53 protein-coding genes and 1 pseudogene (2 of these 54 only partly in view) are annotated in these 57,160 nt (G+C 62.4%); 36 read left to right on the top strand and 18 right to left on the bottom strand.

Annotated features, from left to right (window positions below):
- Together yidC and mnmE are read left to right on the top strand one after the other, a co-directional pair.
- Positions 1 to 1,590: the 3' portion of a membrane protein insertase YidC gene (gene yidC / locus LY622_RS01700; protein WP_234289298.1), read on the top strand. 96 nt of this gene lie to the left of the window's left edge; 1,590 of the gene's 1,686 nt are visible here — the last part of the coding sequence; its start codon lies off the left edge, out of view; the stop codon is at positions 1,588 to 1,590.
- A 114-nt stretch (positions 1,591 to 1,704) separates the two neighbouring features.
- Positions 1,705 to 3,075 carry a tRNA uridine-5-carboxymethylaminomethyl(34) synthesis GTPase MnmE gene (gene mnmE, locus LY622_RS01695; RefSeq protein ID WP_234289297.1) on the top strand — a complete coding sequence of 457 codons (1,371 nt, stop codon included), beginning with the start codon at positions 1,705 to 1,707 and terminating at the stop codon, positions 3,073 to 3,075.
- A 12-nt stretch (positions 3,076 to 3,087) separates the two neighbouring features.
- On the opposite strand, the gene LY622_RS01690 is transcribed toward mnmE, so the two are convergent.
- The 4 genes from LY622_RS01690 to LY622_RS01675 form a co-directional block, all read right to left on the bottom strand.
- Positions 3,088 to 3,951 carry a 23S rRNA (adenine(2030)-N(6))-methyltransferase RlmJ gene (locus tag LY622_RS01690; RefSeq protein WP_234289296.1) on the bottom strand — a complete coding sequence of 288 codons (864 nt, stop codon included), beginning with the start codon at positions 3,949 to 3,951 and terminating at the stop codon, positions 3,088 to 3,090.
- 176 nt (positions 3,952 to 4,127) lie between these two features.
- Positions 4,128 to 4,808, bottom strand: coding sequence for a YiaD family glycine zipper/OmpA-like lipoprotein (locus LY622_RS01685; protein WP_234289295.1), 681 nt, complete (start codon positions 4,806 to 4,808; stop codon positions 4,128 to 4,130).
- Positions 4,809 to 4,835: 27 nt separating this feature from the next.
- On the bottom strand, positions 4,836 to 6,041 hold the full coding sequence (gene hemW / locus LY622_RS01680) for a radical SAM family heme chaperone HemW (RefSeq protein WP_234289294.1): 1,206 nt from the start codon (positions 6,039 to 6,041) through the stop codon (positions 4,836 to 4,838).
- The gene (locus LY622_RS01675; protein WP_234289293.1) at positions 6,041 to 6,652 is read right to left on the bottom strand and encodes an XTP/dITP diphosphatase; all 612 of its coding nucleotides are present in this window, start codon (positions 6,650 to 6,652) and stop codon (positions 6,041 to 6,043) included. The genes hemW and LY622_RS01675 overlap by 1 nt, the downstream gene beginning before the upstream one ends.
- Positions 6,653 to 7,039: 387 nt before the next feature.
- Here LY622_RS01675 and LY622_RS01670 point away from each other — a divergent pair, with 387 nt between their 5' ends.
- From LY622_RS01670 to LY622_RS01655, 4 genes are all read left to right on the top strand, one after another.
- Complete coding sequence (locus tag LY622_RS01670) at positions 7,040 to 8,419, top strand: sigma-54 dependent transcriptional regulator (RefSeq protein WP_234289292.1); 1,380 nt, start codon at positions 7,040 to 7,042, stop codon at positions 8,417 to 8,419.
- A gap of 431 nt (positions 8,420 to 8,850) precedes the next feature.
- Entirely contained in the window at positions 8,851 to 9,522 is a 672-nt protein-coding gene (locus LY622_RS01665; RefSeq protein WP_234289291.1) for a response regulator transcription factor, read from the top strand.
- Between the two features lie 67 nt (positions 9,523 to 9,589).
- Positions 9,590 to 10,957 (top strand): sigma-54 interaction domain-containing protein, encoded by a 1,368-nt coding sequence (locus tag LY622_RS01660; protein ID WP_234289290.1) that lies wholly within the window; start codon positions 9,590 to 9,592, stop codon positions 10,955 to 10,957.
- A 119-nt stretch (positions 10,958 to 11,076) separates the two neighbouring features.
- Positions 11,077 to 12,162, top strand: a complete 1,086-nt coding sequence (locus LY622_RS01655) for a transporter (RefSeq protein ID WP_234289289.1) — start codon at positions 11,077 to 11,079, stop codon at positions 12,160 to 12,162.
- Between the two features lie 66 nt (positions 12,163 to 12,228).
- On the opposite strand, the gene LY622_RS01650 is transcribed toward LY622_RS01655, so the two are convergent.
- The 9 genes and pseudogenes from LY622_RS01650 to LY622_RS01610 form a co-directional block, all read right to left on the bottom strand.
- Positions 12,229 to 12,843: a hypothetical protein gene (locus LY622_RS01650; protein WP_234289288.1), complete on the bottom strand. Its 615-nt coding sequence runs from the start codon at positions 12,841 to 12,843 to the stop codon at positions 12,229 to 12,231.
- Positions 12,844 to 12,845: 2 nt separating this feature from the next.
- Positions 12,846 to 13,544 carry a C39 family peptidase gene (locus LY622_RS01645; RefSeq protein ID WP_234289287.1) on the bottom strand — a complete coding sequence of 233 codons (699 nt, stop codon included), beginning with the start codon at positions 13,542 to 13,544 and terminating at the stop codon, positions 12,846 to 12,848.
- A gap of 45 nt (positions 13,545 to 13,589) precedes the next feature.
- Positions 13,590 to 13,955 (bottom strand): hypothetical protein, encoded by a 366-nt coding sequence (locus tag LY622_RS01640; protein WP_234289286.1) that lies wholly within the window; start codon positions 13,953 to 13,955, stop codon positions 13,590 to 13,592.
- 83 nt (positions 13,956 to 14,038) lie between these two features.
- Positions 14,039 to 15,010 carry a hypothetical protein gene (locus LY622_RS01635; protein WP_234289344.1) on the bottom strand — a complete coding sequence of 324 codons (972 nt, stop codon included), beginning with the start codon at positions 15,008 to 15,010 and terminating at the stop codon, positions 14,039 to 14,041.
- A gap of 454 nt (positions 15,011 to 15,464) precedes the next feature.
- On the bottom strand, positions 15,465 to 16,709 hold the full coding sequence (locus LY622_RS01630; RefSeq protein ID WP_234289285.1) for a P-loop nucleotide/nucleoside kinase family protein: 1,245 nt from the start codon (positions 16,707 to 16,709) through the stop codon (positions 15,465 to 15,467).
- A 60-nt stretch (positions 16,710 to 16,769) separates the two neighbouring features.
- Entirely contained in the window at positions 16,770 to 18,059 is a 1,290-nt protein-coding gene (gene hemL, locus LY622_RS01625) for a glutamate-1-semialdehyde 2,1-aminomutase (protein WP_234289341.1), read from the bottom strand.
- 252 nt (positions 18,060 to 18,311) lie between these two features.
- Positions 18,312 to 19,100, bottom strand: a pseudogene (gene thiD / locus LY622_RS01620) (bifunctional hydroxymethylpyrimidine kinase/phosphomethylpyrimidine kinase); the annotation flags it as partial.
- A 1-nt stretch (position 19,101) separates the two neighbouring features.
- Positions 19,102 to 19,533: a protoporphyrinogen oxidase HemJ gene (gene hemJ, locus LY622_RS01615; protein WP_234289284.1), complete on the bottom strand. Its 432-nt coding sequence runs from the start codon at positions 19,531 to 19,533 to the stop codon at positions 19,102 to 19,104.
- 65 nt (positions 19,534 to 19,598) lie between these two features.
- Positions 19,599 to 21,356, bottom strand: coding sequence for a chloride channel protein (locus LY622_RS01610; protein ID WP_234289283.1), 1,758 nt, complete (start codon positions 21,354 to 21,356; stop codon positions 19,599 to 19,601).
- A gap of 96 nt (positions 21,357 to 21,452) precedes the next feature.
- On the opposite strand from LY622_RS01610, the gene argC reads away from it, so the two are divergent.
- From argC to glmS, 23 genes are all read left to right on the top strand, one after another.
- Positions 21,453 to 22,487, top strand: a complete 1,035-nt coding sequence (gene argC / locus LY622_RS01605; RefSeq protein WP_234289282.1) for an N-acetyl-gamma-glutamyl-phosphate reductase — start codon at positions 21,453 to 21,455, stop codon at positions 22,485 to 22,487.
- Positions 22,488 to 22,584: 97 nt separating this feature from the next.
- Complete coding sequence (gene erpA, locus LY622_RS01600) at positions 22,585 to 22,938, top strand: iron-sulfur cluster insertion protein ErpA (RefSeq protein ID WP_066446075.1); 354 nt, start codon at positions 22,585 to 22,587, stop codon at positions 22,936 to 22,938.
- A gap of 111 nt (positions 22,939 to 23,049) precedes the next feature.
- Positions 23,050 to 23,838, top strand: a complete 789-nt coding sequence (locus LY622_RS01595) for a transporter substrate-binding domain-containing protein (protein ID WP_234289281.1) — start codon at positions 23,050 to 23,052, stop codon at positions 23,836 to 23,838.
- A gap of 100 nt (positions 23,839 to 23,938) precedes the next feature.
- Positions 23,939 to 24,610, top strand: a complete 672-nt coding sequence (locus LY622_RS01590; RefSeq protein WP_114478196.1) for an amino acid ABC transporter permease — start codon at positions 23,939 to 23,941, stop codon at positions 24,608 to 24,610.
- 35 nt (positions 24,611 to 24,645) lie between these two features.
- Complete coding sequence (locus LY622_RS01585) at positions 24,646 to 25,407, top strand: amino acid ABC transporter ATP-binding protein (RefSeq protein WP_255761760.1); 762 nt, start codon at positions 24,646 to 24,648, stop codon at positions 25,405 to 25,407.
- 542 nt (positions 25,408 to 25,949) lie between these two features.
- Positions 25,950 to 27,845, top strand: coding sequence for a tRNA uridine-5-carboxymethylaminomethyl(34) synthesis enzyme MnmG (gene mnmG / locus LY622_RS01580; protein WP_234289280.1), 1,896 nt, complete (start codon positions 25,950 to 25,952; stop codon positions 27,843 to 27,845).
- The gene (gene rsmG / locus LY622_RS01575) at positions 27,842 to 28,507 is read left to right on the top strand and encodes a 16S rRNA (guanine(527)-N(7))-methyltransferase RsmG (protein ID WP_234289279.1); all 666 of its coding nucleotides are present in this window, start codon (positions 27,842 to 27,844) and stop codon (positions 28,505 to 28,507) included. Before mnmG ends, rsmG begins: the two co-directional genes overlap by 4 nt.
- A gap of 28 nt (positions 28,508 to 28,535) precedes the next feature.
- A complete protein-coding gene (locus LY622_RS01570; protein WP_234289278.1) occupies positions 28,536 to 29,306 on the top strand; it encodes a ParA family protein in 771 nt (256 codons plus the stop codon).
- A gap of 54 nt (positions 29,307 to 29,360) precedes the next feature.
- Complete coding sequence (locus LY622_RS01565) at positions 29,361 to 30,275, top strand: ParB/RepB/Spo0J family partition protein (RefSeq protein WP_234289277.1); 915 nt, start codon at positions 29,361 to 29,363, stop codon at positions 30,273 to 30,275.
- Positions 30,276 to 30,482: 207 nt separating this feature from the next.
- Positions 30,483 to 30,887, top strand: coding sequence for an ATP synthase subunit I (locus LY622_RS01560; protein WP_234289276.1), 405 nt, complete (start codon positions 30,483 to 30,485; stop codon positions 30,885 to 30,887).
- Positions 30,888 to 30,899: 12 nt separating this feature from the next.
- Positions 30,900 to 31,727 (top strand): F0F1 ATP synthase subunit A, encoded by an 828-nt coding sequence (gene atpB / locus LY622_RS01555; RefSeq protein WP_234289275.1) that lies wholly within the window; start codon positions 30,900 to 30,902, stop codon positions 31,725 to 31,727.
- A 65-nt stretch (positions 31,728 to 31,792) separates the two neighbouring features.
- Positions 31,793 to 32,020: a F0F1 ATP synthase subunit C gene (atpE, locus tag LY622_RS01550; protein WP_234289274.1), complete on the top strand. Its 228-nt coding sequence runs from the start codon at positions 31,793 to 31,795 to the stop codon at positions 32,018 to 32,020.
- Between the two features lie 73 nt (positions 32,021 to 32,093).
- Positions 32,094 to 32,564, top strand: coding sequence for a F0F1 ATP synthase subunit B (locus LY622_RS01545; protein ID WP_234279851.1), 471 nt, complete (start codon positions 32,094 to 32,096; stop codon positions 32,562 to 32,564).
- Between the two features lie 12 nt (positions 32,565 to 32,576).
- The gene (locus LY622_RS01540; RefSeq protein WP_234289273.1) at positions 32,577 to 33,113 is read left to right on the top strand and encodes a F0F1 ATP synthase subunit delta; all 537 of its coding nucleotides are present in this window, start codon (positions 32,577 to 32,579) and stop codon (positions 33,111 to 33,113) included.
- A gap of 16 nt (positions 33,114 to 33,129) precedes the next feature.
- Complete coding sequence (gene atpA, locus LY622_RS01535; protein WP_234289272.1) at positions 33,130 to 34,674, top strand: F0F1 ATP synthase subunit alpha; 1,545 nt, start codon at positions 33,130 to 33,132, stop codon at positions 34,672 to 34,674.
- Between the two features lie 70 nt (positions 34,675 to 34,744).
- On the top strand, positions 34,745 to 35,626 hold the full coding sequence (gene atpG, locus LY622_RS01530) for a F0F1 ATP synthase subunit gamma (protein WP_234289271.1): 882 nt from the start codon (positions 34,745 to 34,747) through the stop codon (positions 35,624 to 35,626).
- A 64-nt stretch (positions 35,627 to 35,690) separates the two neighbouring features.
- Positions 35,691 to 37,067 carry a F0F1 ATP synthase subunit beta gene (atpD, locus tag LY622_RS01525; RefSeq protein WP_234289270.1) on the top strand — a complete coding sequence of 459 codons (1,377 nt, stop codon included), beginning with the start codon at positions 35,691 to 35,693 and terminating at the stop codon, positions 37,065 to 37,067.
- Between the two features lie 25 nt (positions 37,068 to 37,092).
- A complete protein-coding gene (locus tag LY622_RS01520; protein ID WP_234279846.1) occupies positions 37,093 to 37,521 on the top strand; it encodes a F0F1 ATP synthase subunit epsilon in 429 nt (142 codons plus the stop codon).
- Positions 37,522 to 37,681: 160 nt separating this feature from the next.
- A complete protein-coding gene (gene mgtE / locus LY622_RS01515) occupies positions 37,682 to 39,055 on the top strand; it encodes a magnesium transporter (RefSeq protein WP_234289269.1) in 1,374 nt (457 codons plus the stop codon).
- A gap of 337 nt (positions 39,056 to 39,392) precedes the next feature.
- Entirely contained in the window at positions 39,393 to 40,190 is a 798-nt protein-coding gene (locus LY622_RS01510; RefSeq protein WP_234289268.1) for an undecaprenyl-diphosphate phosphatase, read from the top strand.
- Between the two features lie 44 nt (positions 40,191 to 40,234).
- Positions 40,235 to 41,299, top strand: coding sequence for an FAD:protein FMN transferase (locus LY622_RS01505; protein ID WP_234289267.1), 1,065 nt, complete (start codon positions 40,235 to 40,237; stop codon positions 41,297 to 41,299).
- An 81-nt stretch (positions 41,300 to 41,380) separates the two neighbouring features.
- Entirely contained in the window at positions 41,381 to 42,748 is a 1,368-nt protein-coding gene (glmU, locus tag LY622_RS01500) for a bifunctional UDP-N-acetylglucosamine diphosphorylase/glucosamine-1-phosphate N-acetyltransferase GlmU (protein WP_234289266.1), read from the top strand.
- A gap of 10 nt (positions 42,749 to 42,758) precedes the next feature.
- Entirely contained in the window at positions 42,759 to 44,591 is a 1,833-nt protein-coding gene (gene glmS, locus LY622_RS01495; protein ID WP_234289265.1) for a glutamine--fructose-6-phosphate transaminase (isomerizing), read from the top strand.
- A gap of 29 nt (positions 44,592 to 44,620) precedes the next feature.
- Here the strand turns inward: glmS and LY622_RS01490 are convergent, their stop codons facing one another.
- Positions 44,621 to 45,217 (bottom strand): phosphatase PAP2 family protein, encoded by a 597-nt coding sequence (locus LY622_RS01490; RefSeq protein ID WP_234289264.1) that lies wholly within the window; start codon positions 45,215 to 45,217, stop codon positions 44,621 to 44,623.
- A gap of 100 nt (positions 45,218 to 45,317) precedes the next feature.
- On the opposite strand from LY622_RS01490, the gene LY622_RS01485 reads away from it, so the two are divergent.
- Complete coding sequence (locus LY622_RS01485; RefSeq protein ID WP_234289263.1) at positions 45,318 to 46,184, top strand: DUF72 domain-containing protein; 867 nt, start codon at positions 45,318 to 45,320, stop codon at positions 46,182 to 46,184.
- Positions 46,185 to 46,315: 131 nt separating this feature from the next.
- Complete coding sequence (locus tag LY622_RS01480; protein ID WP_234289262.1) at positions 46,316 to 47,662, top strand: sodium-dependent transporter; 1,347 nt, start codon at positions 46,316 to 46,318, stop codon at positions 47,660 to 47,662.
- Between the two features lie 69 nt (positions 47,663 to 47,731).
- Here LY622_RS01480 and LY622_RS01475 read toward each other — a convergent pair whose 3' ends face one another.
- The gene (locus LY622_RS01475; protein WP_043517401.1) at positions 47,732 to 47,932 is read right to left on the bottom strand and encodes a PA3496 family putative envelope integrity protein; all 201 of its coding nucleotides are present in this window, start codon (positions 47,930 to 47,932) and stop codon (positions 47,732 to 47,734) included.
- A gap of 211 nt (positions 47,933 to 48,143) precedes the next feature.
- Here LY622_RS01475 and hexR point away from each other — a divergent pair, with 211 nt between their 5' ends.
- The 3 genes from hexR (at position 48,144) to LY622_RS01460 (ending at position 53,111) form a co-directional block, all read left to right on the top strand.
- Positions 48,144 to 49,007 (top strand): transcriptional regulator HexR, encoded by an 864-nt coding sequence (hexR, locus tag LY622_RS01470; protein ID WP_114478175.1) that lies wholly within the window; start codon positions 48,144 to 48,146, stop codon positions 49,005 to 49,007.
- 638 nt (positions 49,008 to 49,645) lie between these two features.
- Positions 49,646 to 51,853: a DNA helicase II gene (uvrD, locus tag LY622_RS01465; RefSeq protein ID WP_234279839.1), complete on the top strand. Its 2,208-nt coding sequence runs from the start codon at positions 49,646 to 49,648 to the stop codon at positions 51,851 to 51,853.
- 157 nt (positions 51,854 to 52,010) lie between these two features.
- Positions 52,011 to 53,111 (top strand): TRAP transporter substrate-binding protein, encoded by a 1,101-nt coding sequence (locus tag LY622_RS01460; protein WP_234289261.1) that lies wholly within the window; start codon positions 52,011 to 52,013, stop codon positions 53,109 to 53,111.
- 64 nt (positions 53,112 to 53,175) lie between these two features.
- Here LY622_RS01460 and LY622_RS01455 read toward each other — a convergent pair whose 3' ends face one another.
- Positions 53,176 to 53,583: an acyl-CoA thioesterase gene (locus LY622_RS01455; protein ID WP_234289260.1), complete on the bottom strand. Its 408-nt coding sequence runs from the start codon at positions 53,581 to 53,583 to the stop codon at positions 53,176 to 53,178.
- 186 nt (positions 53,584 to 53,769) lie between these two features.
- Between LY622_RS01455 and cysZ the strand changes: the two genes are divergently transcribed.
- A complete protein-coding gene (cysZ, locus tag LY622_RS01450; RefSeq protein WP_234289259.1) occupies positions 53,770 to 54,492 on the top strand; it encodes a sulfate transporter CysZ in 723 nt (240 codons plus the stop codon).
- Positions 54,493 to 54,569: 77 nt separating this feature from the next.
- Positions 54,570 to 55,061 (top strand): copper chaperone PCu(A)C, encoded by a 492-nt coding sequence (locus tag LY622_RS01445; RefSeq protein WP_234289258.1) that lies wholly within the window; start codon positions 54,570 to 54,572, stop codon positions 55,059 to 55,061.
- Positions 55,062 to 55,099: 38 nt separating this feature from the next.
- Here the strand turns inward: LY622_RS01445 and LY622_RS01440 are convergent, their stop codons facing one another.
- Together LY622_RS01440 and aptA are read right to left on the bottom strand one after the other, a co-directional pair.
- Positions 55,100 to 56,596, bottom strand: a complete 1,497-nt coding sequence (locus LY622_RS01440) for a CoA-acylating methylmalonate-semialdehyde dehydrogenase (protein ID WP_234289257.1) — start codon at positions 56,594 to 56,596, stop codon at positions 55,100 to 55,102.
- 23 nt (positions 56,597 to 56,619) lie between these two features.
- On the bottom strand, positions 56,620 to 57,160 hold the end of the coding sequence (gene aptA / locus LY622_RS01435) for an omega-aminotransferase AptA (protein ID WP_305038555.1). It continues 830 nt past the right edge of the window; 541 of the gene's 1,371 nt are visible here — the last part of the coding sequence; the start codon falls outside the window, past its right edge; its stop codon occupies positions 56,620 to 56,622.

Raw genomic sequence — 57,160 nt, 5'->3', positions numbered from 1 at the left:
GAGCCTGAAGCACCCACCTTCACCGCACCCGCTCCCGGCGAAGAGCGCGTCGAGACAGACGACGACCTGGCCGTCCCTGCCGCACCCCGCGCCGAAGAGGATGTGACGGGCGACATGCCCGGCGAACCCGAGCGGGCCACCGGCACACGTGACCTGATTGCGGTGATCACCGATGTCCTCGACCTGCGCATCGACCCCCAGGGCGGCGATATCGTCTACGCCGCACTGCCCCAGCACCGGATGACCCTGGATTCCGATCGTCCCTACGTGCTGCTCTCCGATAGCGAAACCCGCAGCTATGTGGCCCGCTCGGGCCTGCAGCTGGACGGCCATTCCGGCCGCATCGGTTTCACGCCGGAGAGCACCAGCTACCGCATGAGCGACGACGAGAATCGCCTGGAAGTCGATCTGGCGGCCGAGGTCAATGGCGTCGATATCATCAAGCGGTTCTCCTTCGAGCGTGGCAGCTATGCGGTAGACGTCCATTACTACCTGGCCAACAATACCGAGGAGCCGGTTACCGCTCGCTTCATCGGCCAGCTTGCCAGGGACAACAGCCCCGACCCCTCCTCCGGCGTGGCAATGGGCATGAGCTCCTATCTCGGGGCGGCCTACTCTTCACCGGAAGACCGCTACGAGAAGGTCGATTTCGACGATATCCAGCGTGGGCGCTTCAATAACCGGGACGTCCAGGGTGGCTGGGTGGCCATCCTGCAGCACTACTTCGTCACCGCCTGGGTGCCACCGCAGAACCAGCAGAATCTGCAGTACGCCTCTACCGACTCACGCGATCGCAATGTCGCCGCCTTTGCCGGCTCCGTGAGTACGGTGGCACCGGATAGCGAAGCCCGCCTGGGTGCGACCCTCTACATGGGGCCGAAGGTGCAGAGCTACCTCGAGCAGGTAGCGCCCAACCTGCGCCTGACCGTCGACTTCGGCTGGCTATGGTTCATCGCCAATCCGTTGTTCTGGTTGCTGGATCAGATCCACAGCCTGATCGGTAACTGGGGCTGGTCGATCGTGTTCCTGACCATCGTGGTGAAGCTGGTCATGTGGCCGCTCTCCGCCAAGGCTTACAAGTCCATGGCCCGCATGCGCAAGCTGGGTCCGGAGATGCAGCGCCTCAAGGAGCAGTACGGCGACGACCGCCAGAAGATGTCCCAGGAGATGATGAAGTTCTACCAGAAGGAGAAGATCAATCCTCTGGGTGGTTGTCTGCCGATACTGGTGCAGATGCCGGTCTTCATTGCGCTGTACTGGATGCTGCTGGAATCCGTGGAGCTGCGCCATGCGCCTTTCATGTTCTGGATCCAGGATCTGTCGATGAGGGATCCGTTCTTCATCCTGCCGATCCTGATGGGCGCCTCGATGTTCGTTCAGCAGATGCTCAACCCCACGCCTCCGGACCCGATGCAGGCGAAGATCATGAAGATGCTGCCGATCGTCTTCACCTTCTTCTTCCTCTGGTTCCCGGCGGGCCTGGTCATCTACTGGGTGGTCAACAACCTGATCTCGATCGGACAGCAGTACGTGATCACGCGCAAGATCGAGAACGACCCCACGGTCGGCAAGGGAATGAAGGTCAAGTAGGCTATCTTCTTGCTCGAACCACCAGACCCCTGCCACGGCAGGGGTCTGGCGTTTCCGGCCCGTGAAAAGGACAATAGCCCCCCACCCGGCCACCCTGGCTGTGAGGAGCCCACCATGGCAGATCGCCTCTATACTCCGGACACCATCGCCGCCCTGGCCACCCCACCGGGACGTGGCGGCGTAGGCATCATTCGTGTGTCCGGCCCCGGCTGTCGCACCATCGCCGAGGGGGTGCTGGGTCACTGCCCCCCGCCCCGCCATGCCCACTACGCACCCTTCCAGGGCGACGTGCGGGTGATCGACGAAGGCATCGGGCTCTACTTCCAGGCGCCACACTCCTTTACCGGCGAGGACGTGCTGGAGCTGCAGGGACACGGCGGGCCGGTGATCATGGATCTGCTGCTGGAGCGCTGTGTGCAGCTGGGCGCACGCCTGGCACGACCGGGGGAGTTCTCCGAACGCGCCTTTCTCAACGACAAGCTCGACCTGGCACAGGCCGAGGCCATCGCCGACCTGATCGAAGCGAGCTCCCGGTCTGCCGCCGAGAATGCCCTGCGCTCGCTTCAGGGTGAATTCTCGCGCCGGGTCTCGGCGCTGGTCGAACGCCTGATCGAACTGCGCATCTACGTGGAGGCGGCCATCGACTTCCCCGAGGAGGAGATCGACTTCCTCGCCGACGGCAGAGTGGCCGAGATGCTGGCGGCGGTGAAAGCGGAACTGGCGGCGGTGCGCGCCGCCGCCGCTCAGGGTGCGCTGATGCGCGAAGGCATGAACGTGGTGATCGCGGGGCGCCCCAACGCCGGCAAGTCGAGCCTGCTCAATGCCCTGACCGAGCAGGAGACGGCCATCGTCACCGAAATCGAGGGCACCACCCGGGACGTGCTGCGCGAACACATCCATATCGATGGCATGCCCTTGCATGTGATCGATACGGCCGGCCTGCGCGACACCCCGGACGCCGTGGAGCGCATCGGCGTGGCGCGTGCCTGGAGCGAGATCGAGAAGGCCGACCGGGTACTGCTGCTGGTGGATGCCACCACGACCAATGCCACCGACCCCATGGCGATCTGGCCCGAATTCGTCGAGCGACTCAGCGACCCCGGCCGGCTGACCCTGATCCGCAACAAGATCGATACCAGCCACGAGACGGTCGGAGTCGAGTTATCCACAGCCACGCCGGTCATTCGACTCTCGGCCAAGACCGGAGAGGGTGTGGATAACCTGAAGTCACACCTGAAGGAGGTGATGGGGTATGCCGCCACCACGGAGGGGCGCTTCTCCGCTCGACGGCGCCACCTCGATGCGCTCGACAGGGCGAAGCGAGCCCTCACCAACGGCGAGGAGCAGCTCAGCGGCTACGGTGCCGGGGAACTGCTCGCCGAGGACCTGCGCGACGCCCAGCAGGCGCTGGGCGAGATCACCGGCGAGTTCAGTGCCGACGATCTGCTGGGCGAGATATTCGGCAGCTTCTGTATCGGCAAGTAGGTCGCTGCCGCCCTACTCCGCTACCCACCACTCGCCCCGATGCCGGGCATCGGAACCCAGCAGCGGCTCGATCCGCTTCATGGCAGATACCAGCTGCTCCTCCAGCCCCCAGGGAGGATTGATGACCAGCATGCCGCTGCCATACATGCCTCGCTCCTCGCTGCTTGGCTCGCGCAGGGCAAGTTCGCTGCGCCAGATCTTGCGCAGGCCGCTGCTGCGCAGCCCTTCCAGCAGCTCGCTGTGGCGACCGGCGGGCAGTAGCGGATACCACACCAGCACCACGCCGTGCCGCGCCTTGCGCATGGCCGACAGCACGGTCTCGGCCACCTCTGCGTACTCGCTCTTGCGCTCATAGCTGGGATCGAGCAATACGCACAGCCGCGGCGTCGCCACCGGCAATCGCTGCAGCAGGCCCTTCAGGCCATCGCCATGGATATGCTTCACGTTGCTTGGCAGACACTGACCCGCCAGATGTTCGTGCTCCCCGGGATGCAGCTCGAAAAGCGTCAAGCGATCCACGGCGCGCAGCCGCCGGGACAGCCACCAGGGGGAGCCCGGGTAGCAGTCCAGCGTTGGCGACGCCTGGTTGCCAGCGATCAACTGAGCCTCGGCCAGCAGTGACAGCCAGTCACCGAGCAGGGGCTCCGCCGCCAGCGCCTGCCTCTCCTGCCAGAGTCGCTCCGCCCCCTGGCGATGCTCCTGCAGCTTCTGGCTCTCCGCCGCGGATAGCGGGTAGAGCCCGCGCCCCGCATGGGTATCGATATAGGTGATCGGTGACGCCTTGCGCAGCAGAAAGCCGGTAACGGCAAAGAGAGTCAGGTGCTTGTGCACGTCGGCGAAATTACCGGCATGGTAGGCGTGCTGATAGGAAAGCATGGCCACGGGTCCTTGAGGTGGCGAAGAGGTAGCGAATCGGCGGGGGCTTCACACCAGACTGGCAAAGCGACCAGCCACGGCGCCTTGTCAGGCAAGTGACGATTCTTGGCAAAGACTATCGAAAAGGCCCGCCACTGTCAGTGACGGGCCCGGTTCGAGCGACAGGCATGGCCGGTCTATTGCTGGAACTGGCTCTCGATCGGAGTGAGCGTAATCTCGACGCGCCGGTTCTGGGCGCGGCCATCCTCGGTTGCGTTACTCGCCACCGGCTGGCTTGCGCCATAGCCGGTCATATGGAGCCGATTGCGTGTTACGCCGTTCTGAGCCAGATAGTTGCCGACGGACTCGGCCCTGCGCTCGGAAAGCCGCTGATTGTAGCCGGCATCACCGGTGCTGTCGGTATGCCCGGCGATATTGACCCGCGTATCGGTGTATTGCGTCAGGATCGAAGAAACGTCATTGAGGGCGTTGCGAGCACTCGGCGTCAGATCGCTGGAGTCGAAGCCGAAGGTTACGCTGCTTGGCATGTTGAGCACGATATCATCGCCGCGACGCTCCACGTCGACGCCGGTGCCCCTCATGCTCTCGCGCAGCTGCTGCTCCTGCCGATCCATATAGGCACCGACGCCGGCACCGGCAGCGGCACCCACCGCGGCACCGATCAACGCACGATCGCGCCGACTGGTGCTGCCGCTGCCCGACAGGGCGCCGGCTGCGGCTCCGACGGCTGCACCCACACCGGCACCGGTCATGGTACTGGAGCGCTGGGTCTGGCCGCCGTAGGGGTCAGTCGTGGCACAGCCGATCAGCAGGGCAGCGGCGGCAAGCGGCACAGCGAGACGAAGGGGTTTGAACATGGCTATCTCCGGAGGTCAGGGAGTGATTCATTCAGCGCCGGCATCGGCTTCGCCAATCATAACCAGCAACTCGTTCAAGAATAATAGACCTTGGGGCGATGCCTGCAGTCGCTGGCCATCTTCCACAAGAAGTCCTTTTTTTCGCGCCGCCAGAAGGCGAGCCTCCAGGGTGGCGGCCGGACGTCCAGTATGCGCCTCCCAGTCCGCCATCGACACACCCTCTACCAGGCGCAGTGCATTCATGGCGAACTCCAGCGGCAACTCATCCTCCTCCACCTCGGCGCGGCCAGCGATGAAACCACGAGGATCCTGGCACCGACGCAGATAGGCCTCAGGCTGTCGCGCCTTCCAGCGCCGTTCGACATGCAGGCCGTCCTGGGTGCCGGCGGCACTCAGCTTGCCGTGCGCGCCGGCACCGATCCCGAGATAGTCACCGAAGCGCCAATAGTTGAGATTGTGGCGCGACCGGAGCCCCTGACGAGCATAGGCCGATATCTCGTAACGCATCAATCCGTCGGCCTCGAGCCGCTCGTGCCCCCGATCCTGGATATCCCACAGGACCTCCTCCTCGGGCAGGACAGGAGGGCGCGAATGGAACTCGGTATTGGGTTCCAGCGTGAGCTGATACCAGGAGAGGTGCTCCGGCGCGAGTGAAAGTGCACGTTCGAGATCGGCAAGCGCCAGCGCCGGTGTCTGCCCCGGCAAGCCATGCATCAGGTCGATGTTGATGTTGTCGAAGCCAGCATGACGCGCCTCATCCACTGCCGTGATCGCATCGGCCCCGCTGTGGATACGGCCCAGCGCCTGCAACTGGCCATCCTGGAAACTCTGCACGCCCAGGGAGAGCCGATTGATGCCCGCTGTCCGATAGCCCTGGAATCGACCACGCTCCAGGGTGCCCGGATTCGCTTCCAGTGTCACTTCGATATCGGAGGCCAGGGACAGTCGTGTGGCCAGCACCTCGAACAGCGCCGCATAGAAGTCGGCCGACATCAGGCTCGGCGTGCCTCCGCCGATGAAAATACTGGTCAGCTCGCGGCCGCCGACAAGGGGCAGGTCGGCGTCGAGGTCCTGCCGCAACGCCGCCAGGTAATGTGCCTCGGGCAAGTCGGCGCCGTGACCCACGCCATGCGAGTTGAAATCGCAGTAGGGGCATTTACGCACGCACCAGGGTACATGAACGTAGAGCGACAGCGGCGGCAGGCTGTCTCCTCGCCGAGAAAGAGTGGTCATCAGCCTGCCGCCGTCTCATCCAGTGCCGCCACCAGTGCCTGAAGCGCCCGTCCCCGGTGGCTGAGCCGGTTCTTCTCTTCGGCACTGAGCTCGGCGACGCTCCGGCCTAGCGACGGCAGCCAGAACAGCGGATCGTAGCCGAAGCCGCCGTCGCCGCGAGGCGCCGTCAGAATCTCACCTTCCCAGCTACGCTGCACGATCAAGGGCACCGGGTCTTCGGCATGGCGCAGATAGGCCAGGACGCACCAGTAGCGGGCCGTACGCCGCGCTGCCGGTATCCCGGCCAGCGCAGCCAGCAGCTTGTCATTATTGCGAGCATCGCTCTTCGGCTCGCCGGCGTAACGGGCGGAGTAGATACCAGGCTGACCCTGGAGGTGATCCACCTCCAGGCCGGAATCATCCGCCAGGGCGGGCAAGCCACTGACACGGCTCGCCTCACGGGCCTTGAGCAGGGCATTCTCGACGAATGTCAGCCCGGTCTCCTCGACATCGATCACGCCGAAATCCGCCTGGGGCCGAACGTGCATCCCCAGCTCACCCAATAGATGATCGAACTCCTTGATTTTTCCAGTATTTCCACTGGCCAGAACCACTATTGCTTGACCCGACACAAGGCGACCTCATAAAGCAAAGACAATGAGGCAGAGTATGACATAAAGAGCATCTTCAGGGTGCAAGGGCGGGGGACGGTTGAAAATTGTAACCCAACTTTACAAGCCGAGAGATTACTACGATGCTGTCATATGCGGCCCTGGTGGTGTGCGAGACGCTCGTAGTACAGCGAGCCGAATTGCCTTATGTCGTTTTGGATTAACTAGTTAATACTCCTTGGCATACGGTTTTCATATTCAGCCACCCGGCAAACTAGTATTGGTTAATGTCATGAACTCAGAAAACTAAGCATTATGGGATCAGAAAACTCATGCTTAATATAAGCGAGCAGACAATCTGCCGAAGCCAGGCGACAACAAGGAAAGCATCACAAGGGACAAGCAATAATGGAAAAACCGGCAAAGGTCTTGGTAATGGGCTCCCTGGGAAGAACCCAACAAGAGTTTGTTGAGGCCATGGAAGATAGAGGCTGGGCCCTCAGCCTGGCCCACGACCTGGCGATGGCGAATTCCCTGGTTGGGGAAGCACCTCATGATGTCGGCATTTCCTGCTTTCACGCGCAAAAAAGACCCGATACGCCGGAGCTGAAAAGGGTCATCGTCAACTCCGATATGGAGTGGGTAGCCTTGATTCGAGAAGAAGAACTTGAAGACTCCGCCCTCTGCCAGGTGCTTAGCAGTCTCTTCATGGCTTACCAGGCTGAACCGATTGACATCGAAGGAATTGATTGTCTGCTCAAGCATGCATTGGTCATGAAACGGCTCAGGGACGATGACAGCAGTGAACGAAAGATGACGAGAGAGACAGAGTTCGCGATGGTAGGCACCGTTCCTGGCATGAGAAAGATCTTCGAGACAATCCGGAGGGTTGCAGCAGTGGATGCCCCGGTTTTCATCAGCGGAGAGTCGGGAACCGGCAAGGAGCTGGCAGCACGCGCCATTCATGAAAACTCACAGCGGGCACCCTCCCCCTTCGTCGCTGTCAACTGTGGCGCCCTGCCCGCCAACTTGATCCAATCCGAACTGTTCGGTCACGAGAAAGGCGCCTTCACTGGAGCCAGCCAGAAGAAAGTCGGTCAGATAGAAGCCGCCTCTGGCGGCACGCTTTTCCTGGATGAAATCGGCGATCTCCCCCTGGAGCTTCAGGTCAATCTGCTCCGCTTTCTTGAGGAGAGAACCATCCAACGCATCGGAGCCCTGGACGAGATTCGTGTCGATGTTCGCGTACTCTCGGCGACACATGTCGATCTGGAAAAAGCGGTCCGGGAGGGACGCTTTCGTGAAGACCTCTATCATCGCCTCAATGTGTTGCAGGTGGAAATTCCTCCTCTCAGGGAGCGGAAGGACGATATCGAGATACTGGCGAGGTTCTTCTTCACCAAGTTCGAATCAGAAAAATCGATGAAGGTCAGAGGCTTCAGTCGGGAAGCGCTGGCGGTCATGCAGCAGTATCACTGGCCGGGTAATATCCGCGAACTCATCAACCGAGTGCGTCGCGCGATGGTCATGTGTGAGCGGCGTCTGATCAAGCCGACGGACCTTGGGCTGGAGCGACGTATTGCCAACCGCCATGCCATCACCCTGGAAGAGGCTCGCAACAGCGCCGAGAAGGCGGCCTTGATCGGCGCACTCAGCCGCAACAAGCACAAGGTCAAGAAAGCCGCCGACGAACTCGGTGTTTCACGGGTGACACTCTATCGCCTGATGGAAAAGCACGGCCTTGAGCGCAAAGGGGAAAACGACATGACAGCGCTCCCCTCGGCCTGACCCGCGAGGACGAAACCCCTCGCTAGCTAGACAGATGGGGATGACCTGGGATGAGGGTGCTACGGAAGGGTTGCTACCAAGGGCTTATCATCAGGACGTCAGGCAAGTGGAAACCGAATGCAACACCTATGGAAGGGTATCGTCTTGAGGACATGTAACGAAATCTTTTTAGCCATAGTTTTAACCGAAGCAACACCTGAACTATGAGAAAAATCATTACCAGGATTAAAAATAGGCATGCGAAAGCATGAGCGATGCTAATGCGTGGCAAGGAATTCACAACAGGCGGAAAAACATAAAAAATGATCAAGAAATAGCAATTGGTTATTAACACATCTACAAAATATGTCCGAGAATCCTACAAGGGGATTCGTTCACGTTATGTTACAATGAAGAAGCGCTACAGCTTTTTTTAAGGAGGAGATCGCATCATGGACAACATGGATCGTCACGTTCTGCTGGTGACCGACATCAATCCGCAGTCGAAGCTGTTTATCGAATACATCCAGCAAAAATTCGAGCATGACATCGTTGCGGTCAGCGAAGGCGAGGCTCCACACATCGATGAACACCAGCCGATGCTGGTCATTCTCGACCTGGACCATCTGAGCGAAGCCAGCATGCAGCGCTGGCAGGGCATAGCCGATGAGCATGAAGAGATCAGTCTCGCTGCGTTCAATGTCCGGGGTGAGGATCATGCCGTCGAGCTGCTGTCGACGCTCAACCTCCAGGGCATCTTCTATCGCAACGACAGCATCGAGCTGATCTGCAAAGGCATGCAGGCGTTGCAGGACGGCAGTCTTTGGATGTCACGCGCACTCATGTCAAGAATGATATTGCTGCTTCGCCGACAGCAAATGAACTCCTATCGGCCTGCCTGTGGCCTGACACAGCGTGAGCTGGAGATAATCGGGCTTCTTGGTACTGGCTCCACCAATTCGGAAATAGCCGAAAAGCTGTTCGTCAGTGAGCATACGGTAAAGTCGCACCTCTATAATATTTTCAGGAAAATCAAGGTGCATAACAGGTTACAGGCCATGAACTGGGCGAGGAGAAACCTTTTCAGCGTCCCGCCGAGTTTTCGCAGAGAAGTGAAGCACTGACCATACGTCAACGCAGGCGCCACGACCAGAGGAGCAGTGGCGCATCATATCACTTTGAGCATCCATCATGGCCAAGACCTATTCGGTGATCATGGTCGACCGCGTCCCGGGTCGAAGCGACTCGTTGTCAGAATTTTTGTCGAATCTTGGTTGGAATATCTCTCTCTTTTCTGACTACGATGAAGCCAGAAGAGGGCTAGCCAGGTGCGCCTTCAGTGCCGGCCTGATCCGTGTGCAAGCCGAAACCGCCACCTCTCTCCTGGAGGTTGAAAATCTGATACTAGATTGTGAAATCGAATGGATTGCACTGACTGATAAAATTGGTACTTTCGATCCGGATTATCGGCAAGCGATTAGTCAACTTTTCTATTGTACTTATACTCTCGACTCCGAGATGAAACTCCTTGACTGCCTACTGACACACCTTGTCCAGATGCACGCGATCAGCTTGAAGGTAAAGCATGCGACCTACTTGCCGATTGGAGACAGGCGGATGGTAAGCAACAACCCCGGCATGCAGAAAAAAATGCAGCAGATCCGGACGCTGGCAGCTGTCAATGCGCCAGTATTCATCACCGGGGAATCCGGTACCGGAAAAGAGCTCGCAGCCAGGGCCATTCATGCATTTTCCTCTCGTGCCCACTTTCCGTTCATCACCGTCAATTGTGGTGCCATTCCGGATAGCCTGATTCAATCCGAGCTGTTCGGTCATGAGAAAGGGGCTTTCACCGATGCCAACCAACGACGCACCGGGAAGATTGAAGCCGCATCGGGAGGAACGCTTTTCCTCGATGAAATCAGTGATTTACCATATTCGTTGCAAGCTAATTTTCTGCGTTTCATTGAGAGCCACAAGATCTTTCGCCTTGGCAGCCACACTGAAACGACAGCCGATGTCAGAATAATTTCAGCATCGAATGCCTGCATGGAGGACAGACTTTCCAGTGGAGAATTTCGTCAAGACCTGTACTTCAGGCTCAACGTTCTGGCGTTGCATCTGCCTCCCTTGCGAGAAAGGAAAGAAGATATAGAGCTTCTGACTCAACTCTTTTTCGAGAAGTTTCTGCATTACAAGCATGAAAACCTTGTAGGCTTCAGTCAGGATGCCTTGTCATCAATGCTGGAGTATGACTGGCCGGGTAATATCAGAGAACTGATGAATACAGTCTGCCGCTCCATGCTGATGTCAAGCAAGAACTACATCGATAGATCAGACCTGCGCCTGGCCAGCCGAAAACGGATTGAAGAACCGCTCACATTGGAAGAAATACGTGATGCCGCTGAGCGCAGCACTATCATCAGCGCCTTGAAGCGGAATCATCAGAATATTTCACGCGCTGCGCGTGAAACCGGTGTATCCCGTGTGACCTTCTATCGATTGATGGATAAATACCAGATTGTCAGAATGAGTGAACCATCGCCGGATGACACCTGATTTCGGCCATCTCGGTCATTTCAGGTCATGAGTCGGCAGCGCTGTTTTGAAAGAGTCCGTAGAAATGATTTGAAACAACATCACACTAGATAAAAACAGTATGAAGGGACATCGAGGCCATGAACAAACAAAAACTCGTCGCACTGATACTGCCCACCGTACTTGGACTGGCCATATCGCAGGCCACCTATGCCCAGGATGCGACGCCACCCGCTGGCGTAACATCGCCAGTGGGCCAGGCGCCAACCGAACCCATGCCGACACAGCCGGAAGTGCAGAGTATTGCCGATATCGGCGGGGTGCTGACCCCACGCGGCCGACTGGTGATTGAGCCCTCCCTGCAATACTCCCATTCCGGGGTCAATCGCCTGACCTTCCGCGGCATCGAGATCCTCAGCACCCTGCTGATCGGGGTCTTCAGCGCCGAGGAGGCCGAGCGGGATATCTGGACGGCTGCGCTCACCGGCCGCCTGGGGGTCACCGACCGGCTCGAGATGGAGCTCAAGCTGCCCTATGTCTATCGCGACGATACCCTGAGAGCCACCGTCCCCACGGTAGGAGATGATAGCTTCGACATCGATCGCGACTTGTCGGGCAATGGCCTGGGCGATATCGAACTCACCGCACGTTACCAGCTCAACCGCGGCCACAACGGCTGGCCCTTCTTCGTCGGTAACCTGCGCTACAAGAGCGTGACGGGTGACGGTCCCTTCGACATCGCCCGGGATTCCGACGGCATCGAGCAGGAGCTGGCCACCGGTTCCGGGTTTCACGCCATCGAACCCAGCGTTACCGCGCTGCTACCTTCCGACCCGGCGGTGTTCTTCGCCAACCTCGGCTACCTCTACAACATAAGCGATGACGTCAACCAGCAGCTAACCGATGACCTGCGCATCGGCAAGGTCGACCCCGGCGATGCGGTGCGGCTCAGCTTCGGCATGGCCTATGCCATCAACCCCCGCTCCTCCTTCACCCTGGGCTTCAAGAACGACTTTATCGGCAAGACCAAGACCACCTATTCTCAGAATGAACGAAGCACCACCCAAAGTTCACGCACGCTGAATGTCGGCTCGCTGCTGCTGGGCTGGTCATACCAGCTAAACCAGGATGTCTCGGTCAACCTCGGCCTGGAGCTGGGCGTCACCGACGATGCGCCCAATACCGTGCTGACGCTTCGGGTGCCCTTCGGTACCGGTGTATTCTGAGCAAGCGCAAAGGCCGGTGCCAGGCACCGGCCCTGCATGACGAGAAGCGCTTGGCTAGATAGAAGCCTAGCGCGCCAAGGATTCCGTAATGGCTTGACGCTGCTGGGCGGCCCGCAGGGCTGGCATGTTGTTTATCTGCACGCCGATGTCGAGATGTTGCTGGATATCACGCTCCGAGGCATCGCTGACCACGCTGCCCAGGATGGCGTTCTTGGTCACCGTGTGAAACACCGAGGTGAAGCCCTTGCTGTCGTTCACCACCAGCCCGGAGACATCCTTCATTCCGACCAGATTAATGCCGTTCGGCGTCAACTCCATGATGGTGTTGCCACTGCCCTTCCCAACCTGGCTGACAACCTGGCCATCGATAAAGTCATGCTGGCTGATCGTGTGTGACACAACCTCGGTCCCTGCCCCATTGATGACGAAGACGGTATTCATGCGCACGTTATCCACCAGGGTCTGCAGAGTCGCCCCGAAGCTCATGTCGAGCCCCGCCAGTTGAAATCCTCCTCTCAGCCCCTCCAGCTCCGCTTCCTCGAGAGGCTGAAGACGAGCGAAGTCGGCCGCCTCAAGGGTGGCGCTGGCCATCCAGAACAGGGTGATGCAGAAGACGCGAGACCCGGCTGCGTGAAACTGACGGCAGGCAGTGGCCTGACTTGGAGATCGGCATGCTTTCATCTCTATCGCCCCATTTCATTGATTGCCGGCAGTTGAAGCAGCAGCGAGGCCACATCGCCACGATTGACGCCATTGCCAACGGGAGCCGCTGGGCGAATCTGCCAGTCGCGCTCATGATTGAAATTGGCCTTGGCAATCTCCGTTTCGGCTCGCGCACCCAGCACCAGGCCACTCCAGATCGACTCGAAATGTGCCGTGGGAACTGCCACGGTTCCCACGGCCGGGTCGCCCACCAGAACGGTGTTGTCATCCATCCCCTTGATGACAACGAAATGTCGGTAACCCCCGGTGTCGATAAGCGTAATGGCGGGAACCCCGATGCGGGCCAGGTCATCTAGCCCCACACGAAAGCCATCCGATTGCAGCCCCTGGGCGTCCAGGTAGCGCTTCATGTCAAGCATGGAGAAACCATGCTCCTTGATATGCTCGACCTCACCGGCATGGATCATCGCCTCGAAGACCTCAGCCTCGGTGGTCGGCCTGCCGTAGTGATAAGTGAGCAGCGTCGCGACCGACGCTGCTCCACAGCTGTAGTCATACTGCTGGGGAACAACGCCATCCCAGCGCATCTCCTGATGGCTCCTGGCGGGCACCGTCACGGAGCCGAAACCGCCATTGAGCGCTATCGTCACCCCCGCCTGAAGTGGCATCGCCTGTAGGCTCATGACGAGGCAGAACGACGGGGCGCCGATCCAACGCATGCTTCTGGTCATCCTCTACCCCTCACACTTTTCCGGCGCCCGACCTTACTGAGGTGCATAGATACTGATGCTGACACCCGTCGAGACGGCATTGGCATGCCCTGTCATGAGATTCATCAGAGTAATGCCGGAGATCCTGTCCATGGCATTGGCTTCTATGGTGATATTGCCCGAGACGATCGTACCGGCTGTGAAAGATGCCCCCTTTGCCGCTGCTTCCATGTTCTGGATGCTCTGTACATTTACCAGATCCCTGAAGCCCTCCCTGCCCGAGATGATCTCGAGTTCGCCGGCATCGATGTGTTGTAGCGCATCGAATCCCGTCGCCGGTTCCTCCGCCAGCGCCAGGGAGTAGATGCTCCCCAGACCAACCACCAGTGCAGCACAGATTCCCTGTCCGATTCGCTTCATGGCACCGCTCCCCCTCTCGGCTGCTTATCCAAGCAGGGCCGGTAGTCACGCCACCGGCCCTGACTCTCGGCTCGTGTGAGCTATCAGTTACCGATATGGACGTTGCTGTGTGCCGCCACGTTGGTACCTGCAAGCTGCGAGTTGTAGATGCCGGTGGAGAGGTTCATGTTGGCGATGCCTGCAAAGTCACCGGCAGACAAGGTAGCATTGCCTGTCCGCAGCACGGCATTGCCACCCATGCCACCGTTCCCGCCATTGCCGCCATTGCCGGCATTGGCATAGGCATCGCCCCCGGTGCCGGTGCCACCGCCACCACCGCCACCGTTACCGGTTGAGCTGCCGCCGGCTCCTGCCATGGCATCGCCACCCGCTCCGCCTACGCCACCGGTGCCAGTGCCAGTGCCATCACCCGTTCCTGTGCCACTACCCGCGCCACCGGCCCCGGCCGTGACAGCAGGCGAAGCGGTGGCGTCGCCGCTGTTGCCGCCGCCCGCTGAAGCGGTGTTGTCATCGTCGATATCGTCTCCGGCAATATTGGCAGCGATCCCCCCGAGGGAAGTGCTGCTGGCGCCACCGCTGCCGTTGGCGGCATCGGAATCACCGCCCAGGCCAACTCCCAATCCCAGCCCCAGGCCGAGGCCGACACCGTCACCGCCATCGGCACCGTCTCCGCCAACGGCATCAGAGTGGCCACCATTACCGCCGGTACCATCGCCACCGGCGCCGCCGACACCGACGCCCGCGCTGATGGCGAGGGCACTCCCACCGCCTGCCCCCGTTGCCCCAATGCCGCCTGAGCCACCATACACATTGATGGAGCTGCCGGTGACGGTAGACTGCAGTTCCTGAAGCGCAACCACGCTGGTGGATGTGTTGTAGGACTCGCTCATGGCCCAGGCGTCGCCGCCACGACTACCAACCGCAGCCTTGGCACTCGAATACACCGTCTGGTCGACGGAGTCAGCTGCTCCGGAGCTGGGGTTGGCATGTGCCGTAGAAATGGCGAGTACCAGTGCCAGCATTGATGATCCCGCGACTACGTAATACTTGTTCATGATAATTCTCCCTATCATGCATGATTTCATTACCGTTCCCGATGACCAGAGAAACTCCTTTACCGGATGGATACGTCCAGGAGTGCCCCCACATTTCCATCTCTTGCCGGAAAACGAGTTTCTTGTGGTCGCAAAACAGGTGGCATGCTTCGTGCCAAGTGGGCATGACGGAAAGAAAAGTCCAATGAAAACAGAGGGGGGATGATTATCGGAAAGCGGCTAAAGCTCTCTGCTACCACTTGTAAGCAAGACTGGAGCCAGCACTTGGGTATCAAGACCTTTACAGCTTGTAATCATTCGACAGGAAATCGTTATTTTTTCTTTACGCGTTAAAGCGTTATCGTTCATGTTCGATTTATCGGCAACGTTACAGATAACGCCACATGTGCACTATGCATGTCAAGATCGGTAAACATGAAAGGCATCATGGTGTTCATGACGCGGAGAAGCCCGATCAACCGGCGTAGATACGTTGTTGTATCAGGGAAGCCAGGGTTTCGGTGGCATTGGTTGCGGTGGTATCCAGATGAACCAGCTGCTGACGCTCTTCACCGTCGAAGGGTTCGAAGACCGACTGCTGGCGTTGCAGCACTTCCAGGCTGGCCAGCGGCAAGATGCCCTGGCGTTGGGCACGCCTGACGATACGCGACTTCAGGGTGTCGTCATCGGCCTCGAAGCTGACGATCAGCACCGGCAGGCCTCGCGCCTCCGCCTGCTGGCAAAGCAGCTTGCGCTGTGCGCGGGTCAGGCAGGTGGCATCCACACAGGTGGGAAAACCGGCATCGAGCAGGGTTCCTGCAAGGCCGGCCAGGCGTTGATAGGTACGCGCAGTGGCGTCATCAGAATAGATATCCACAGGCGGTTCCTCACCCACCCCCTGTGGATCGATTCCATACAGGCGCCGCCGCTCGGCATCCGAACAGAGCCTGACAGCGCCCAGACATTCGACCATATTCGCGGTGAAGCGGCTCTTGCCGCTTCCGGAAACGCCTACGCCGATGATCAATGGCGGAAAGCGGAACGCCGAAATCTTCTCTGCCAGGGCGAGATAACGCCGGCTCGTCGCCATGGTATCGGCAACATGGGCCAATGGCTCCCCTTCGACTGCCTCGGGTCGACGTTGCAGAGCCCGCCGGGCATCGGACAGGGAGCGGGCCACCTGAAAGACCGACAGTAGTCTGGTCAAAGCATAGTCACCCGATAGCCGCAGATAGCCATCCAGGGCGCGATTGGCCAGCCGGGTTTCACCGCGAATCGCCAGGCCCACCAGTAATGACGCCACATCGAAACCGGGATCGAGGGAGCGCCGGGCCAGCGAATCCTCTGGTGCGAGATCGAGGGCATCGCGCATGACCAGGCGCTGATTGTCGCGGAGCGCCGTCGGTGGATGCCCCGCCGCCCAACTGGGCCTCGGCTCTCTTCGCTCGGCAAAGCAGGCTTGAAGTCGCACCAGCTCCTGATCCAGCCATTCACGCAGACGATCGAGCTGCGCCAGGTCCTCCTCGCCCCGCATCCGTGAGACCAGGGCACCCAGCTCTTCCTCGACCAGGGCGCGAGTCGCAGCCAGGCATGTGGAGGGGCCGGAAAAAGGGAGCGGATCGGCGCTCGACCGATGCGCCACCACCAGTGAGTCGATCAGCTCATCCAGGCTGAGGGCACCGGATGGGTGAGATGTCGACGTCACTGATGGCTTGGGCATGATGGCTCCTCGAAAACAGTCCTCGAAAACAGACCCTCGAAAGGATCGTCCCGCGTCCGGTCAGCCCTGACGAACCCGGTCGAAGGCCTTGACCGCGGCATCCAGGGTCACCTGGATATCCTCCGGACTGTGGGCACTGGACATGAATCCCGCTTCATAGGCCGATGGGGCCAGATAGACTCCCTCGTCAAGCATCGCCGAGAAGAATCGACGAAAGGCATCGGCATCGCAGGCAGTGGCCTGGGCAAAGTTGTCGACCCGCGACTGCCCAGTGAAGAATAGCCCGAACATGCCGCCGACACGCTGTGTGATCATATCGACACCGGCAGCATCGGCACGTTCCTGAAGGCCATGGCAGAGCGTCTCCACCCGCTGCGCCAGCGCGTCATGGAAGCCCGGTTCACGCAGCTTGGTGAGTAGTGCGATGCCGGCGGCCATGGCCAACGGGTTGCCCGATAGCGTGCCCGCCTGATAGACCGGCCCCAGCGGTGATATCTGCTCCATGACTTCGCGCTTGCCACCGAAGGCCCCCACCGGCATGCCACCGCCGACGATCTTGCCCAGGCAGGTCAGGTCGGGCTCGATGCCGTAGTGGGCCTGGGCGCCGCCCATGGCGACCCGGAAGCCGGTCATCACCTCGTCGAAGATCAGCACGCTGCCGTTTTCGGTGCAGACCCGACGCAGGGTCTCCAGGAAGCCCGGCTGCGGCGGAATGCAGTTCATGTTGCCGGCCACCGGCTCGACGATGATGCAGGCGATCTCGCTGCCGATCTCCTCGAAGCAGGCCTCGACGGCATCGATATCGTTGTAGGAGAGGGTGATGGTGTGCTCGGCCAGCGAAGCAGGTACGCCCGGTGAACTGGGCTCGCCATGGGTCAGGGCGCCGGAGCCGGCCTTGACCAGCAGCGAGTCGGAGTGACCATGGTAGTTGCCCTCGAACTTGACGATCTTGTCACGACCGGTGAAACCCCGTGCCAGGCGAATGGCCGACATGGTGGCCTCGGTGCCGGAATTGACCATGCGCACCATCTCGATGGAAGGGATCATGTCGCAGATCAGATCGGCCATGGTGGTCTCGATGGCCGTCGGGGTGCCGAAGGAGAGACCATTGTCGAGCCGGTCCCGCACGGCACCGAGCACGTCGGGGTCGGCGTGACCGGTGATCATCGGCCCCCATGAGCCGACATAATCGACATAGCGCTTGCCTTCGACGTCATAGAGATAGGCACCCTGGGCCCGTTCCATGAACACCGGCGGCCGATGCAGGCCCTTGAAGGCACGCACCGGGGAGTTGACGCCTCCGGGTATGTGACGGCAGGCCTGTTCGAAGAGCTGTGCGGATGTGGTCATGAAAGCCTCTTTGCTGTCGCTGAAACGAAGGTCGAAAGGGTTCCCGCCTGACGCTGCCAGGCTGTGGATAGAATCTTGGATAACCTTGTCGTGAATGTTGGATAACTCCTGATTCACGAGCCTCTCACGCGAATCGGCCATCCCTGGTGTCATTCTGTCTGCCCCGGCGGGACATGGCCAGTCCGAACGACTGCCAAGCCGCCTCTCCTTGCCACCGGTCAAGTCGAAGGAGCACCCGCCGCCACTGTCGATGCGTCGGGGCAAAGACTGGTGGCTGCCCGGACGCCATCCATTGGCCAGTGCCTGCCAGGTGAACGACTGTGCCTGTTCACAGGCAAGTGGCAGCGGCTCCCCCCACGCCAGGCGCGCCGCCAGCGCTGCGGCAAGGGTGCAGCCCGACCCATGATAGTGCCCCGCCAACCGAGGCCATTGCCAGCGGCAACTCTGCTCACCGGAGTAGAACACCTGCTGTACCTGGTCGGGCGCGACCTGCTCATCGGGGTCATCGGTACCCGTCACCAGCAGGGCACCGCAGCCGAGCGCCAGCAGTCGCTTTGCCCGGGCCGTATCGTCGCTCGCCTCGCCACCCGCCAGCCGGGCCAATTCCAGCCGATTGGGTGTCAGAATATCCACAAGCGGCAGCAGGCGCACACGGAAGGCATCCAGCAGGGCGGTTGTGGATAACTCACTTCCTCCCCCCGCCTTGAGCACCGGATCCACCACGACCGGCACCCCGGGGTGAGCACGCACGATATCCACCACCGCATCGAGCACGTCCTCGCTCGCGATCAGGCCCACCTTGATGGCCGCGATGGAGAATTCATCGAGGGCGTCGCCCATCTCGCGGACCAGCCGAGCCTCGACCGGCACCACCCGCTCGACATCGCGGCAGCTCTGCACCGTCAGCGCGGTCGGAATCGTGACACCCCAGCCACCACAGGCCGCCACGGCTTCGCTGTCGGCGACCAGCCCGGCGCCACCGGTGGGATCATGTCCCGCCAATATCAGCACGACCGGCGGAGACTGCATGCGGTCGCCCATGTCAGAACGGCTTGAGGACGGCGAGGACGACGATGGCCAGCAGGGCGATCACCGGCACCTCATTGAACCAGCGAAAGTAGACGTGGCTGCGGCTGCAGCGCCCGGCGGCAAACTGCTTCAGGTAGATCAGACAGACATGGTGGTAGATCACCAGCAGCAGGACCAACAGCAGCTTCACGTGCATCCAGCCCATGCCGAGCCAGTGCGGCATCAGGTAGAGCAGCCAGACACCCAGCCCCAGCACGGCGATCATGGAGGGCGTCATGATGCCACGATAGAGCTTTCGCTCCATCACCGTGAAGTACTCGATGGCCTGCTGCTCGCCCTTGTCGCGCGCCATGGCATGGTAGACGTAGAGTCGCGGCAGGTAGAACATCGCCGCAAACCAGGTGATCACGGCAACGATATGCAGAGCCTTCAGCCACAGGTACATGGGGTCTCCTGACGGGGGCGAGTCGATGAAGTATCGACCACGTGAGCGAATGCCTATTTGAGCCACTACTTGAGCGAATAGTAACGCTCGATTGCGCCGCGGGTGATGATACCGGAAATCCGCTTCTGCTTCGGCCGGTGTCCGTGCTCCACGAAGAGCGCATCCACAGCCTGATCGTTGAGCCGCTCGAAGGCCTCCGACAGCGTCGCCTGCAGGTGGATCGGCGCCATCTCCAGTCGCTGGCCGGGCACTTCCAGCAGGTCGATCAGCTGACTTGAAGTTTCAACCTCCTCGGCCAGCTGCTCGTCCATCAGCGCCCGTGCCAGATCCGCCGCCTTGAGCGCCAGGGTCGGCTTGTCGTCGGTCGAGCGCATGATCAGTATCCATACCGGCTTGGCATCGAGCAGGGCCCGGGCCTGTTCCCGGGTCACCAGGCGCTGGGTACGCACCAGGCTGCGTTCCATCACCGCAGGCACCGACACCCGGGAGAGGGCTTGCATCAGAGGCTGCTGCAGGGGGTGTAGCCCCTGGCGGGTCACGCTGACGAAGAAGCCGTCGCAGCGGCACAGCTGCCGCGCGGTCAGCCCCGAGACGACCACCGCCAGCATGCCGGGCAGAATGATATTGGGATTATGGGTGAGCTCGAGCAGCGCCATCAGGGCGGCGAGCGGCGCCTGCAGCACCGCGCCCATCATCGCCGCCATGCCCAGCATGGCATAGAAACCCGGATCGGCGGCCAGCTGCGGCCACAGCTGGGCACCGACCAGGCCGGCAAGGGCGCCCGCGGCGGCACCCACCACCAGAACAGGTCCGATGATGCCGATGGGAATGCCGCTGGCCACGGTAAGGCCGGTGAGCAGCAGCTTGCCCACCACCAGGGCGAACAGTATATCCACGGCCAGATCACCGGTCAGTGACGCATCCAGGCTGTCATAGCCGATTCCCTGTACCTCGGGATACCACCAGGCCACACCGGCCGTGGCCACCGCCACGAGCATCAGTCTCAGCCAGACCGGTAGCTCCCTGATGGTCGTGCTTTTCGCCACATGGATGAAAAGACCTGCCAGCAAGCCAACAAACAGCGCCGTGACCACGATCCAGGGCAGGTTCATCAGCGACCCCATGCTGACGCTGGGCACCTGGAAGGCCGGTTCGGAACCGTAGACCAGCATGGCCACCAGCGCACCCATGGTGGAGGCCAGGATCACCGGCATGAAACCGACGATGGTGTACTCCAGCATCACCACTTCCATGGCGAAGATGACCCCGGCGATAGGCGTATTGAAGGAGGCCGAGATCCCCGCCGCGGTGCCACAGGCCACCAGCACGCGCAGGCTGTTGTGGGGTAGTCGCAGGCGCTGACCGATGCCGCTGGCCGCCGCCGCACCGAGATGGATGGCGGGGCCCTCACGGCCCGCCGACAGGCCGCCGATCACCGATACCACCCCGACCCACCACTGGTTGATCCAGTTGCGCAGAGGGAAACGACCCTGATGATAGGAGAGGCGCTCGATGACGTGGCCCACCCCCATCTTGCGAGCGGCCGCCGGCTGGCGCCACAGGAAGATGCCGATGATCAGGACCGCCAGCAGGGGCAGGGAGGAGCGCAGCAGCGGCGAGAGCCCCTCGAAGTTCTCCGGATCGCCATCGGGCATGAAGGTCAGCGCACCCAGATCCAGCAACAGGCGGAAGCCGACCATCACCGCCCCCGTCAACAGCCCCGAGAACACGCCCAGTACGCAGAGCTGGGGCAGGGCGTCCACATTGGCCAGCTTGCGGCGAAAGCCTTCCAGGGTGAGGTCGGGCAGTGACGGGAGCGGCACGGCGGTTTTCCTGTGCGAAGAGTTTTCCGGGGGCGGCTGTGAGGCGGCCCTCTCTCTTGTGTATCATATTCGGAGACCCAACAAGAGGAGTCCATCGTGATCAAGGTCGGAATCGTCGGCGGCACCGGTTATACCGGCGTCGAACTGCTCAGGCTGCTGGCTCAGCACCCCGATGTCGAAGTCGAGGCCATCACCTCACGATCCGAGGCGGGCATGGGCGTCAGCGAGATGTACCCCAACCTGCGCGGCCATTACGATGATCTGGCCTTCAGCGAACCCGATGCCGAGCGGCTGGGGGCCTGCGATGCGGTGTTCTTCGCCACGCCTCACGGTGTGGCCCACGCCCTGGCCGGTGAGCTACTGGCCAAGGGCACCCGTGTCATCGACCTCTCCGCGGATTTCCGCCTGCGTGACGCCGAGGAGTGGGCGAACTGGTACGGTCAACCCCACGGCGCACCGGAACTGCTCGATGAAGCCGTCTATGGACTGCCGGAAATGCACCGGGAGCGCATCCGCAAGGCACGCCTGATCGCCGTGCCCGGCTGCTATCCCACCGCCGTGCAGCTCGGCCTGCTGCCGCTGCTCGAAGCCGGCTTGATCGATGTCGACCACATCATCGCCGACTGCAAGTCCGGCGTCACCGGCGCCGGCCGGGGTGCCAAGGTGCCGTCACTGATGGCCGAGGCCAGCGAATCGATGAAGGCCTACGGCGCCGCCGGCCACCGCCACCTGCCGGAGATTCGCCAGGGTCTCGGCGACGCCGCCAGGGGGCCGGTGGGGCTGACCTTCGTGCCGCACCTGACGCCGATGATCCGCGGCATCCATGCCACCCTCTACGGCAGGCTGACCCGTGACCCCGGCGATCTGCAGAGCCTCTTCGAGTGCCGCTTTGCCGCCGAGCCCTTCGTCGACGTGATGCCGGCCGGCAGCCACCCGGAGACCCGCAGCGTCAAGGGAGCCAACGTCTGCCGCCTGGCGGTTCATCGTCCGGGCGACGGCGACACCGTGGTGGTACTGGCGGTGATCGACAACCTGGTCAAGGGGGCCTCCGGCCAGGCGATCCAGAACCTCAACCTGATGTTCGGATTCGACGAGCACGCAGGACTCGCGGCGCCGGCACTGATGCCCTGAACCGTGTAGCCTGATTAGTATGAATAGTTGACCCTTTTGCTAGGGATTAGGGATAATCCCCCGTTACCCATTCATTCAAGCTCAGGGGAGGACGCCCATGAGCGGCGCAGAATCTTTCGTGCCTACTCCCATGATGCTCTCCGACAGTGCCAGAAAACGACTGCAGGCGCTCATCGCGGAGGAAGGCAAACCGGGACTCAAGCTGCGGGTCTACGTGACCGGCGGCGGCTGTTCGGGCTTCCAGTACGGTTTCGACTTCGCCGAGGATGTGGCGGAGGACGACGCCTTGATCGAGTTCGGTGAAGTGGCCCTGGTGGTCGACGAGCTCTCCTACCAGTACCTGGTCGGTTCCACCGTGGATTACGAAGAGGGCCTGGCCGGCGCCCGCTTCCTGGTCCAGAACCCCAACGCTACCACCACCTGCGGCTGCGGTGCTTCCTTTATGGTCTAGGAGCCTGGCGCCATATTAGCGCTTTCTTCCTCTCCGACTTGACGCTTTTCGGGATTCTAACCATGTTGAATGGGGTGAATCCCATGAAAACGTCCTATAACGGGGAGTTCAATGAAACGTTCTTGCTTCACTTCCGCCCAATTCAAGCAAACCCTCCTGGTCTCTTCACTCGCGCTCGGCCTTGGCCTCTCCGCGGCCGCCCTGGCCGACAGACCCACCGTCAAGGTGGTCACCGACCCCAGTTTCGTTCCCTTCGAGATGCTCGATCCCGATACCGGCGAGATGATCGGTTTCGACATGGACATCATCAATGAAGTCGCCGAACGGGCCGGCTTCGAGGTCGACCTGACCACCATGGAATTCGCCGGCATCATCCCGGCGGTACAGACCGGCAGCCAGGAGATCGCCATCGCCGGTGTCACCATCACCGAAGAGCGCGCCGAGATCGTCGACTTCTCGGACCCCTACTATGATTCCGGCCTGCAGATCATCGTGCGCGCCGACAACGACAGCGTGGAAACCATCGAGGACCTCGAAGGGCTCTCCGTTGCCACCCGCATCGGCTCCACCAGCTACGACTTCCTCCAGGAAACCCTGGGCGACAGGGCCGACATCACCCCCTACCCGGGCAACAGCGACATGTACATGGCGCTGCTGGGGCGTAACGTGGACGCCGCCTTCTATGACGCCCCCAACGTCTCCTACTTCTCCCAGACCCGTGGCGAGGGCCGTACCAAGGTCGTCGGCCCCCTCTACGAAGGCCAACAGTACGGCATCGTCTTCCACAAGGGCAGCCAGTGGGTCGAGCCGGTGAACGAGGCCCTCGCCGAGATGCAGGAGGACGGCACCTACGACGAGATCTACGAGAAGTGGTTCGGCGAAGCCCCCGACGACGAATGATCCCCCAGGGCTGATCGGCCCATCCAGCGGGGCCGGGTGGCAAGACCCCCGGCCCCGCCTGCGTCTACGTTTCAGCCTCTGAGTTTCTGGAGTGACACCCGTGGAAGTGACCTTTCAATTCGACTGGGCGGCAGCGTTCCGTTCGATCCCCCATCTTCTGCCAGGCATTCCCTGGACACTGCTGATCTCATTCGGCGGACTGGCCATCGGCTTCTTCATCGGCATCTTCTTCGGCCTGTTGCGTATCAGTCCGATACGCTGGCTGCGCTGGCCCGCCATCCTCTATATCGAGGTGTTTCGCGGCACACCCATCCTGGTCCAGGTGCTGTTCATCTTCTACGGCCTGCCCCAGCTGCTGGGCGGCCCCATCAATGCCCTCACCGCCGGTATCGCCGCCATTGCGGTGAACTCCGGTGCCTACATCTCGGAAGTGGTGCGCGGTGGCGTGCAATCCATCGAACGGGGGCAGCGGGAGGCGGGCCTGTCGCTCGGCCTGTCGCGCAGCCAGGCGTTTCGCTACATCATCTGGCCCCAGGCATTTCGACGCATGATTCCACCGCTGGGCAACCAGGGCATCATCAGCATCAAGGATACCTCGCTGTTCTCGGTGATCGGCGTCGGTGAGCTGGTGCGCCAGGGCCAGATCTACATCGCCACGACCTTCACCGCCCTGGAGGTCTACTTCATGGTCGCATTGATGTATCTGGCCATCACCTGGAGCCTGTCCATCGCGCTGCGCATGCTCGAGCGCAAGGGCCTCGTCGGTCAATAATGGTCGGTCAATAAAGAGAAGCAAGGGAGCTTTGCATGACAGCGTCCACATCCGATCCCATCGTGCGCATGGAGCGGGTCAACAAGCACTTCGGCGACCTGCATGTGCTGAAGGACATCGAACTGGCGGTGAAGCCCGGCGAAGTCGTCGTCGTCATCGGCGCCAGCGGCTCCGGCAAGTCCACCCTGATCCGCTGTATCAACGGCCTGGAAGAGTTCCAGCAGGGCCATATCGAGGTCGACGGCAACGAACTGGTACCCGATGGAAAGAGCAGCAAGGCACTGCAACGAATTCGTACCGAGGTGGGCATGGTCTTCCAGCAGTTCAATCTCTTCCCGCATCTCAGCGTGCTGGACAACGTGACCCTGGCACCCATGAAGGTGCGCGGCTGGAACCGGGCGGATGCCACCGAGACGGCCGAGCGGCTGCTCGACAGGGTCGGCATCAGTGACCAGGCGTCCAAATACCCCAGCCAGCTGTCCGGGGGACAGCAGCAGCGGGTCGCCCTGGCCCGGGCACTGGCCATGGAGCCCCGGCTCATGCTGTTCGACGAACCCACCTCGGCACTCGACCCCGAGATGATCGGCGAGGTCCTCGATGCCATGCGTGAACTGGCCCGCGAGGGCATGACCATGATCATCGTGACCCACGAGATGGGCTTCGCCAGGGAAGTCGCCGACCGGGTGATCTTCATTCACCGAGGCGAGATCGTCGAGGAGGGCACGCCGAAGCAGGTGTTCGACTCCCCGGGGAATGAGCGCACCCAGAGCTTCCTGTCGCGGGTGCTCAAGCACTGAATCAGCACAGCTTGCTTGATGAAAGCGTTGAAAAAGGCCCTGTCGGGTTATCGACAGGGCCTTTTTCGGGCTGTGGATAAGATTTTTCCCGCAGGCTGCCTTTTCGCTCTGCAAGCCCCGTCGCAGGGGCATTGTCTCATCATCGGTCAGCTTGTTCACAGCCATGGTGACAAGGCAGGTAGCCGCCGGTGGACAAGCGGTGCAGGATTCCACCTGTGCGTAACCTTGCATTTCATCCACAGGCTCGTCACCGGTAGCCCTCAGGAGGCGCGCTCCTTTCCACGCCACTAGTCAACAATCCAGGGTACTGAAAAATAAAGGGGATAGTCAGTTACCCACAGATTTTGTCCACACTAGTAGTAACAACATCAATAGAACTACCTTTAAATCATTCTATTTATTTTATAGAAACCTGGAACATCAAGGTCTCCCGGATGACGGGGTGTGGAAAACCCCTGACGCTTACCCACAGGAGGTTTATACTGCCAGGCTGATTTTCATCCCCTACGCAATATCCGCGCAGAAGCGCAATGAGGTGCACCTTGGATTACCCCGACCGCTTTGACGTCATCGTCATCGGCGGCGGCCATGCGGGAACCGAAGCCGCCCTGGCCTCCGCTCGCATGGGCTGTCAGACCCTGTTGCTGACCCACAACATCGAGACCCTGGGACAGATGTCCTGCAATCCCGCCATCGGCGGGATCGGCAAGAGTCATCTGGTCAAGGAAATCGATGCCCTGGGCGGTGCCATGGGCCTGGCTACCGATCGGGGCGGTATCCAGTTTCGTGTACTCAACGCTCGAAAAGGCCCGGCGGTGAGGGCGACACGAGCCCAGGCCGACCGGGTGCGCTACAAGGCTGCCATTCGCGGCATGCTGGAAAGTCAGCCCAATCTGACGCTGTTCCAGCAGGCCGCCGGTGACCTGATCGTCGACAGCGACACCGTGCGTGGCGTGGTGACCGAGACCGGTATCCGTTTCCTCGGCGAAACGGTGGTGCTCTGCACCGGGACCTTCCTCGGCGGCGTGATCCACATCGGCCTCGATCAGAGCCGTGGCGGTCGCGCCGGGGATCCCCCCTCCAATGACCTGGCCAGGCGTCTGCGAGCACTGCCTTTCCGGGTCGATCGCCTCAAGACCGGCACGCCGCCCCGACTCGATGCCAAGAGCGTCGATTTCTCGGTGCTCGAGGAGCAGCCCGGTGATACCCCCACCCCGGTGATGTCCTACCTGGGGAGTCGCGAGATGCATCCGCGGCAGGTGAGCTGCCATATCGCTCATACCAACGAGCGTACCCACGAGATCATCCTGGCCAACCTGGATCGTTCGCCGATGTATTCCGGCGTCATCGAGGGCGTCGGTCCGCGCTACTGCCCCTCGATCGAGGACAAGGTGCACCGCTTTGCCGACAAGGCGAGCCACCAGATATTCATCGAGCCGGAAGGGCTCGACACCAACGAGCTCTATCCCAACGGCATCTCCACCTCGCTGCCCTTCGACGTGCAGCTGCAGGTGGTACGCTCGATCCCCGGGCTGGAAAACGCCCACGTCACCCGGCCCGGCTACGCCATCGAGTACGATTTCTTCGATCCCCGGGATCTGAAGCACTCGCTGGAAACGAAATTTATCCACAACCTGTTCTTTGCCGGGCAGATCAACGGCACCACCGGCTACGAAGAGGCCGGCGCCCAGGGCCTGCTGGCCGGGCTCAATGCCGCCCGCCGCGCCAGGGAGCTGGAAGCCTGGTGGCCGCGGCGGGACGAGGCATATCTTGGCGTGCTGGTGGACGACCTGATCACCATGGGCACGAAAGAGCCCTACCGCATGTTCACCTCCCGGGCCGAATATCGGTTGCTGCTGCGCGAGGACAATGCCGACCTGCGCCTTACCGAGGCCGGCCGCGAGCTAGGCCTGGTCGACGAGAGGCGCTGGGCGGCTTTCGCCACCAAGCGGGAGGCCATCGAGCGCGAGAGCGCCCGTCTCGCGGCAACCTGGGTGCAGCCCGGTACCGCGGCTGCCGATGCCATCGCGGAGAAGACCGGCAAGCCGCTTTCCCGCGAGTACAGCTTGATGGACCTGCTCAAGCGTCCGGAGCTGAGCTACGGCGATCTTGCCCAGGTGGGCGGCGAACCGGTGACCGACGAGGCCGTCGCCGAACAGGTGCAGATCCAGGCCAAGTACAAGGGCTACATCGACCGCCAGCAGGACGAGATCGACCGCCTCAAGCGGCACGAAGCCACGCCGCTGCCGGCCGAACTCGATTATGACCGGGTCGAGGGGCTCTCCCACGAGATCCGCCAGAAGCTCGGTGAAGCGCGACCGGCCACCCTGGCCCAGGCGTCACGTATTGCCGGTGTCACCCCGGCGGCGGTCTCCATCCTGCTGATTCACTTGAAGAAGCGTCGACTGCTTGACGACAGCCGGGTGGCCAACGGATGACGACGGACTCGACCACAGCGGTAGAAACGCAGCTCGACCAGGGCCTCGAGGCCTTGGGCGTAGTCGCAACGTCGGCCCAGCGCAAGCAGCTGCTGGACCTGGTGGGGTTGTTGCACAAGTGGAATCGCGTCTATAACCTCACCGCGATACGCTCACCCGAGGAAATGGTGGCCAAGCACCTGCTCGACAGTGCCGCCGTGCTGCCTTTCGTGACCGACGAACCACTGCTCGACGTGGGGTCGGGACCGGGGCTCCCGGGGCTCGTTCTGGCGATCCTCAAGCCCCGGCTTGCGGTCACGCTGCTCGACAGCAACGGCAAGAAGGTGCGTTTTCAACGTCAGGCGGTGATGGAACTCGGACTCGACAACGTCACGCCGGTGCAGGCTAGGGTGGAGTCCTTCGAACCTCACGCGGGAGGCTACGGCCAGGTCGTCTCCCGGGCCTTTGCCAGCCTCGGCGACTTCGTGTCGCTGACCCGGCACCTGCCTTCGCCCACGGGGCGCTGGCTGGCGATGAAGGGCCCGGCCGTGGATGACGAGCTCGCCGGGCTGCCCGACGCGGTGGTGATCCGTGAGCGTCATGGCCTGACGGTCCCCTTCACGACGGGAGTTCGTCAGCTGCTGATCGTCGAGCGATCCGATTCCAACCCTGGCCGCCGGTGAGCGTGCCATCGACGCAAGGATGTCGCCCGTGACCCAGATAATCGCCTTGACCAACCAGAAGGGCGGCGTGGGCAAGACCACCACCGCCGTCAACCTGGCCGCCAGCCTGGCGGCGCTGGATCGTCGCGTGCTGCTGGTCGATCTCGACCCCCAGGGTCATGCCACCATGGGCAGCGGTATCGACAAGCACAGCCTGGATGGCAGCGTGCTCGACATGCTGCTGGGCGACAAGAGCGCCCTGGAGGTGATGCTCGACTGCCCCGCGGCCGGCTACGCCCTGCTGCCGGGCAACGGTGATCTCACCGCTGCCGAGGTGGAGCTGCTCGATCGCCACGAAGGGCGTGAGCGCTGTCTGATCGAAGCCCTGAAGCCGGTCGCCGGTGAATACGACGTGGTGCTGATCGACTGCCCGCCGTCGCTCAACATGCTGACGGTCAACGCCCTGACCGCAGCCGATGGCGTGCTGATCCCCCTGCAGTGCGAATTCTATGCCCTGGAGGGGCTCTCGGCACTGCTCGATACCGTCGAGCAGATCAAGGACCGGGTGAACCCGGGGCTGGCCATCTACGGCATCCTGCGCACCATGTTCGACTCGCGCAACAGCCTCACCCGCGACGTCAGCAAGCAGCTGCGGGACTATTTCGGCGAAGCCCTGCTCAAGACCACCATCCCGCGTAACGTGCGCGTGGCCGAGGCGCCGAGCCATGGGCTGCCGGTGACCAAGTATGCGCGCTTCTCGCGAGGCAGCCAGGCCCACCGGGTACTGGCCAAGGAGCTGATACGCCGGCTGTCGCTGTAACGTCGGTTCGTATCGTTGCCGACACATGCTCGTTGTGATGATGAGGGAAGATAAATGACGCGAAAACGCGCCCTGGGCCGCGGCCTGGATGCCCTGATCGGTGCCGGTGCCCGCCGCCGCGAGAGCCTCGAGCTGCCCGAGGTCGAGATCGATGTCCTCAATGAAGGCGAGGCACCGCCTGCAGTGGTTGCCGAGGATCGCCTCGAGCGACTGCCGCTGGGCCAGCTGTCTCGCGGCAAGTACCAGCCACGCCGGGACATCCAGCCCGAGGCGCTGGAAGAGCTGGCCGACTCGATCCGTGCCCAGGGGGTGATGCAGCCCATCGTGGTGCGGCCCATCGGCGAGGCGCGCTACGAGATCATCGCCGGGGAGCGGCGCTGGCGGGCCGCCCAGCTGGCCGAGCTCGACACCATTCCGGCGGTGATCCGTGAAGTCACCGACGAAGTGGCCCTGGCCCTGGCCCTGATCGAGAACATCCAGCGCGAGGATCTCAACCCCGTCGAGGAGGCCATGGCGCTTAAGCGGCTGCTCGAGGAGTTCGAGCTGACCCAGCAACAGGTCGCGGATGCCGTCGGTCGTTCCCGTGCCCAGGTGGCCAACCTGCTGCGTCTGTTGACGCTGGATCCTGAAGTGCAGACCCTGCTCGAACGCGGCGACCTGGACATGGGCCATGCCCGGGCCCTGCTGGCACTCTCCGGTGCCAGGCAGCGCAAGGCCGCCCACGAAGTGGTCAACAAGGACCTGACGGTTCGCGACACGGAAGCGCTGGTCAAGCGCCTGGTGAACGGCGAACCGAGGAAGCCCGAGGCGGCCGCCACCAGCCCCGACGTGGCCCGCCTCGAGACCCGGCTTGGCGAAGTGCTCGGCGCGCCGGTCAAGATTCAGCACGGTCGAGGCGGCAAGGGTCGGGTCACGATTCGCTATTCGAGCCTGGATGAGCTCGACGGCATCCTGGAACACATTCGCTAGGCGCTGCGATGGCGTCAGATCGGAGCGCATGTGTCGACAATCCTTGCACCTTTGGTCGCAAAGTCGCACCATTCGGCAGCAAAAGAGCGTTGTTCGGTTGAAGGCCCAGAGGCGCTTCCCTATAATCCGCCGTTGTTTGCCTGAGTGTCATGCTCGGTACAGCCGGCACCCGAACCCTGCCAAGGCGGGGCAGGAAATGTCGACAGGATGCACAGACACGTTGCCACAAGGCGCCGGCGCCTGGATTTCACCCGCCTGTTCCTGGCTCAGGGTCTGGCCACCCTGATCGTCGCGTTGCTGGCCGGCCTGCGGCATGGCCACGAGGGGGTGCTGTCTGCCCTGCTTGGTGGCGCGGTCAGCCTGGTGCCCACGCTCTATTTCGTCTGGCGTGGCTTGCGCATACGGGATGGCCGTCGGCCGCGGGTCAGCGTGATGAATCTCTATCAGGCAGCGATGGGCAAGTTCGGTTTGACGGTAGCACTGTTCGTGATTGTCTTCGTCACAGTGCCCCCCTCAAACCCGGCTTTTTTCTTTGTCGCATATGTGGCGGCTCAACTCATGCACTGGCTCACACCCTGGCTCTTGCGTGACCGGCCGACCCACCGAACCTGAGGTAAGCAGCGTATGGCAGCAGATAATGAAATATCCGCCATCTATTACATACAGCACCACCTCCAGAACCTGACCTTCGGCAGGCATCCCGAGAATGGCTGGTCGCTTGCCAGTACCTCCGCCGAAGCCACCGAGATGGGCTTCTGGGCCATTCACCTGGATACCATGGGCTGGTCCATTGCCATGGGTGTGCTGTTCCTGGGGCTGTTCCACAAGGCAGGCCGCATGGCCACCACCGGAGTCCCCGGCGGGCTGCAGAACGCTGTCGAGATGGTCATCGAGTTCATCGAGAACCTGACCCGCTCCACCTTCCACGGCAAGAATCCGCACATCGCGCCGATAGCGCTGACGCTGTTCGTCTGGATCCTGCTGATGAATACGCTGAAGATCCTGCCGGTCGACTACTTCCCGGAGCTGTTCGGTCGCCTGGGCCTCGAGTACATGAAGATCGTGCCCACCACCGACGTCAATGCCACCCTGGGCATGGCGCTGGGCGTGTTCTTCCTGATCGTCTTCTACAGCATCAAGGTCAAGGGTGCCGGCGGGTTCGCCAAGGAGCTCTCGCTCACGCCGTTCAACCACTGGCTGCTGATTCCCTTCAACCTGATCCTCGAAATCGTCGGCCTGATCGTCAAACCGATCAGCCTGGCACTGCGTCTGTTCGGCAACATGTTCGCGGGTGAGGTGATCTTCATCCTGATCGCGCTGCTGCCGTTCTGGGCGATCTGGGTGCTGGATGTGCCCTGGGCCATCTTCCATATCCTGGTGGTGTCACTGCAGGCGTTCATCTTCACGACGCTGTCGATCGTGTACCTGAGTGCCGCTCACGAGCACCACTGAGCCAAGCAATTTTGCAAACGCGGTAACTTGAAACCTGACCTCAACGTAAAACTAGGAGCAATATCATGGAAATCGTCTACCTTGCCGCCGCCATCATCATCAGCGTCAGCGCCCTGGCAACCGGCATTGGCTTCGCCCTGCTGGGCGGCAAACTGCTCGAGTCCACCGCGCGTCAGCCTGAGCTTGGCGACCAGCTGCAGACCCGTACCTTCATCATGGCTGGCCTGCTCGACGCCGTGCCGATGATCGGTGTTGGTATCGCGATGTACCTGATCTTCGTCGTTGCCGGTTAATGACAGCACCGAGCGCTGAGGCGCTCGGTTCGCTTCTATCCGGTCGCCACGAACCCGTCAGAGGTACATACCCGTGAATATCAACATGACGCTTATCGGGCAAACGATCGCCTTTGCGATCTTTGTCTGGTTCTGCATCAAGTACGTATGGCCGCCGATCAGCACTGCGCTTCATGAGCGCCAGAAGAAGATTGCCGATGGCCTCGACGCAGCCAGCCGGGCGTCTCGCGACCTCGAGCTTGCTCAGGAGCAGGCAGCTCAGACGCTGCGCGAGAGCAAGGAGCAGGCCTCTCAGATTCTCGATCAGGCGAACAAGCGTTCCAGCCAGATGATCGAGGAGGCCCGCGAGCAGGCCCGCGCCGAAGGCGAGCGCCTGGTGGCCGGAGCCCGTGCCGAGATCAATCAGGAAATCAATCGCGCCAAGGAAGAGCTTCGCGCCCAGGTGGCCTCGTTGGCCATTGTCGGTGCCGAGCGTGTTCTGGAAGCCTCCATCGACGAGAAGGCACACCGCAAGCTGCTAGACAAGCTTGCTGCCGAACTGTGAAGGAGGTGACCCATGGCGGAAACGTCTACTGTCGCACGACCCTACGCCAATGCCGCGTTCGAGTATGCGCGGGACCACAAGGCGCTTGAAGCCTGGTCCGACATGCTGGTCAAGCTGGGCCAGGTCGTCGCGGAGCGTGATGCTCAGAAATTGATCGCGAGCCCCAAGATTGCCACCGACCGCAAGGTCGAGATGGTGATCGAGGTCGCCGACATCAGCGTGGACGATGCTGGTCGTCGCTTCCTCGAAGCCCTGGGTGACAAGGGGCGGCTATCGGCCTTGGGTGCCATCGCCGAGCAATTCGAGCGCCTGCGCGCCGACCACGAGAAGCGCATCGACGTCACCGTGGTCACGGCCTATGCGCTCGACGACAAGCAGCAGAACAAGCTCGCCGGCGCGCTCAAGAAGCGGCTGAATCGCGAAATCTCCATTACCACTCAGGTGGATCCGAAGCTTCTCGGAGGCGTCGTCCTGCGCGCCGGCGATACCGTCATCGACGGGTCGGTGCGCGGTCGACTGAATCGCCTCTCCGAAGCCCTTATCGCCTGAGTCTGAGGGACATGGCATGCAGCAACTGAATCCTTCCGAGATCAGCGACATCATCAAGCAGCGTATCGAAAAGCTGGATGTCGCATCCGAAGCCCGTAACCAGGGCACCATCGTCAGCGTCTCCGACGGCATCGTGAAGATTCACGGCCTCGAAGATGCGATGTTCGGTGAAATGATCGAATTCCCCGGCAACATCTTCGGCATGGTGCTCAACCTGGAGCGTGACTCCGTGGGCGCCGTGGTACTGGGTGACTACCTGCAGCTGGAAGAGGGCATGACCGCCAGCTGTACCGGTCGTATCCTCGAGGTGCCGGTGGGCCCCGAACTGGTCGGCCGCGTGGTCGACCCGCTGGGCAACCCCATCGACGGCAAGGGCGACATCGACGCCAAGATGACCGACGCGGTGGAAAAGGTCGCCCCGGGCGTCATCACCCGTCAGTCCGTCGATGAGCCGATCCAGACCGGTCTCAAGTCGATCGACGCCATGGTGCCGATCGGTCGCGGTCAGCGTGAGCTGATCATCGGCGACCGCCAGATCGGCAAGTCGGCCATCGCCGTCGACGCCATCATCAACCAGAAGGGCAAGGGCGTCACCTGTATCTACGTCGCCATCGGTCAGAAGCAGTCGACCATTGCCAACGTGGTGCGCAAGCTCGAAGAGCACGGTGCCATGGAGCACACCATCGTGGTCGCCGCCGGCGCCGCCGATCCGGCCCCGATGCAGTTCCTGGCCCCCTATGCGGGTTGCACCATGGGCGAGTACTTCCGCGACCGCGGCCAGGACGCCCTGATCGTCTATGACGATCTGACCAAGCAGGCCTGGGCCTACCGTCAGGTATCCCTGCTGCTGCGTCGACCGCCGGGCCGTGAAGCCTACCCGGGTGACGTCTTCTATCTCCACTCGCGCCTGCTCGAGCGTGCCGCTCGCGTCAACGTCGAGTACGTCGAGAAGTTCACCAACGGTGAAGTGAAGGGCAAGACCGGTTCGCTGACCGCACTGCCGATCATCGAGACCCAGGGCGGCGACGTCTCCGCGTTCGTTCCGACCAACGTGATCTCGATCACCGACGGCCAGATCTTCCTCGAGACCGACCTGTTCAACGCGGGTGTCCGCCCGGCCATCAACGCCGGTCTGTCGGTATCGCGGGTGGGTGGCGCGGCCCAGACCAAGATCATCAAGAAGCTGGGTGGCGGTGTGCGTCTGGCACTGGCCCAGTATCGCGAGCTGGCGGCGTTCTCGCAGTTCGCCTCCGATCTGGACGAAGCGACCCGCAAGCAGCTGGAGCATGGTCAGCGCGTCACCGAGCTGATGAAGCAGAAGCAGTATTCGCCGCTGTCCGTGGCCGAGATGGGGGTGTCCCTGTACGCCGCCAACGAAGGCTTCCTGGATGACGTGGACGTCAGCAAGGTGCTGGACTTCGAGCGTGCCCTGCACGACTACATGAAGTCCGAACATGCCGAGCTGCTCGATCAGATCAACCAGACCGGCGACTACAGCAAAGAGATCCAGGAAAGCTTGAAGTCGGGTCTCGAGAAGTTCAAGGCCACTCAGAGCTGGTAAATGCCGCCGGCCCACCCCCAGCGGGTGGGCCCTGGACATCTTCTGAGGGTCAAGAACGAGGTAGATCGCTATGGCAGCTGCAAAAGAGATACGCACCCAGATCGGGAGCATCAAGAATACGCAGAAGATCACCAGCGCCATGGAAATGGTGGCTGCATCGAAGATGCGTAAGGCACAAGATCTGATGAGGGCCAGTCAGCCCTATGCCCGTCAGATCCGCAACGTCGTGAGCCATATTGCCGACGCCAACCCCGAGTACCGCCACGACTACATGATCGAGCGTGACGCGAAGCGGGTCGGCTATATCGTGGTATCCACCGACCGCGGCCTGTGCGGCGGCCTGAACGTCAACCTGTTCAAGGCCGTGCTCAGGGATGCCAAGGCATGGCGCGACAAGGGCGCAGAGCTCGATTTCTGCGCCCTGGGCAGCAAGGCCAGCGGCTTCTTCAAGAGCTACGGGGGCAACCTGGTGGCGGCGAAGAGCGGGCTGGGCGAGTCGCCCGAGGTCGAGGATCTGATCGGTAGCGTCAAGGTCATGCTGGATGCGTATGACGAGGGGCGCCTGGATCGGCTGTTCGTGGTGTACAACGAGTTCGTCAACACCATGACGCAGAAGCCGGTGGTCAGGCAGATATTGCCCCTGTCTCCCGATATGGGAACGGATACGGATCACGATGAACACAAGCGTCCCGGTAGCTGGGACTACCTGTATGAGCCGGATGCCAAGGCGCTGCTCGATAGTCTGCTGGTTCGTTTCATCGAATCGCAGGTCTATCAGTCGGTGGTCGAGAATGGCGCCTGCGAACAGGCAGCGCGAATGATCGCGATGAAGAGCGCCACTGACAACGCCGGCGGTCTGATCGACGACCTGGAGATGGTGTACAACAAGGCCCGCCAGGCCGCCATCACCCAGGAAATCTCCGAGATCGTCGGTGGCGCCGCCGCCGTATAGCGCCAGGGGAGGGTAGCCCTCCCGGCATGCAGGTTTCATTTTCAGGTATTTGAGAGGAACCAAGATGAGCGGACGTATCGTACAAATCATCGGCGCGGTGATTGACGTAGAGTTTCCGCGGGACGATGTTCCCAAGGTCTACGACGCGCTGAAGGTCTCGACTGCCGAGACAGTGCTCGAAACCCAGCAGCAGCTGGGCGACGGCGTGGTGCGCACCATCGCCATGGGCTCCACCGAGGGCCTCAAGCGTGGTATGGAGGTCACCAACACCGGTGCCGCCATCTCCGTGCCCGTGGGCAAGGAGACGCTGGGTCGCATCATGAACGTGCTCGGCGAGCCGATCGACGAAGCGGGTGACATCGGTGAGGCTGAGCGCATGCCGATCCACCGCAAGCCCCCGACCTATGCCGAGCAGGCGGCTTCCAACGAGCTGCTCGAGACCGGCATCAAGGTCATCGATCTGGTCTGCCCGTTCGCCAAGGGCGGCAAGGTCGGCCTGTTCGGCGGCGCCGGCGTGGGCAAGACGGTCAACATGATGGAGCTGATCCGCAACATCGCCACCGAGCACAGCGGTTACTCCGTGTTCGCCGGTGTGGGTGAGCGGACGCGTGAGGGTAACGACTTCTTTCACGAGATGACCGAATCCAACGTTATCGACAAGGTATCGCTGGTCTACGGTCAGATGAACGAGCCGCCGGGCAACCGTCTGCGCGTGGCCCTGACCGGCCTGACCATCGCCGAGAAGTTCCGCGATGAAGGCCGCGACGTGCTGCTGTTCGTCGACAACATCTACCGTTATACCCTGGCCGGCACCGAGGTATCCGCACTGCTGGGCCGTATGCCCTCTGCGGTAGGCTACCAGCCGACCCTGGCCGAGGAGATGGGCGTTCTGCAGGAGCGTATCACCTCCACCAAGACCGGCTCGATCACTTCCGTACAGGCCGTCTACGTGCCCGCGGATGACTTGACCGACCCGTCGCCGGCGACCACCTTCTCGCACCTGGACGCCACCGTGGTACTGGCGCGCTCCATCGCCGAGCTGGGTATCTACCCGGCCATCGACCCGCTGGACTCCACTTCGCGTCAGCTGGATCCGCTGGTCGTCGGTGAAGAGCACTACGACACCGCGCGCGGCGTGCAGAACGTGCTGCAGCGCTACAAGGAGCTCAAGGACATCATCGCGATCCTGGGCATGGACGAGCTGTCCGACGAGGACAAGCTGGCCGTATCCCGGGCGCGGAAGATCCAGCGCTTCCTGTCGCAGCCGTTCTTCGTTGCCGAGGTGTTCACCGGTGCTCCGGGCAAGTACGTATCGCTGAAGGACACCATCCGTGGTTTCCAGGGTATTCTTGGTGGCGAATACGACGATCTGCCGGAGCAGGCCTTCTACATGGTGGGCAGCATTGACGAGGCCGTCGAGAAAGCCAACCAGATGAAGTAAGGCCGTCCACCAGGGGGACTTCGCTATGGCGAACAGCTTCAAGTGCAACATCGTCAGCGCCGAAGAGGCGATCTTCTCGGGTGACATCGAGCAGCTCGTCGCTTCCGGCATGATGGGCGACCTGGGCATACTGCCCGGGCACGCCCCGCTGCTGACCGAGCTTCAGCCAGGTCCGATTCGGGTGATCCACGACGGCGGCGCAGAAGAGAACTTCTACGTCTCCGGCGGCTTCCTGGAAGTGCAGCCGGACGTGGTCACCATCCTCGCCGATGCGGCTTCACGGGCCGGCGACCTCGATGAGGCCGCCGCCGAGGAAGCCCGTCAGCATGCGCTGAAGGCGTTCAACGACAAGTCGTCGGAGCTGGATTACAGCCGTGCCGCGGCCGAACTCGCGGAAGCCGTGGCACAGCTGCGTACCATCCAGCAGCTGCGCAAGAAGGCCGGCAAGGGCTGAACCGGGCCCTTACCGTGTAAAACGCCCCTCGAACACTGTTCGAGGGGCGTTTTCGTCTCTGCTATGATGTCGCCCATGCCTCGGGTCGCTCCCGAAACGTCCTCATCCGCCCCGAGCTGGTGAAAGTCATCGACTTTCGTGGCGGCGCCAGGAGATGCCCATGTCACTGAACGAAACTCTTCAGGAACAGAAAGATACGCTTTTGGAGGCACTGCAGGATGAGCAAAGGGAGCATCTCGATGAGCTGCTGCCCGAGCTGCGTGCCGCCGACCTGGCGGAGATCCTGGAGGATATCGTCGAGGAGGAGGATGGCCTTCCCCTCGTGCTGGGATTGCTGGACTGTCTTCCGATCGAGCGTCGAGCCAATGTGCTCGGCTACCTGCCGGGCGACGAGCAGTTGGAGATCGCCGAGGCGATCTCCGACGACATGCTGCTGTTGATTCTCGAGGAGATGGGGTCGGATGAGCGTGCCGACCTGTTCAACCTGCTGGGCGAGGATCGTCGCGAGACGCTGCTGCGTCGGATGGCACGCCAGGAACGCGAGGACCTCAAGCGACTGGCGAGCTACGAAGAGGGCACCGCCGGGGCGATCATGACCTCGGATTATGTCGCGATCCCCAGCGGCATGACGGTGTCCCAGGCGATGATGCGGGTGCGGCAGACCGCACCGGACGCCGAGACCGTCTATCAGCTCTATATCATCGACGGAGATGGCCGGCTGGCGGGCACCATGTCGCTGCGTCAGCTGATGGTGGCCAGGCCCGGGGCCCAGGTCGACGACCTGATGATCAAGGATGTGATCAGCATCTCGGTGGACGAGGAGCAGGAAGAGGTCGCCCGCCTGATATCCCGTTATGACCTGCTGGCCATGCCGGTCACCGACCACGATGAGCGGCTGGTGGGCATCGTCACCCACGATGACGCCATGGACGTGGCGGAGTCCGAGGCCACCGAGGATTTCCACAAGGGGATGTCCATCGGCCAGCTCGAGGACGGCGTCAGCCGGGTGCCGATCTGGAGCCTCTATCGCAAGCGGGTGACCTGGCTGGTACTGCTGGTCTTTGCCAACCTCTTCTCCGGTGCCGGCATCGCCTACTTCGAGGACACCATCGCCGCTCAGGTGGCGCTGGTGTTCTTCCTGCCGCTATTGATCGGCAGTGGCGGTAACGCGGGGGCGCAGGCCGCGACCCTGATGGTGCGCGGTATGGCCACCGGCGACGTCGGAGTCAAGGACTGGAGCAAGCTGCTCGGTCGTGAGCTACTGGTGGCGGGAGCGCTGGGCCTGACCATGGCGCTTGCCGTGGCCCCCATCGGGGTGATGCGCGGCGGCGAGGCGGTGGCCATGGTGGTGGCCATGAGCATGGTGACCATCGTGCTGTTCGGCAGCCTCCTGGGCATGTGCCTGCCGTTCGTGCTCAACCGGGTGGGCTGGGACCCGGCCACCGCCTCGGCGCCGCTGGTGACGACTGTCATCGATGCCTGCGGCGTGGTGATCTATTTCAGCATCGCCACGGCGATACTGACGGGACTTTGATCGCTGCTTGGCTGTCGGACCCTTGAAAGTGTCACGGTTCGCCCTGGTACGGTGCCGGTCGTCACTCCCTGTTCTTGAGCCATGAGCGAATCACCACGACCAGGATGACCGACAGCAGAATGGAGAAGGGAATGGCGATGAGCAGGACGGCAGGCTTGATCATCTCTGCGGCCATGGGGTCTCCTTCGAAAGTGACTAGCGGGGGGAAGCATAGCCTCCCGGAGCAGTGGGGGCGTGTCAACCGCCGATCGGGCGTGTATCCTCTGGAGCGTTTCATCCCTGCGTCTGGCGGGTTCAACCGCCGCTGCTTACGACGCTCCAGTCAGGAGACTGCCACATGGATTGGCTTCAGGTCGCGATACTTGCCCTCGTTCAGGGATTGACCGAGTTCCTGCCGATCTCCAGCTCCGCCCACCTGGTTCTGGTACCCGTGCTGACCCAGTGGGAGGATCAGGGGCTGGCCTTCGATGTGGCCCTGCATATCGGCAGCCTGTCGGCGGTGGTGGTCTATTTCCGCCATGACCTGGTGCGTATGGGCGACAGCCTGATGAGCTACGTTCGCGGCCGTGGCATGGATGCGGATGGGCGCCTGGCCGGCTGGGTGCTGCTGGCCACCTTCCCCGTCGGGCTTGCCGCCCTGATTTTCAAGACACCCATCGAAACCGTGATGCGTTCACCGCTGGTGATCGGCATGAGCCTGATCGGCTTCGGTCTTCTGCTGGGTTATGCTGACTGGCAGCGGCGCTCCGGGCGAAGTGAGTACCAACTCACGCTGAAGGATGCGCTCCTGATAGGCGGGGCCCAGGCGCTGGCGCTGATTCCCGGCACCTCACGCTCGGGTATCACCATTACCGCGGCCCTGCTGCTGGGGATGAGCCGGGAGGGTGCGGCACGCTTCTCCTTCCTGATGTCGATTCCGGTGATCGTGCTGGCCGGAGGCCTGGAGATCAGCGAACTGATCCGGGACCCCGAGCCGATCGCGGTTTCTGCATTGCTGGTGGGAGCGGTAATATCCGGTATCAGCGCCTATGTCTGCATTCACTACTTTCTGGCGTTCATCAAACGGATCGGCATGCAGCCCTTTGTGGTCTATCGCATCGTTCTGGGCCTCTGGCTGCTATGGATCTTCTGGTAGCCGCAAGGCGAAACCCTGCTGTTCTCGAGGAGAGCTTCATCATCATGCGTCGACTTCCCCCTCTTCTTGCCTCTGCGGCGCTGCTGTTGCTGCTGGTGGGCTGCTCGGAAAGCGATCGTCCGCTGGAGTCGCCGGTACTCCTCGAAGGCGCCATCTTCGGCTCCTTCTATCAGGTCACCATTGCCGACTCCCTGACCCAGGGAGAGGCGCAGCGGCTCGAGGAGGGATTGGTCGAGGTGCTCGAGGACGTGGATGCCGTCATGTCGATCTACCGCGAGGATTCGGAGCTGATGGCCTTCAATCAGTCGCCGGTGGGGGAGTGGCAGCCGCTCTCCGATGAACTGATCGAGGTACTGGCGATCAGTTCATCGGTGGCCGAGGCGAGCAACGGGGCCTTCGACGTGACCATTGGCGGGATAGTCAACCTGTGGAGCTTCGGCTCGGAGGCGCGTCCCCGGGAGATACCGGATGATGACACGCTGAGTGAACGCCTGGCCGAAGTGGGGATGGACAGTATCGAGATCGACGAGAATGCACTGCAGGCCCGGCGTATGAGTGATGTCTTCGTCGATCTCGGTGGGGTGGCCAAGGGGCATGGTACGGACCGGGTGGCGTCCTACCTGGATGGGCAGGGCGTCGAGCACTACCTGGTCAACCTCGGCGGCGACCTGATCGTGCGCGGCTACCGTGATGCCGAGAGCCAGCCCTGGCGCATCGGTATCGAGGCGCCACTGGACGATCGCCAGGAAGCGCAGCATATCCTGCCGCTGGAGGCGATTTCGGTGGCCACCTCCGGGGACTATCGCAACTACTTCGAGGAGGAGGGGCGGCGCTACTCGCATACCCTCGACCCGCGAACCGGACGGCCCATCGATCATCGTCTGGCATCGGTCACCGTGGCGCACCCTTCCAACGCCTGGGCGGATGCCTGGGCGACCGCGCTGATGGTACTGGGGGACGAAGAGGGCCTGGCGCTGGCCCGGAACCAGGATCTCAAGGTATTGATGCTGATCCGTGAAGAGGGCGGCTGGGCCAGCGTGGCCACGTCTGCCTTTGCCGACCACTTCGGCCAGTCGCGGATGGCGGAAATGGAGATCGAGGTTCGCTGAAACAAGCAACCCGTGCGGCGGCGGCAGATGCCGCAGGTTAAACTGTCGCAATACGCAATAAACCAAGGAAAAGGAGTCAAGATGAGCCTCGACGTGGTGATTCTGGCCGCCGGGCAAGGGACGCGGATGCGCTCGCAGCTGCCCAAGGTACTGCACCGCCTGGCCGGCAAGCCGATGGTGTGTCATGTCATCGATACCGCCCAGCGGCTCGAGGCCGACCGGATGCATGTCGTGGTCGGTCACGGCGCGGATCGGGTGCGTCAGGCACTCGGCGAGTATCCGGTACGCTTTGCGCTGCAGGCGGAGCAGAAAGGCACCGGGCATGCGGTGGCCCAGGCGCTCGATGGCCTTGGCAAGGGCAAGGTACTGGTCCTGTACGGCGACGTGCCGCTGATTCGCCACGAGACCCTGTCGGTATTGCTCGATCAGGTCACCGAGTCGCGCATGGGCCTGCTTACCGTGACCCTCGACGACCCCAATGGCTATGGCCGCATCCTGCGCAACGATGCCGGCGAGGTCGTCGCGATCGTCGAGCAGAAGGATGCCAGCGAGCGGGAGTTGGCGGTGCGTGAATGCAATACCGGCATCATGGCCATGACGGCAGCACAGCTGCAGCGCTGGCTGCCCCAGCTTTCTGCCGACAACGCCCAGGGCGAGTATTACCTGACCGATGTCATCGCCATGGCGGCGGCCGACGGTGTGGCGATCGCCACCGCACAGCCCGACAACCCGCTGGAGGTGGAGGGAGTCAACAACCGCCTGCAGATGTCGCGGCTCGAGCGCGCACACCAGGCCCGTATCGCCGAGCAGCTGATGCTCCAGGGCGTGGCCCTGCTCGATCCGGCGCGGCTCGATGTGCGCGGTCGTCTGACCTGCGGCCACGACGTGGAGATCGACGTGGGCTGTGTCTTCGAGGGCGAGGTCGAGCTCGGTGAAGGTGTTCGCATCGGCCCCCATTGCGTGATTCGCGACAGCCATATCGGTGCCGAATCGGTGATCGAGGCCCATAGTGTCATCGATGGGGCCGTGATCGCCGGCCGCAACCGTATCGGGCCCTTCGCCCGGCTGCGCCCCGGCTCGCGTCTGGCGGTGGGTGCCAAGGTGGGAAATTTCGTCGAGACCAAGAACGTCGAGGTGGGCGAGGATAGCAAGATCAACCACCTGAGCTATGTGGGAGACGCTCGACTGGGTCGCAACGTCAACGTCGGTGCCGGTACCATCACCTGCAATTACGACGGCGCCAACAAGCATCGCACCGAGATCGGCGACGGCGCCTTCATCGGCTCCAATACCGCCCTGGTGGCTCCGGTCAGTGTGGGCCGCGGCGCCACCGTGGGGGCGGGGTCGACGATCAGCAAGGACGTGGCCGACAATGCGCTGGCGGTCTCCCGAGGCCGGCAGATCGCCAAGGCGGACTGGCCGCGGCCCACCAAGGCAAAGGATTACTGAGGAGAGCGCGATGTGTGGAATCGTTGGCGCCGTTGCCCAGCGCAATGTGCAGAATATCCTGCTCGAGGGGCTGCGGCGCCTGGAGTATCGCGGCTACGACTCGGCCGGCATGGCAGTGCTTGCCTCGGCGGGGCTGCAGCGCTGCCGGGCGCTGGGCAAGGTAGCCGCACTGGAACAGCGGCTTGTCTCCGAACCGCTGCCCGGTCACTGTGGCATCGCCCACACCCGCTGGGCCACCCACGGCAAGCCCAGTGAGGCCAATGCGCACCCGCACGCCTCGGGTGATCGGCTGGCGGTGGTGCATAACGGCATCATCGAGAACCACGAGGCGCTGCGTCACGAGCTCAAGGACGCCGGCTATGTCTTCGCGTCGCAGACCGACACCGAAGTGGTGGCCCACCTGCTGGAGCGTGAGTATCGTCTTGGCGACGGCCTGCTGGCATCGGTTCAGCGGGTGCTGAAGCGGCTGGAAGGCGCCTATGCCCTGGCCGTAGTACATGCCGATGAGCCCGACGTCATCGTCGGTGCGCGCAAGGGCAGTCCCCTGGTGGTAGGGGTGGGTATCGACGAGGCCTTCCTGGGGTCCGACCCGCTGGCCTTGCTGCAGGTCACCGACCGCTTCATCTATCTGCAGGAGGGCGATGTCGTTCGCCTTTCCGAGGGTGGCCGCGTCGAGGTCATCGATGAAGCCGGCCGGCCGGCCGCGCGGGAGACCCAGACGTTCGAACATGGCGATGGCGCCGCCAGCAAGGGTGACTACCGCCACTTCATGCAGAAGGAGATCTTCGAGCAGCCGGCGGTGATCGCCGCGGCACTGGAAGGCCGGCTGGGCGACAAGTCGGTACTGGTGGAGAGTTTCGGACCCGGAGCCGAAGCGCTGTTCGCGCGTGTCCGGCAGATCCATATCGTGGCCTGTGGTACCAGCTACCATGCCGGGATGGTGGCGCGCTATTGGCTGGAGCGCTATGCCGGGATTCCGGCCCAGGTCGAGGTGGCCTCCGAGTATCGTTACCGGACGGTGGTCGTGCCCGAAGGGACCCTCTTTGTGACGCTGTCACAGTCCGGCGAAACCGCCGACACCCTGGCCGCGCTGCGCTTTGCCCGCGAGCAGGGCTATCTGGGCAGCCTGGCGATCTGTAACGTGCCGGGCAGTTCGCTGGTGCGTGAATCCGATCTGACCCTGATGACCCAGGCCGGCCCCGAGATCGGCGTGGCCTCGACCAAGGCGTTCACCACCCAGCTCACCGGCCTGATGCTGTTGACCCTGGCCCTGGGCCGGATCAAGGGGCTTTCCTCCGAGCTTCAGTCAGAGCTGGTGGCCGGGCTGCGCGGCCTGCCACGGCTGGTGTCGCAGGTGTTGAAACTGGATGGCGAGATCGAGACGCTGTCGATGGCCTTTGCCGAGAAGAATCATGCGCTCTTTCTTGGCCGGGGCGTGCATTTCCCCATTGCATTGGAAGGTGCACTGAAGCTCAAGGAGATCTCCTATATCCATGCCGAGGCCTATCCCGCCGGTGAGCTCAAGCACGGGCCCCTTGCCCTGGTGGATAGCGAGATGCCGGTCATCTCGGTGGCGCCCAACGACGAACTGCTCGACAAGTTGAAGTCCAATCTCCAGGAAGTGCGAGCCCGTGGCGGCGAGCTGTTCGTCTTTGCCGACGAAGCGGTGGGGCTGGAAGAGGAAGAGGGCATACGCGTGCTCAGGCTGCCCCATGTGCATGATGCCCTGGCACCGATTCTCTATACCATTCCGCTGCAGCTGCTGAGCTACCACGTGGCGGTACTCAAGGGCACCGACGTCGACCAGCCGCGTAACCTGGCCAAGTCGGTTACCGTCGAGTAGCCCGGGATGGCGCCGAGCCCGCATCGGGCTCAGCGTTGTACCCAACCACGGCGAATCAGCGGGGCGAACAGCAGGCGGTAGAGTCGCCTTGCCACATGGTGGTAGAACGGCAGGATCAGCCAGCTGCGGCTGGCGCCGACCAGCGTAGCCATGCACGCGGCCAGCAGCAGGGCACCGAGCATGTCCTGGGGGAAATGAACGCCGAGAAAGACCCGCGCCCAGGCAACCGGCACCGCCAGCAGCAGCAGGTAGCGTCCGATACGTCGGGTCTCGGCATGCAGCAGCAGGCTGAAGGCCATGGTCAGCATGATCGTGGCATGGTTGCTGGGGAAGGCGGGGGTAGGCGCATGTTCCAGGAACGTGAACCCTACCGGGATCATGAAGGGCCGGGGCATGGGCCAGAGATGGCCGATCAACCCGCTGGCGGTCAGGGCCAGTAGGGTGGCCATGAAAGCCTCGAGCAAGGGGCGTTTCAAGCGGTCGCTTCCGCGTAGCCAGCCAATAACCAGCAGGGCCGGCACCAGCCAGATCAGGTAAACGGCCAAGACCTCCGCCAGCACCAGCAGGCGAGGATTGCTCTCGGGTGCAGCGTTCAACTGCGCGAACAGGACAAGATTGAGCGTCATTTCCATGGTCGTTGGGCGCAGCTTCCTTCTACAGCGTGGGGCGGGCCGCTCATGCTGCCAGTTGCCAGGCGTTGTTTCCGATTAATTTTGTTACAGGAGTATGGCAAGGTTGTCCAGACTGTATCTGGGTTTGCCCATGTGGGCCAATCCCGAGTGGTGTGGCTCCCTTTACCCGCCCTACGGGGGCCAGGAGGGCTGGTTGGCCGACTACGCCCGGGTGTTCTCCGCGGTGGAGGGCAACACGACCTTCTATAGTGGGGCGCCCCGGTCGGAGACGGTGGCAGGCTGGTCGCGCCAGGTCCCTGCCAACTTCCGCTTCTGCTTCAAGCTGCCGGCGACGTTGACCCATGAGCAGCGACTCCAGGGTGTCGAGTCGGGTTTCGATGCCTTTCTCGAAGCCCTTGCGCCGCTGCACGATCGCCTGGGCCCGCTCCTTGTCCAGCTACCGCGAAATTTCGGTTATAGCGAACTGCCTCGGCTCGAGGCGTTGCTTGCGCGCTGGCCGCCCGGCATTGCCTGCGCCGTGGAGGTTCGTCATCCCGAGTTTTTCCACAAGGGGGTGGCTGAAGTTGCCTTGAACCGCCTGTTGATAACTCACCGTGCCAACCGCGCCATGCTCGACGTTCGCGCACTGTTCTCGACGTCGGCGGAGGGTAGCCCAGCCCTTGTCCACGCCCAGAACGAAAAGCCACGATGCCCATTACACGTGCTTTCCACGGGAGAGCAACCGCTGATTCGCTTCATCGGGCATCTGGATGAGTCGGTCAACTGGCATTATTTCCAGCCCTGGATTAACCAGATCAGGCTGTGGATAAAACAGGGGAAAACCCCTTTCCTTTTTGTGCATACCGCCAACAACCTTCAGGCCCCGCAGTTGGCCAGGAGGCTCTATCAAGCCTTTGCCGACGACATCGGCCTGTTGCCGATGGGTGACTTTGCCGGAGAGCGGCAAACGAGCCTGTTCTAAGGCATATCGACGCTGGCCTTCGAGCGTATGATCGGATAGATTTGCCGTAATTCGAGTCAAAAACCTTCCTATCTTCTGTGTTTTTGTGCTTGAGACAGACCAACAACCTGATACACAACAATAGGTGATTCATGTCGAAACTCGTCCATGCACAGTGGTCGTCGAAGATGACCTTCGTGCTAGCTGCTGCCGGCTCCGCGGTGGGCCTGGGCAATATCTGGCGTTTCTCCTATATGGTGGGGGAGAGCGGTGGCGCCGCCTTCGTGCTGGTCTACCTGGCCTGTGTCGCGGTGATCGGCCTGCCGATACTCGTCGCCGAGTGGCTGATCGGGCGTCGTGGACAGAACAATCCCGTCAATGCCATGTTGAAGCTGGCTACCAGTAGCGGAAAAACCAGGGCCTGGGCGCTGGTCGGCGTCAGCGGGGTGCTGGCCGCCTTCCTGATTCTCTCCTTCTACAGTGTCATCGGTGGCTGGTCCCTCTACTACACCCTCAACTCCGTTACCGGCACCTTCACCGGCCAGGATGCCGACAGCGTCGGGGCCATCTTCGGTGGCCTGCTGGGTAGCCCGGGTGTGCTGCTGCTGTGGCATACCGCCTTCATGGCGCTGGTGGTATGGATCGTCGCTCGCGGGGTGACCAAGGGCCTGGAAGGCGCCGTGCGCACGCTGATGCCGGCGCTGGTGGTATTGATGATCGTGCTGGTGGGCTATGGCATGACCACGGGTCACTTCGGTGAGGCGCTGGCCTTCATGTTCAGCCCCGACTGGGGTGCCTTGAGCGGTGATATCGTACTGGCCGCCATGGGCCAGGCCTTCTTCACCCTGTCGTTGGGGATGGGCATCATGATGGCCTACGGTTCCTACCTGGGTGAGGACGTCAACCTGTTGGGTACGGCGCGCACGGTGATCATCCTGGATACCGTCATCGCGCTGCTGGCGGGGCTGGCCATCTTCCCCATCGTATTCGCCAACGGCCTGAGTGCCGGAGAAGGGCCGGGCTTGATCTTCGTCACCCTGCCGCTGGCCTTCGGCAACATGACCGGTGGGATGATTCTCGGCCTGATGTTCTTCCTGCTGCTGACCTTCGCCGCCCTGACCTCTGCGATTTCACTGCTGGAGCCGGTGGTGGAGTTCGTCGAGGAGCGATCGCCGCTGACCCGGGTGATGGCCACATTGGTCGGTGGCGTTGCGGTCTGGGCGCTGGGTATCGCGGCATTGATGTCGTTCAACGTCTGGGATGAGTTCCTGATCTTCGGCCTCAACGTCTTCGACCTGCTGGATACCTTCACCAGCAAGATCCTGCTGCCGCTGACCGGCCTTGGTGCCATCGTCTTCGTGGGCTGGTGCCTGGATCGCAAGAGCGTCGCCGGGGAGCTGAACCTGAGCGCTGGCAGCGAGACGGTCTGGTATGTCGTGGCGCGCTATATTGCGCCGCTGGGCGTGATCCTGGTGTTCATCAACAGCTTGCTGGGGTGACAGGTCCCTGAGCCCCGCCGGACGGGGCTTGAGCGACTGCCTTGGACGGCCGCCGACAGGCGGCCGTCGTCAATGCTTTTCGTCTTCGGCCAGATCGGCGATATTTCGCTCCAGCTGTTTGAATTCGTTGTGCAGCTCGATGCCGCGGCGCGCCCTCAGGTTGCGCTGAGCGGCGGTGCGTGAGCGTCTCTCGTGTTCGGCGACTTTCAAGCTCATGAAGATGTCGAGAAGCTCACTCTTGACGGAAGTTACGCGTTCGATCTTGCTCATGATCGACTCTCCCTCTTCTTCTTTGTCGTCTCTTCTTGCCTACGGTTGTCGGCATGCCGTCACCCAGCTAGATGGCGGCCAAGCTTTTCTACTATACCCTACTTGACAGGATGATGACTAAGTGGGTCATTTCACGCAGCAGGGCGAAATTCCATATCGTCTTCGTGATGGGGCATACTGAACCCTGCGACTGCCAACCAAGGAGTTCAGCGTGAGCCGCGCCCTGTTCGATGAAATGAGACGCCGCATGGAGCACTTTCGCCGCTCCGAGCAGAAGGTGGCGCGCTACGTTCTGCGCAATCCCGATGAAGTGATCCATATGCGCATCGTCGACCTGGCGACCGAGTCCAAGGTCAGCGAACCCACCGTGGTGCGGTTCTGCCGGGCGCTGGGCTGCAATGGCTTCCAGGACTTCAAGCTCAAGCTGGCACAGATGCTGGCTTCCGGCAGCCAGTTCGCCCAGTTCTCGATGAACGATGACGATTCGGTGGCCGAATTCTCCCAGAGCATCTTCGACTCCACCGTGGGCACCCTGCTGTCGGTGCGCGATCGGATGGACAACGAGGCCCTGAGTCGGGCTATCCAGGCGCTGGCCATGGCCAATCGGGTGGAGTTCTACGGTTTCGGCGCATCGGGTGCGGTGGCCTTCGACGCCCAGCACAAGTTCTTCCGCCTGCAGATCTCCACCGCCGCTTACGCCGACCCGCACATGCAGAACATGTCGGCGGTGACCCTCAAGGAAGGCGATGTCGTGGTGGCGATCTCTCAGACCGGCCGGACCCGGGCGCTTGTCGCCAGCGTGCGCCTGGCCCGCGAGGCCGGTGCCACGGTGATCGGCCTGTGTCCCAGCGGCTCGCCGCTGGCCGAGGAGGTGACCCTGCCGCTCTATATCGACGTGCACGAGGATACCGAGATCTACACCCCGATGAGCTCGCGCATCGCCCACCTGGTTCTGGTCGACGTGCTGGCGGTCGGAGTGGCCAAGACCCGTGGCCCCAGGCTCGCCGAGCAGCTCAAGGCGGTGAAGAAGAGCCTGACGCCGCTTAGGTTTCCGGAGCAGGAAGGCAAGCCGTAGCCCAGCGTTGGGGATAACACTGCGGCCTCCGCCAAGGCGCCTGACGGCGCCAGTCGCGATGCAGAGCAGCGCTCCAACAGCTGCTTTCTCCACGGAAGGAGCTACACCGCTGTAGGAGTAGCTTTAGCTCACGACTGGAGGCCGAAGGACTCCCGGCGGTGTTGCCGGTGTCTGACGATAACCACTGACGTTGCCGCCCCCGCCAAGGCGCCTGACGGCGCCAGTCGCGATGCAGAGCAGCGCTCCAACAGCGATCTTCTCCACCAATGGTGCCACGCACTGTGGGAGGAAGCTTCAGCTCACGACTGGAGGCCGAAGGACTCCTGGCGGTGTTGCCGGTGTCTGACGATAACCACTGACATTGCCGCCCCCACCAAGGCGCCTGACGGCGCCAGTCGCGATGGGAACTCGGAGCGCCGAACCGAGCGCTCCAACAGCGATTCTACCCACCGACGATGCCACGCCGCTGTGGGAGTAGCTTCAGCTCACGACTGGAGGCCGAAGGACTCCCGGCGGTGTTGCCGGTGTATGACGATAACCACTGACGTTGCCGCCTCCGCCAGGCGCCTGATGAGTCTTATGCGTCATCTGGATATGCTAAGCTGAGCGCTCATTTTTCGAGCGGCAGTACCCTTCCCATGGACGACGTCACGGCGATTCTCGATCAGTTGAACCCGGCTCAGCACGAGGCGGTCAGCGCTCCCCAGGGCAACATGCTGGTGCTGGCCGGGGCGGGTTCCGGCAAGACCCGTGTGCTGGTGCATCGCATCGCCTGGCTGATGCAGGTCGAGGGCCTGTCGCCCTACGCCGTGCTCGCCGTGACCTTCACCAACAAGGCCGCGCGGGAGATGCGCACCCGCCTCGAGGCGCTGCTGGGGCTGTCGCTGCGCAACGTCTGGGTCGGTACCTTCCACTCTATCGCCCATCGCCTGCTGCGTACCCACTGGCAGGACGCCCGCCTGCCCCAGCACTTCCAGATCATCGACAGCGACGACCAGCTTCGCCTGGTCAAGCGCCTGCTCAAGGAGAATCACGTCGATGACGAGCGCTATCCGCCGCGCCAGGTGCAGTCATTTATTTCCGGCTGCAAGGAAGAGGGGCTGCGGCCGCATCAGGTGGATGCCCATGGCGATGCCTACCTGGCACAGATGGTGGATCTCTATGAGCGCTACCAGCTGACCTGCGAGCGGGGCGGGCTGGTCGACTTCGGCGAACTGCTGCTGCGCAGCCTGGAGCTGCTGCGCGACAACCCGGCGCTGCTGGCCCACTACCAGGAGCGCTTCGGCCATGTGCTGGTCGACGAGTTCCAGGACACCAATACCCTGCAGTATGCCTGGCTCAAGCTGCTCTCCGGCATGAAGACGCCGATGACGGTGGTCGGCGACGACGACCAGTCCATCTACGGTTGGCGCGGCGCGCGGGTGGAGAATATCCGCCGCTTCGAGCAGGAGTTTCGCGATACTCGCACCGTTCGGCTGGAGCAGAACTATCGCTCCACCAGCGCCATTCTCGAAGCCGCCAATGCCCTGATCAGCCACAACGCCGATCGCATGGGCAAGGAGCTGTGGACGGCTGGTAGCCGCGGCGAGCCGATCTCGCTCTATGCCGGCTTCAACGACCTGGATGAGGCGCGCTTCATCGTCGATACCATCAAGGAGAAGGTCGACGAGGGGTACAATCGCCGCGAGATCGCCATTCTCTACCGCTCCAACGCCCAGTCGCGGGTGCTGGAGGAGACCTTGATCCGCCAGGGGATGCCCTATCGCATCTACGGGGGCCATCGCTTCTACGAGCGCCTTGAGATCCGCAATGCCCTGGCCTATCTGCGCCTGTTGCTCAATCGCGATGACGACGCCTCGCTGGAGCGCATCATCAATGTGCCGGCCCGGGGCATCGGCACCCGCACCGTGGAGATCCTGCGCGAACGAGCCCGCCATGCCGACGTCACGCTGTGGCAGGCCCTGCATGACGGGCTTGCCGACGCGTCGCTCAAGGGGCGCGCCGGCAACGCCATTCAGGCGTTCGCCGACCTCATCGAGCGGCTGGACAACGAGACCGCCGGCATGTCGCTGCACGAGATCATCGCCCATGTGATCGAGCATTCGGGCCTGGTCGAGCACCACCGCAGCGAGAAGGGCGAGAAGGGGCAGGCACGGGTCGAGAACCTCGAGGAACTGATCAATGCCGCCCGCGCTTTCACCCAGGGCGAGGCACTCGAGCCGCCGGAGACGGGAGAGGGCGGCGTGGCACTGGAGGCCTTCCTCTCCGAGGCGGCGCTCAATTCTGGCGAGCACGAGGCCGACGAGTTCGAGGACTGCGTGCAGCTGATGACGCTGCACTCCGCCAAGGGGCTGGAGTTCCCGGTGGTGTTCATCGCCGGGGTCGAGGAGGGGCTGTTTCCTCACAAGATGTCGCTGGAGGAGCCCGGGCGTCTCGAGGAGGAGCGCCGGCTCTGCTATGTGGGCCTGACCCGGGCCATGCGCAAGCTCTACCTGACCTATGCCGAGATCCGGCGCATGCACGGCAAGGAGACCTTCCAGCGGGCCTCGCGCTTCCTGCGCGAGATTCCCGACGAGTACATGGAAGAGGTACGGCTGCGGGGACAGATCTCCCGGCCGGTCACGGCCATGCGCCCTGCGGTTGGGCTCTCCCGCCAGACCTCGGTCAACGGCGGCGGCGATCTCCCCAGCCTGAGCCTGGGGCAGCGGGTGCTGCATCCGGTGTTCGGCGAAGGGGTGATCCTCAACGCCGAGGGCGAGGGAGAGCGAGCCCGGGTCCAGGTCAGCTTCGAAGGCGAGGGTGACAAGTGGCTGGTGTTGGGGTTTGCCAAGCTCACCCCGCTATAGGGAAACGCCGCTTTACGGCTGCGCTCCCCGGGTACGTTGACGTCTACGTCAAAAGGCGCGCTTGCTGCCTAATTTGTCCTTACGCATACTCTCAGGCGGACACATCGCGCCATACAAGACGCGAATCAGAATAATCACCCTCGGAGTCACGTACGCCATGCAACGTCGCTTTTTTCTGAAGAACAGTCTCAAGACCGTCGGCCTCGGTGCCGTCGGCGTCGCAGCAGCCGCTTTCGTATCCACGGCCAGCGCGCAGGAGACCATCACCTGGGACATGGTCACTTCCTGGCCGACCAACTTCCCCGCCCTGGGCACCGGTGCCAATGACTTCGCCGAGCGCATCGAGACGCTCTCCAACGGCCGCATGCGCGTACGCGTGCACGGCGCCGGCGAGCTGGTGCCGGCAATGGAAGTCTTCGATGCCGTCGCCGCCGGTACCGCTGAAATGGGCCACTCCGCCGCCTACTACTGGCGGGGTAAGGTCGCCGCGTCGCAGTTCTTCACCGCGGTGCCGTTCGGTATGAACACTACCGAAACCAATGCCTGGCTCTACTATGGCGGCGGCCAGGAGCTGTGGGATGAAATCTATGCCAAGCACAACCTGAAGCCCTTCCCCGTGGGCAACACCGGTGCGCAGATGGCCGGCTGGTTCAAGGAGGAGATCAACTCCCTCGAGGACATGCAGGGGTTGAAACTGCGCCTGCCCGGCCTGGCCGGTGAAGCCATGAATGGCATCGGTGTCACCACCGTCAACATGGCGGGCGGTGAGATATTCACCTCCATGCAGACCGGGGTGCTCGACGCTGCCGACTGGGTCGGCCCCTATAACGACATGGCCTTCGGCCTGCATCAGGTCGCCGACTACTACTACACCTCGCCGTGGAACGAGCCCACTGCGGTGCTGGAGGGAACCGTCAACCTGGATGCCTGGAATGCGCTGCCCGACGATCTCAAGGCGGTAGTGACCGAGGCGGCTCGCGCCTCCAACCTGGCGATGATCAGCGAGTTCGCCTATCGCAACGCCCAGGCGCTGGATACCCTGGTGGAGGAGCACGGTGTCCAGCTGCGCACCTTCCCCGATGATGTCGTCGAGGCGCTCTACGAGTCCTCGCAGCAGGTCATTCAGAATCAGGTGGAGAACGATCCGGATTCCGCCAAGGTCTACGAGTCCTACCAGGCTTTCCAGAGTCTGGTGCGGCCGTTCCATGACGTGGGTGAATTCGACTACCTCAGGACCCGCGAGAACCTCAGGGACTGATCCGCAAGGGGTAACCACAGGGGCGCCATACGGCGCCCCTGTCGCGTTTGGGGTGCCGCTCGGCTCAGCCCGGCTGGTGGACCGCGCGGATCCGCCCCTTGTCGTCGAGTGCCACCATCACGAAACGGGCCTCGGTGACCTTGTGGAGTTCGTCCCCATCGCGCTCGTGGGGTTGGCGGATCCAGACTTCCACGTCGATCTTGACCGAGCTATGGCCAATCTCGCGAACGGCAGTAAAGATATTGACGATCGACCCCACCCGCACCGGGCACAGGAAATCCATGGTTTCGATGGCCACGGTGGCGGTGCGGCCATGGGCCTCTCGGCCGGCTGCCAGTTCGGCGGCCTGGTCCATGTGGCTGACCAGCCAGCCGCCGGGTATGTCGCCAAAGAGATTGGTGTCCTGGCGAGAGGCCAGTAGTTTGAGGGTCAGCTGTCCCTGGGGAGCGGGTACGTCGTCGAGGTCGGTCATGGGTGTCGTCTGCTCGGCTTGTTGTTGTCGGTGGTCGGTACAGGTCGGAAAAGCGTTGAATAATATTGCGCTGCAGCGCGCCTGTGCGCCATCTTATACGGCAAGGTCCCCCTTGCTCCAGCCTTGCGACAACCTGTCGCCAGGGGCTCCCTTGTCATCCCCCCTCTACGCCATGAGGAAAAACCGATGCTGGATGCCTTCACGGCCCTGGTCCGTGGTACTCGGCTGGCCTACGCACCGGGCATGCGCCGTTACGTCTTCGTGCCGATCGGCATCAACCTGGTGGTGTACGGCCTGATGCTTTACTACGTGGTTTCCCATTTCGGAGGCTGGCTCGACGGCTGGATGGCCATGGTCCCGAGCTGGCTGGAGTGGCTCTCCTGGCTGATCTGGCCACTGTTCGTGCTCAGCCTGGTGTTGATCGTCTTTTTCACCTTTACCCTGGTGACGCACCTGATAGCCGCCCCCTTCTATGGCTTCCTGGCCGCCAGGGTGGAGGTGGTGGCCACCGGGCGGCCGCCGCTGGACGACAGGGGGTTGGCCAGGACGGCGGTGGATGCACTGGGTCGCGAACTGGTCAAGCTCGGCTATATCCTCCCCAGGATGGCGTTGCTGTTCGTGGTCAGCTGGATTCCCGCCGTCAACCTGATCGCTCCACTGCTCTGGCTCCTGTTCTCCGCCTGGATCATGGCCATCACCTATCTCGACTATCCCATGGACAACAACAAGGTCAGTTTCGCCGACATGCGGCGTCGTCTGTCGGCACGCCGTTGGCCGACGCTGAGTTACGGGGCCTGGGTTACGCTGATCACCTGGATCCCGCTGGCCAATCTCTTCCTGCTTCCCGGCGCCGTGGCCGGTGCAGTACTGATGTGGGACAGCCACTATCGGGGGCTGCCAACCTCCTGAGCCGGGCAGGCAGCGTCAGGGAACTGCTACCCTCATGGGTGTCTGAGTGTATTCGCAAGCAGCACAAGGATTTCACCATGCGTCCCATAATTTTTCTGATGCTGGCTGCCACCCTGTCCATGGCCGCTCCGGCCATGGCACAGGAGTATCGGCTCGATGACCTGTTGATCACCCACCCGTTTGCCACGCCGTCACCGCCCAGCGTCGACCACGCTGCCGTCTACCTGGATATTTCCACCGCCAGTGAGGTGCCCGACGTACTGGTGGGGGCGAGCACCCCGGCCAGCGATACCGTCGAGCTTCATGACATGGCCATGGAAGGCGGCGTCATGCGCATGTTTTCGGTAAGTGAGATCGAAGTGCCCGCCAGCACCCTGCTGACCATGCGTCCGGGCGGGGGGTATCACTTGATGTTGATGGACCTTGTCGCACCATTGCGCGAGGGCGACAGCTTCCCGCTGACCCTGATGTTTGCCGAGCGTGGGGAGATCGACATCCATGTGCGGGTCCAGAGCGCAGGCGATGGCCGTGCCGATGCAGGGGAGCTACTGCATCGGCACCGCCACTGAGGCGTCAGCGACTGCCTGGCTCAAGCGACCGGCGTGATTCAGCTGCCGCTGGAGGGGAAGGAGAACTCCGCCGAACTGGCCTCGAAGCTCGAGGGCCAACGCTGTGAAACGGCCTTGCGCCGGGTATAGAAGCGCACCGAGTCGGGGCCGTAGGCGTGGAGGTCGCCGAACAGCGAACGCTTCCAGCCGCCGAAGCTGTGGTAGGCGACCGGCACCGGCAGCGGCACGTTGATGCCGACCATGCCGACCTCGATGCCATCGGCAAAGCGTCGTGCGGCTTCGCCATCCCGGGTGAACAGGCAAGTACCGTTGCCATATTCGTGGGCATTGATCAACGCCATGGCCTCGTCGAGGCTGGCGACGCGAACCACGCAGAGCACCGGGCCGAAGATCTCTTCCCGGTAGATACGCATCTCAGGGGTCACCCGGTCGAACAGGCAGCCGCCGACGAAGTAGCCATCCTCGTGCCCCGCCACCTTGATTTCGCGTCCATCGGCAACGAGCTGGGCGCCCGAGGCGACGCCGTCCTCGATATAGCCGAGTACCTTGTCGCGATGCTCGGCGGTGACCAGAGGGCCCATGTCGAGGCCGCGCTCGGTGCCGGCACCGACCTTCAGTCCGGCGATCTTGGGCAGCAGCGTCTCCACCAGGCGGTCGGCCGTCTCGTCGCCCACGCAGACCGCCACGGAGATCGCCATGCAACGCTCACCGCAGCTGCCATAGGCGGCCCCCATCAGGGTATTGGCGGCGTTCTCCAGATCGGCATCCGGCAGGAGCACGGCGTGGTTCTTCGCGCCACCCAGGGCCTGGACGCGCTTGCCATTGGCGCTGCCACGGGTATAGATCGCCTCGGCCACGGGAGTGGAGCCGACGAAGGAGATCGCCTTGACGTCGGGAGCGTCCAGCAGCGCTTCGACGGTCTCGCGGCCTCCGTGCACCACGTTGATCACCCCGTTGGGCAGGCCGGCCTCGTGCAGCAGCTCGGCCACGGCGAGTGTCGCCGTGGGGTCCTTCTCCGAGGGCTTGAGAATGAAGGCATTGCCGCAGGCGATGGCCATGGGATACATCCACAGCGGGACCATGGCGGGGAAGTTGAACGGCGTGATGCCGGCGACGATCCCGAGCGGCTGGAAATTGGACCAGGCATCGATGCCGGGGCCGGCATTGTGGGAGTACTCGCCCTTGAGCAGTTCTGGCACGCCACAGGCGTACTCGACGTTTTCGATGCCGCGCTTGAGCTCACCCATGGCGTCTTCCAGGGTCTTGCCGTGCTCTTCGCTGATCAGCTGGACCAGGCGGTCGGCGTGGGTCTCGAGCAGCTGCTTGAAACGGTACATCACCTGGGCGCGCTTGGCCGGCGGGGTGTCGCGCCAGGCGGGAAAGGCCGCCCGTGCCGCGGCGATGGCCTGCTCGACCGTGGCCTTGTCACCGTCCGCCACCTGGCGAATGGTTTCGCCGGTGGAGGGATTGGTCACCGGCAGAGTGTTGGGGCTGTGGCACTTTTCACCGTTGATCAGGTGGGAAACGAGGTCCATCGGGCGCTCCTTGTGGCTAGGCTTCAAGTCAGGGAATCGAGGGTCGTGGCCACGGCGTCGAAGAGCCGCTCGAGCTCCGCTTCCGTCGAGCCGAATGGCGGGCCGAACTGCAGGGTGTCGCCGCCGTAGCGCACATAGAACCCCGCTTGCCAGAGCGCCAGGTGGGCGTCGCGAGGCCGCACGGTGGGATCACCGTCACGGGGGGCCAGCTGAATCGCACCGGCCAGCCCGTGGTTGCGGATATCCACCACGTGGGGCCGACCCTTGAGAGCGTGGAGCTTCTCCTCGAATACCGGGGCAATGGCGCGAACCTGGCCGGGGAAGTCCTCCCGCTCGAGCAGGTCGAGGGAGGCCAGGGCGGCGGCACAGGCCACCGGGTGGGCGCTGTAGGTGTAGCCGTGGGGAAATTCGATGGCGTGCTCGGGCCCGCCGGCGTGCATGAAGGTATCGAAGATCTCGCCGGAGGCGATCACCGCGCCCATGGGCACCGCACCGTTGGTGAGCTGCTTGGCGATATTCATCATGTCCGGCGTCACGCCGAAGGCCTCGGCACCGGTGGTCGCA

The organism is Halomonas alkalisoli (assembly GCF_021412585.1).
Lineage (GTDB): Bacteria > Pseudomonadota > Gammaproteobacteria > Pseudomonadales > Halomonadaceae > Halomonas > Halomonas alkalisoli.
This window is presented reverse-complemented; position numbering and strand designations above follow the sequence as displayed.

Excerpts from the sequence above, each read along its gene's own strand:
- uvrD (WP_234279839.1), top strand. The coding sequence starts at position 49,646 with ATGGACGACGTCACGGCGATTCTCGATCAGTTGAACCCGGCTCAGCAC.
- LY622_RS01455 (WP_234289260.1), bottom strand. The coding sequence starts at position 53,583 with ATGACCGACCTCGACGACGTACCCGCTCCCCAGGGACAGCTGACCCTC.
- LY622_RS01510 (WP_234289268.1), top strand. The coding sequence starts at position 39,393 with ATGGATTGGCTTCAGGTCGCGATACTTGCCCTCGTTCAGGGATTGACC.
- LY622_RS01440 (WP_234289257.1), bottom strand. The coding sequence starts at position 56,596 with ATGGACCTCGTTTCCCACCTGATCAACGGTGAAAAGTGCCACAGCCCC.
- LY622_RS01685 (WP_234289295.1), bottom strand. The coding sequence starts at position 4,808 with ATGTTCAAACCCCTTCGTCTCGCTGTGCCGCTTGCCGCCGCTGCCCTG.
- erpA (WP_066446075.1), top strand. The coding sequence starts at position 22,585 with ATGAGCGGCGCAGAATCTTTCGTGCCTACTCCCATGATGCTCTCCGAC.
- LY622_RS01565 (WP_234289277.1), top strand. The coding sequence starts at position 29,361 with ATGACGCGAAAACGCGCCCTGGGCCGCGGCCTGGATGCCCTGATCGGT.
- glmS (WP_234289265.1), top strand. The coding sequence starts at position 42,759 with ATGTGTGGAATCGTTGGCGCCGTTGCCCAGCGCAATGTGCAGAATATC.
- LY622_RS01560 (WP_234289276.1), top strand. The coding sequence starts at position 30,483 with ATGCACAGACACGTTGCCACAAGGCGCCGGCGCCTGGATTTCACCCGC.
- LY622_RS01665 (WP_234289291.1), top strand. The coding sequence starts at position 8,851 with ATGGACAACATGGATCGTCACGTTCTGCTGGTGACCGACATCAATCCG.
- LY622_RS01540 (WP_234289273.1), top strand. The coding sequence starts at position 32,577 with ATGGCGGAAACGTCTACTGTCGCACGACCCTACGCCAATGCCGCGTTC.
- rsmG (WP_234289279.1), top strand. The coding sequence starts at position 27,842 with ATGACGACGGACTCGACCACAGCGGTAGAAACGCAGCTCGACCAGGGC.
- LY622_RS01485 (WP_234289263.1), top strand. The coding sequence starts at position 45,318 with ATGGCAAGGTTGTCCAGACTGTATCTGGGTTTGCCCATGTGGGCCAAT.
- LY622_RS01445 (WP_234289258.1), top strand. The coding sequence starts at position 54,570 with ATGCGTCCCATAATTTTTCTGATGCTGGCTGCCACCCTGTCCATGGCC.
- LY622_RS01460 (WP_234289261.1), top strand. The coding sequence starts at position 52,011 with ATGCAACGTCGCTTTTTTCTGAAGAACAGTCTCAAGACCGTCGGCCTC.
- LY622_RS01505 (WP_234289267.1), top strand. The coding sequence starts at position 40,235 with ATGCGTCGACTTCCCCCTCTTCTTGCCTCTGCGGCGCTGCTGTTGCTG.
- LY622_RS01635 (WP_234289344.1), bottom strand. The coding sequence starts at position 15,010 with ATGAACAAGTATTACGTAGTCGCGGGATCATCAATGCTGGCACTGGTA.
- LY622_RS01475 (WP_043517401.1), bottom strand. The coding sequence starts at position 47,932 with ATGAGCAAGATCGAACGCGTAACTTCCGTCAAGAGTGAGCTTCTCGAC.
- hemJ (WP_234289284.1), bottom strand. The coding sequence starts at position 19,533 with ATGTACCTGTGGCTGAAGGCTCTGCATATCGTTGCCGTGATCACCTGG.
- hemW (WP_234289294.1), bottom strand. The coding sequence starts at position 6,041 with ATGACCACTCTTTCTCGGCGAGGAGACAGCCTGCCGCCGCTGTCGCTC.
- LY622_RS01630 (WP_234289285.1), bottom strand. The coding sequence starts at position 16,709 with ATGCCCAAGCCATCAGTGACGTCGACATCTCACCCATCCGGTGCCCTC.
- LY622_RS01480 (WP_234289262.1), top strand. The coding sequence starts at position 46,316 with ATGTCGAAACTCGTCCATGCACAGTGGTCGTCGAAGATGACCTTCGTG.
- atpB (WP_234289275.1), top strand. The coding sequence starts at position 30,900 with ATGGCAGCAGATAATGAAATATCCGCCATCTATTACATACAGCACCAC.
- LY622_RS01650 (WP_234289288.1), bottom strand. The coding sequence starts at position 12,843 with ATGAAAGCATGCCGATCTCCAAGTCAGGCCACTGCCTGCCGTCAGTTT.
- atpA (WP_234289272.1), top strand. The coding sequence starts at position 33,130 with ATGCAGCAACTGAATCCTTCCGAGATCAGCGACATCATCAAGCAGCGT.
- LY622_RS01585 (WP_255761760.1), top strand. The coding sequence starts at position 24,646 with ATGACAGCGTCCACATCCGATCCCATCGTGCGCATGGAGCGGGTCAAC.
- mgtE (WP_234289269.1), top strand. The coding sequence starts at position 37,682 with ATGTCACTGAACGAAACTCTTCAGGAACAGAAAGATACGCTTTTGGAG.
- atpD (WP_234289270.1), top strand. The coding sequence starts at position 35,691 with ATGAGCGGACGTATCGTACAAATCATCGGCGCGGTGATTGACGTAGAG.
- LY622_RS01690 (WP_234289296.1), bottom strand. The coding sequence starts at position 3,951 with ATGCTTTCCTATCAGCACGCCTACCATGCCGGTAATTTCGCCGACGTG.
- LY622_RS01660 (WP_234289290.1), top strand. The coding sequence starts at position 9,590 with ATGGCCAAGACCTATTCGGTGATCATGGTCGACCGCGTCCCGGGTCGA.
- atpE (WP_234289274.1), top strand. The coding sequence starts at position 31,793 with ATGGAAATCGTCTACCTTGCCGCCGCCATCATCATCAGCGTCAGCGCC.
- LY622_RS01655 (WP_234289289.1), top strand. The coding sequence starts at position 11,077 with ATGAACAAACAAAAACTCGTCGCACTGATACTGCCCACCGTACTTGGA.
- LY622_RS01645 (WP_234289287.1), bottom strand. The coding sequence starts at position 13,544 with ATGCGTTGGATCGGCGCCCCGTCGTTCTGCCTCGTCATGAGCCTACAG.
- mnmE (WP_234289297.1), top strand. The coding sequence starts at position 1,705 with ATGGCAGATCGCCTCTATACTCCGGACACCATCGCCGCCCTGGCCACC.
- LY622_RS01670 (WP_234289292.1), top strand. The coding sequence starts at position 7,040 with ATGGAAAAACCGGCAAAGGTCTTGGTAATGGGCTCCCTGGGAAGAACC.
- LY622_RS01640 (WP_234289286.1), bottom strand. The coding sequence starts at position 13,955 with ATGAAGCGAATCGGACAGGGAATCTGTGCTGCACTGGTGGTTGGTCTG.
- glmU (WP_234289266.1), top strand. The coding sequence starts at position 41,381 with ATGAGCCTCGACGTGGTGATTCTGGCCGCCGGGCAAGGGACGCGGATG.
- hemL (WP_234289341.1), bottom strand. The coding sequence starts at position 18,059 with ATGACCACATCCGCACAGCTCTTCGAACAGGCCTGCCGTCACATACCC.
- LY622_RS01520 (WP_234279846.1), top strand. The coding sequence starts at position 37,093 with ATGGCGAACAGCTTCAAGTGCAACATCGTCAGCGCCGAAGAGGCGATC.
- atpG (WP_234289271.1), top strand. The coding sequence starts at position 34,745 with ATGGCAGCTGCAAAAGAGATACGCACCCAGATCGGGAGCATCAAGAAT.
- LY622_RS01490 (WP_234289264.1), bottom strand. The coding sequence starts at position 45,217 with ATGACGCTCAATCTTGTCCTGTTCGCGCAGTTGAACGCTGCACCCGAG.
- LY622_RS01595 (WP_234289281.1), top strand. The coding sequence starts at position 23,050 with ATGAAACGTTCTTGCTTCACTTCCGCCCAATTCAAGCAAACCCTCCTG.
- cysZ (WP_234289259.1), top strand. The coding sequence starts at position 53,770 with ATGCTGGATGCCTTCACGGCCCTGGTCCGTGGTACTCGGCTGGCCTAC.